We start from the raw sequence: 53,454 nt of genomic DNA, 5'->3' as shown, positions 1-53,454 counted from the left end.
GTTTTCGCTATTCCGATCACCGATTTCGGAGTTAGGCTAAAAGTGATCGGATAATCGCGGAATCAGTGATCGGTTTAAACCGAAATGGGTGATCGGATAATCCCGAAATGACTGATCGGAATGCTCCGAAATATGCAACATGCTGCGTTGTGATGTGTTTGGTATTGTGTAGAGTGTATGTCTCACTGGGTCTTTGTTGATAAAAAAGACATTAACGAAAAGATTGATTGGAACAAAAATCACGCTGATAGCATGCTAGCGATTACGAGTAGTCATAAAACCAACCAAAACACGCGTCGATAATTTAAGTCACAAATATGGTAAAAGCCTGCCTGGGTGTAAGAGTGGGGAAACGTACCGTAAGCTAAAGTGACGCGTTGTACTAAGCATTATTCTGAACTGTATCTTCAGCGCTTATCCCATCGAACCTGTTTAAAGCTGCTCACATTTTGGTGTTGAAAAGGATGATTCCTCAACGTTATCGGACTCAAAATGCTGCTGCCTGAGTAAGCTGACAGTCAGGTTTATCGGCATCGGCTTATAAAAATAGAAGCCTTGGATATAGTCGACACCGAGCTTAGATAAGATTTTCACTTGGGATTCATACTCGACACCTTCGACGATGACTTGCATGCCTAAGGAGCGTGATAGTTGAAGCATGGACTCTAGCAAAGGGAGACCAAAGCTGGATTCGTCGGATATGTTTTTCACAAACACGCGATCGATTTTGAGAATGCTGAACGGGAACTGTCTTACGAAATCTAACCCTGCGTATCCTGTACCAAAATCATCAATCGCGACTCTGACGCCCCTGTTCGATAGCTTGGTTAGGTTGTCTCTAATTTTGACCATGTCGGCATCAGAACATTCACCATATTCGGTTACTTCAAAAACCACCTGCTTGAGGATCTCAGGGTGTCTTTTAAAGATGCTGATCACTTTGTTAGAGAAGTTACTGTTAGACACTACGTTGCGGCTGATGTTGACGCTGATGTACTTTGAGTCGAACACATCTTGATTGCTTTTCAACGTCATTAATACTTTGCGCAGCACGAAGTAGGTGAGCTCCTCAATTAAGCCTAAGCTTTCAGCAAGCGGAATGAAAATAGCCGGGGAGACGTTACCTTCAATTGGGTCGTTCCATCGTAATAGTGACTCACAGCCGACGATCTCATTGGTGTTTTGGTTAACGATAGGCTGCATGTGAACATGAAGGTGTTGGTTTTTTAGCGCACTTGAAAGCGAATATTCTAAGCTGCGTTGGCTCTGCTTTTTATGCTTGATGGAAAGGAGAATAATGGTGGTGATTCCGGCCATCAAAAAGCCAAACCATAAATAACTCAACATGAAGTGAAGATAAAACTGATACCCAATGTATGAGGTGATGGTCAATGGGTAGGTGTTTGATTGTATCCGCACCTTGGCGATTGATGAGTCAATATCGGTAGGGTGGATATCTCTTTTGATTACTTCAACTTTGGCCTGTATTCCATGGCTGCTCAGGTTTGTTTCAACAAGGTCATAGATGAAGTGTGGCGGAATCATCAGGCTCACTCCGGCATCTTCTTTGTTCGAGAAAATGAGCATGATGGACTGAACTTGCGTGATGGCCGAGTTGGAATACGACAGGGTTGTTAAATTCGGGTCGTCATTGAGTCGCTGCCTGATGGTGCTGTATAGGCGAAATGAAACGTCACCATCGGTGGTTGAACAGTAAAATCGGTTCTGTTTATTGAATACCGCTGCTTCTTTTACCCAATCGGCTTCAAAAACGTTTTGTCGAAGCTGTCTAACGATCGCGTCGCAAGACTGTTCAGGTCTAACTTCAGATAAAAAACGGTCGAACCTTGATTGGATCCTTTCTAACCTAGTTTCGACTAACCTTGATGTGTCTTCGGTTAATGTTTGGTAGTGATACGGTGTAAAAGGAATGAGCATTGCCATGGAAAAAAAGAAAGAGATGGCAAAGTAAAATGAAGTCTTGGCAATGTTTTGGTACTTGATATCCATAGTTGGAGAAGCGTTACCGATTTATGTGAGCATTCGATTTAATTTATAAAGTTAGCGTTTAGGTAGCAATATAAATAATTAATAGTGTGAATGCAGGCACGAATTATTGATATAAATAATATGTTTTCTAGTTTTACCAGCAAAATCTGAGCGTTATCTCATTTATTTGAGTTGGCGAGGCGTCATTTTTGATGATTTATGCGGATAACAAATGCTTATATCCTGATAAATTTTATTGTTATTTGCTCTGGCTGAATGAGCTGAATGAGCTGAATGAGCTAAATATTGAGCCACGTTTAAATAAATAAAGTCACGACACGATTCGTTTTGGTGGTGGCAGCATAAAGGATGATTATGACAAAACTGATATCGGCACTCATAGCGGTGTGCTTCTCATTCTCTGCGTTGGCCTACGAAGGTGTTGTAGATTGCGAGAATGCGATGAATACCATCGAGATCAATCACTGTGCGGCAATTGAGTTGGAATCTGCACAAGCGGAACTGGATAAATACCTTGCGGTCAGCTTTGAGCACAATGCTTACGATGCTGAGCTGGTGGCGTCAATTAAGAAGGCTCAGGAGAGCTGGCAGGCGTACATGACAGCACATTGTGACTCTGTGTACACCCAATGGCGTGAAGGTTCTATTCGAGGGGTTATGGCGCTTTCCTGCAAGACGACGTTAACCAAGCAGCGCACGCATGAGGTGTGGGTGAATTTCTTAACCTATATGGACAGCACGCCTCCCGTTTTACCAGAGCCTTAATTAGCGCCTTAGGCAGGTTTAAAATACGTACAGGACTGTGCACCTGCTTCAACCTTTGGCGGGCGAATAAGAAAGCGATAGGGGATTGCCTTACTCTTTCGTTCTTAGTTCTTAGTTCTTAGTCTCTAGCTTGAAGCATTACAGCTTGAAGTTTTACGTAGCAAGGATTCGATTTTGAATAATGTCAGTATCACGCTTATTCAGCTTGAAGTTGAATACAAAAACAAACAAAAGAATATAGATTCGGTCTCTGATCTTTTGCAAGCGGAGCCGTCAGTTGGCGATATTACTTTACTGCCTGAACTGTTCACTACTGGGTATATTTTTAATGAGGCTGAAGAAATTCATGAATTGGCTGAAGACTTCGCCGACAGCAGTACTATTGATTCATTAACTCAGCTTGCAGCGAAGCATGACACCTTGATTGTTGCAGGCATTGCCGAGAAAGATAGCGGCCAATATTACAACAGCGTCGTGGTTGTGGATGCTTCCGGTTTACGACACAAATATAGAAAAATCAGTCAAACCAAATTCGATAAGCAGTATTTCTCGAGAGGGGAGGAACGCCTCTCGTTTGAGCACAAAGGCTTAAAGTTTGGTGTCGCGATTTGCTTTGATATTTGGTTCCCGGAGATCATGAGAGGGTATCAGTCGGTCGACGTTATTCTTCACCCTGCCAACTTCGGTGGGCATCATAGTTTTGCCATTGCTCAAGCGAGAGCCTTGGAGGAAGGGTGTCACATGGTTACTTGTAATCGCGTCGGGCAAGATGTGGTTAATGCGTTTACCGCGACTTATTGTGGTGGAAGCCGAGCCTACTCACCCAAAGGGGAGTTAGTGACTAAACTTAACGACAAGCAATCGGTAGAAACCGTGAGTATTCAAGATCCCTCGATTGCGCCGCAATACAATGGCGTCGATGTGTTAGACGAAATACAGCAAATCGCATCTGTGTTGAATCGCTAAGAAGATAAGTGAAGTGCATTAGGAGCGAAAAGGGCAAGGTTTTTTAACCTTGCCCTTTGTTGTTTAGATCTCTAAGAAGGCGCTTTAAATGGCTTTTACGCTGCTTCGTTCAACAAGAGTAGGTTCAAGTTCAACGACTTGCGGATAAGCATCTGGAGTTTGTAATCTGCTCAAAAGCGTATCCACTGCGGTTTTACCTAAACGATGTTTTGGCTGGTGGACAGTGCTTAACGCGGGTGTCATGTACTTCGACAGGTGGATGTCATCGTAGCCAATGATAGACAGATCATTCGGAATCGATGTGCCATCTTGCGTCGCAGCGTGAATCACGCCCATCGCCATCATATCGTTACTGACGAACAAGGCAGACGGCATTTCGCCACGAGTTTTCAATGTCTGATAAGAGTCAAAACCACCGTCACATTCAAAGTTGGATTCAACAATCCACTTAGGGTTGATCTCTAAATTGGCTTCTTCCATTGCTTGCTTGAAGCCTTGATAACGAGACGAAGCTTGATTACGGTGCAGTGGGCCAGTGATACAACCAATTTGAGAATGACCGTTATCTATCAAGTGCTTAGTTGCCATGTAGCCACCTTGGTGCGAGTTGTCTTGGATCTTATCGCTCGCAAACAACATAGGGCCCCAATCCATGACTACAACAGGCAGTTCTGGGTAGCGCTCGAATACATCGATATGTTCGCCTTCAAGGGTAGAACACATTAGCATCAGGCCATCGACTCGCTTTTGCAGCAAGGTATCGATAGAGGATTTCATGCGTTCGCTATCGCCTTCGGTGTTACACAAGATAAGGTTGTAGCCTTTTTCGTAGCAACGACGTTCCACACCTTTTACCACTTCGCCAAAGAATGGGTTGGTGGATGTGGTCACTAGCATTCCCAAGGTTTTGGTTTGCTTCATTTTCAAGCTGCGAGCCAATGCAGAAGGCGCATAGTTGAGTTCTTTAGCCGCATTGTTAACACGCTCAGCAATCTCTTCACTGACAAAGCGTGATTTGTTGATCACGTGGCTCACGGTAGAAGTCGAAACCTTTGCGAGCCGTGCGATGTCTTTCATTGTTGCCATAAAAAATCCTTGTGGGAATAACCTTCCACGTTGGGCGATATTCTGCCTGAAAACAGGGGCTTATTCTTGTTATTTGTTGTTACCGAATTTGAAGGCTAACATCCGTTAACCACGGTTTAGCTCAGAAGTTAGGCCTTCAAATAGGTATCAAACTAAGCAGACAGTTGCTCTGCCAAAAACGCATCGGTTTCAGCACGGCTTGGAATCGACGTTTGAGCACCAAAGCGTGTCACAGAGATAGCAGCTGCAGCATGAGCAAATTTAATCGCACGCTCAAGTGGCATATCTTCAAGCAAGCCTGTCACCAACGCGCCGTTAAAGGTGTCACCTGCGGCAGTTGTATCTGTTGCTTCAACACGGAAACCTGCGATTAATTCACCTTCGCTGGCTTCATTGCCTTGACCGCGATGACTCACCCACACGCCTTTCGCGCCTAGCGTGATCATTACCGTCTCGATGCCTTTAGCATGCAGAGCCAACGCAGCCTGATGAGCAGACGCGTTGTCCGTCACGGTAATGCCTGTCAGCACTTCTGCTTCAGTTTCGTTCGGTGTAATCACGTCAACACAAGCAAGCAGTGAATCCGATAATGGACGAGCAGGAGCCGGGTTTAGAATGACTTGCGTGCCACTCTCTTTTGCTACTTTCGCAGCGTATTCAATGCCTTCAATTGGCGTTTCAAGCTGAGTCAGCAAGTATTCAGCGCCGCGAATCTTCTCTAGATGCGGCTCGATTTGATCGCAAGTCAGCTTGTCGTTCGCTTCCGCAGAAAGACAGATGCTGTTTTCACCCGTTGCGGATACTTGGATCATCGCGATGCCAGTTGGCGTGTTGTCTGCCACGATAACACCGTCGATGTTGATGCCGTCTTTAGCGAAGTCTTGACGAATGTTGATGCCGAATGGGTCGTCACCGACACAGGCGATGAAGCCGATATCTGCGTTTAATCGCGCAGCAGCGACTGCTTGGTTTGCGCCTTTACCGCCAGGGATGACCTGATAGTTACCGCCAATCAAGGTTTCACCCGGACGAGGGAACGAAGGAACTTGCAGTACGTGGTCAGCGTTAACGCTACCTAAAACAATCAGTTGAGTCATGATACGAGCCTTATGATATATCGTATTTGAAAATGCATGGGTCTTTCTCATGGTGTTAAGTGCGCTCTCTTTTGTGAGCGGAATGAGAAACAGCGATGCACTGTCGGGGTTTGCTTTTGTTTGAGTCAGCGAGCCAATCAAAGCAGGGAGATAGGGAACTCCCTGCTTTATATCGCGTTACCTAGTAACGATTACTTAGCGATGATTTTTAGAGGTACTGGTACGTACTCGTCTACTGTTTCGCCTTTCAGTACTTTGTCTGCCATTTCGATACCTAGAGAACCGATTAGGTCAGGTTGTTGTGCAACTGTAGCACCAAGTAGACCACGGTTAACTGCTGCGATGCCGTCGTCTGTGCCATCAAAGCCAACAATCATTACTTCTTTACCTGAAGCTTGAACGGCGCGAAGTGCACCTAGTGCCATTTCATCGTTCTGCGCGAATACTGCTTGTACATCTGGGTTAGCTGCAAGCAAGTTTTCCATTACGTTCAGACCTTTAGTACGGTCGAAATCAGCAGGTTGGCTTGCAAGAAGCTCAAGGTCGCTGCCGTTTACTGCATTCATGAAGCCTTCACCACGTTCACGAGCTGCAGAAGTACCAGCAATACCTTCAAGTTGGATTACTTTCGCTTTTTCGCCCACTTTTTCCATGATGAAGTGACCTGCCATTTCACCACCGATTACGTTATCAGAAGCGATGTGGCTTACTACGTCACCACGGCTTGCACCACGGTCTAGTGTTAGTACTGGGATGTTTGAACGGTTAGCCATGCGAATTGCGTTAGACACGGCGTCTGAATCTGTTGGGTTGATCAGGATTGCCTTAACACCACGAATGGTTAGATCTTCAATGTTCGACAGCTCTTTGCTTGGGTCGTTTTGAGAATCCAGAACGATAAGCTTGTAGCCTAGCTCTTCAGCTTTCGCTTCTGCGCCATCTTTCATGGTTACAAAGAATGGGTTGTTCAATGTAGACAGAACGATTGCCATTGTATCTTGCGCCTGTGCAGACACAGATACTGTTGTAGAAAGAAGAGCAGCAGAAATAAGAGTCGCTAATTTTTTCATGGTGTAAGTCCTTTGTGTAGGGGGAGCTAAGAGGTGAGTCCTAGCTCGTTGTTACATTATTTATAGATTCTAATATTTTGAGGTAAAACAGGGTGTTACTTGTATTAACCTAGAGTGTGAATAGGTTTTATTTGTTTTTGTTGTCGACCAATACTGCCAGAAGAATAACCACTGCTTTTGCAATCATCTGGTAGTAAGAAGATACGTCTAGTAGGTTTAGGGCGTTGTTTAGGAAGCCGATAATCAGAGCACCAATCAATGTGCCCATGATACGGCCACGACCGCCAGCTAAGCTTGTCCCGCCAAGAACTACGGCTGCGATAGCGTCTAGCTCATAACCCATACCTGCGGTTGGTTGAGCAGATGACAAACGCGATGCCACGATGATGCCTGCCACTGCAGCTAGCAGACCACAGATTGTGTAAACACCGATTTTTACTTTGTCTACGTCGATGCCTGATAGGCGAGTTGCTGATTCGTTGCCACCCAGTGCGTAAACGTAGCGACCAAAGCGTGTGTGGTTAAGTAGGTACCATACTGCTGCGAATACCACGACCATGATCCATACTGGAACCGGTACACCCATTGCGTAGCCAGTACCGAACCAAGCGAATGCGTCTGCTGTGTCTGTGAAGCCTGTTGAAATAGGACGACCATCTGTGTAAACCATGGTTACGCCGCGAAGTAGTGTCATGGTGACAAGCGTTGCGATGAAGGCTTGAACCTTACCCTTAGCGATAATCACACCACTAATCGCACCTAATGCTGCACCTGCTACAAGAGCGGTTGGTACTGCGATCATCACAGGGATTTCCATGCCAATCATGCTGGCTGCGAACGCACCACAAAGCGCCAGTACAGAACCAACACTCAAGTCGATACCCGCGGTTAAGATAACCAGCGTCATACCTACAGCGATAATTGCGTTAACCGAGGTTTGGCGCAGAATGTTTAGGATGTTGTCGACAGTAAAGAAGTTCGGGTTTAAGAAAGAAACGACAACAATCAGGAAGAGCAAAGCAATCAATGACTTTTGATCAATCAGCCACTCTTTGCTGATTAACGGTTTTTTCTTTGGAGCTTCAGTTGTTTTGCTCATGGTTTTAGTACTCATGCTGCGTCCTCGTTGATCTTTTTACCGACCGCACACGCCAGTAATAATTCTTGGTTTGCTTCTTTAGCATCAAATTCACCGCTTACACGGCCTTCATGCATCACCATGATGCGGTCACTCATTCCTAACACTTCTGGCATTTCAGATGAGACTAAAATGATGCTCATGCCGTCGGCTTTAAATTTATTAATGAGTTGGTAAATCTCTTTCTTAGCACCGACATCGACACCGCGCGTTGGCTCGTCGAGAATCAGTACTTTTGGTTTGGTCATCAAGCCCTTAGCGATAGCCACTTTCTGTTGGTTACCACCAGAAAGGTTGCCAATAATCTGTTCGCGCGTCGGGGTTTTGATGTTGAATAGCTTGATGAAGTCATCTACTGCAATCACTTCGTCTTTATGTTGGATTTGACCGCTCTTTGTTAGTAGGTCAAGTGAACATAACGACATGTTTTCTTTAACAGAAAGCCCTAGAACTAAGCCATCGCCTTTACGGTCTTCAGAGATGTAAGCAATGCCATTCGCCAAGCCATCTTTCGGGCTTACAGGGTTGATGGTTTTGTTTTCTAGGTTGATGACGCCGCGTTCACTTGGAAGGGCACCGTAAATCACTTTCATCAGTTCGGTACGACCTGCACCCATTAGGCCAGATACACCAAGGATCTCACCGCACTTTAGAGTAAAGCTCACGTCATGAACACCAGAACCCGTCAGGCCAATCACTTCAAGACAAGTTTCACCATGGCTCTGGCCGATACGTGGATATTGTTCGTCTAACTTACGACCAACCATCATTTCGATTAGGCCATCTTCGTCGGTGTCTTTTACTTCACACTGACCAATGAACTTACCGTCACGCAGCACGGTGATGTCATCACAAATCTCGAAGATCTCTTTCAAACGGTGAGAGATGTAAACAATGCCACAGCCTTCATCGCGCAATTCGTTAATCACCTTAAACAGAGATTCAGTTTCGGTATCGGTTAGCGCATCGGTTGGTTCATCCATGATGATGACTTTAGATTCAAACGATAGGGCTTTCGCAATCTCTACCATTTGCTGCTCACCAAGGCTCAACTGACCTAGAGGCGTTTTCGAGCTGTGTTTCACGTTAAGGCGTTTAAGTAGCTTGTCTGCTTCTTGGTACATCTCGTTCCACAAGATGCGACCCATGGTGCCCGTGATTTCACGACCTAAGAAGATGTTCTCGGCGATGGTTAACTCAGGAATTAGGTTCAGTTCTTGGTGAATGATACTAATGCCTGCTTGTTGAGAATCACGTGGCCCTTTAAATGCAGCAGGTTTTCCTTGGTAGGCGATAGTGCCGCCGTCCAAGTGATAAATACCTGTCAGCACTTTCATGAGCGTTGATTTACCTGCACCGTTTTCACCCATTAACGCCATTACGCGTCCTGGATAAACGTTGAGGCTTGCCTTATCCAGTGCTTTAACACCAGGGAAGGCTTTCTCAATTGAGTTAAGTTCTAAAATGGCTTGAGTCATGTCGGTTCCTTTACTCGGGGCCAGTTGTATTTGATTATTCTGTCTATGTATTGTTTTTGGTTCAGTGATGACACTGAGCTGTCGTTGCGTTTTGCTTGAGCTAAAAGGTTACGCCAGCTTGGAAAATAACATTTGCGTATGGTGTGCATTCACCGGTGCGAATCACTGCACGGCTTTCATGCGTTCGCTGTTTGAATTCTTCATGAGTGATGTAAGTAATAGAAAGCGATTTGCCACAACGTGCTTCTTCTGTCTTGATTAAATCAATCAGCGCTGCGTGGTGCTCTGGGCTTACTTTCGCAAACTCTTCTGCAATCACAACGCCTTCGATTTGAGATTCATCCAGCATGGTTTTTACCGTTTGCTGAAAGCTTGGGACACCGTGAGTCAAAGCAAGATCAATACGAGTTACGTGGTCTGGAATCGGCAGGCCCGCGTCACAAATCGTGATTTCATCTGTGTGGCCAAGAGTCGCCACTAGGTAAGAGAGTTCAGAGTTTATTAAAGTACTTTTTTTCATATCACGACCTATCGAAAAATAACGCTTGATGGGTTGAGAACAACTCAAGAAAAGCCATCGAAACGTTTCGATAGTGATAATAGTGTCTGATTTATCATTTGCACGTTTGATTGTTTTAGAGTGTGATAATGATCATCGAAACGTTTCGATGGGGCGTTTTTTGGTGATCTTAGTCACCGCCATTGATTGCATAAATCCTTTTACGTGGGTTCAATCGATAGCGCATATCCGAACTTACTAATGGTAATGATCTGGACGTTGGATGCTCTTAATCGCGCGAACACATTGCGTAGGTTATAGACTACGTTTGCAAGAACATGTGGTGACGAGAGTTGTCCGTCCCAACACACATCAACAATATGCCCTCTTGAAATCGGTCTTCCCACATTTTCCAATAACAAGCAGAGCACTGCTAATAGGCGAGGGCGCAAAGTGATTTTGTTTCCTTGCTGGTTGGTAATCGTTCGAGCGTCGATATCAATGATTAAGCCGTTGAAGTCTATTGTGTGGTTCATCGTGTTTTCTGTTCGTCTTATTCTAAATTGTGGAGATTGAGCAAATTGGCCTGCTGTTGGAGCGGGTAATTATTTAAGTGTGCTAATGGTCGAAGTGGGCGGGTTAACTGACACGATCAGTGAGCCTATTACTTTTAAAGCCGAAGACAATACTTACCGATTAATTGCTGGTTACAAATTTAACCGCATTGTTTCGGTTGAAGCTCAATACACAGATTTTGGTGATATCGCCCTGAAAACGAAATCTGGTAATAAGGTTTTCACTTGGACACCTCAAATCTTTTCGGTAACGGCGAACCTCGGTTACACGTTTGATAATGGCATTCGTCCATTTGGCACTATCGGTCTGTCGACTATTGATCTAGACATGAAGCTTGCTGATGGCTCTCGCCCTTCAGGAGATGGTTTTGATGATTCGGGAGATGGCATCCGTATGGGTGTTGGTGTTGGATATACGCCACCTACAATGTCTTCGTTGAGCTTTCGCTTAGCGTACGAAGCCGATGCTTTTGATATCGAAGATTACGAAAACGGACACAAGACAGAAGATACTGTTGTTCTGGATTCTTTCTACTTAGGCGCAATGTACACATTCTAAGTTTCATACTTTGCTAAACGGTAAATCGGTTTCTAAATGGGGCGTCGGTTAGCTCAACCCGTTTAGCTAAAGTGGAAGGCCGCAGTTTTTGACTGCGGCTTTTTTATGTTTAACTCTAGGCTTCACGAATATGAGCGGTGACAGACACGATGGCATGGTCGGTACTGAATTGGTCGTGTTCAAAACTAGGATTAATCAGGTGATGGTCTAACACTGTGTAGCTAGAGATCTCCATTAAGCTTGAAGAGTTCTGACAATCAAACTCGTTCGACATCAAAATGTAGTCCAGTACAGATCCAGAAGCGCCGTAGTAATGGGTTAGCTTTCGCTGTTCAAGCAAGTCTTCTTCATGCAGTTGATGGTAAAGATCCCAGCTGTCTTTCAAGCGAAAGTGGGATAGCCAATGCTTGCTGTTTTCGTCTCGGTTGATTGAGTAATTCAACAGCCCTTTAAACTCATCATTAAACAGTGGCTTATTAAAGTCACCCATCAACACAACAGGTTGCTCGGTTTGGTAGCGTTGGTTGGTGATGTATTGATGCAGCATCTGAGCTTCTAGACCGCGTTGGACACTTGATAGCCAAGAGCCAAGCTGTTCTTGGTGAAAACGAGTGAGCGTGTCACTTTGTGGTTTTGCACCTTGCTGAGTGTTGTCCGCATCGACAGATTCTGCTTTTGGCTCTGTCGGACGTTGTGATTTGAAGTGCACCACATAACAGTCGGTTGAACCTAAATGGGGTAACGTAATCGTCGCGTGAACAGGCGTTCTGTTGAATGAGAATTTGTCGTCAAGGTTGAATGCTTTCAGTAACTTCGAATCTGGCGTAACAGGCTGCACGTTTTCAATCGGGTAACGGGAAGCGATCCCAACGACTGGTGAGGTGTATAGGTAATCATCTTCAACGTTGGCGCTATCGACCACTGCAAAGTATGGATAACCTAGCTCGTTCATCAATAGCTCTAAAGATTGCGGGCTAAATATCTCTTGGAAGCCAATCACATCGCAATCTAATGAGCGAATCGCTTCAGCCATCCAATGTTGCTTCTTCTGCCATTCTTCGAAGCTGTAGATGTTCTCAAAATCATAATAAGCATTCGGTGGCTCGAGATAGTTCAGAAGGTTGAACGTTGCGAATGTTATTTGGTTTGGTTTGTTCAAAGTGTCATTCCATTTAGACCTAGGCTGCAAGGATACTCCAGTAAAAGTATAGTTTGTTGATTATTTAGAGCCTAAATTTCACTTTAGAAGCCAACCAAAGGAATCTTAGCCGTTGAGGCTTGTGTCATTCAGGCTAAGCAATCAAAGCTCACTGCATCCAATAACTTCGAGCGGTGACGAGTAATTTGTAAATAAACCGTCAGAGATAGAGTGCTGATGGTTTTATTAGTTATTACATGATGTTAGATTTGAACCTATACTTGATTTAACGGCATGCATTCAAAGCCGATAAATCAACTTGAATATAGAATTCATGACATTTGAAGGGAGAGTCAAATGGGAACAGTTTTTCGACGCAAAGCCTCGCAACGCACTCAGTTTTTCAGGTTTAATTTGAAGTCATGTGCAATCATGTTGCCGCTTATTGCTTTACAACCCTCCGTTACTTACGCTTCTGAAACCCAATCAACTCCTGCTGTCACCGTTATTGAAACCACACAACTGGTTGGTTTTGGTGAAGCAAAATATCCAGCCGATTTCACTCACTTCGATTACGTTAATCCTGATGCGCCAAAGCAGGGCAAAGTGACCTATGGCAGCATAGGTACGTACGATAGCTTTAATCGATTCGGTTCCCGCGGCGTTGCTGCAAGTTATACCGGAGAGATTTACGATACCTTGATGTTTTCTCCGAGTGACGAGATTGATGCGTACTATCCATTGATCGCTTCAAAGGTTCGCTACTCCAGTGATTTCACTTGGATGGAAATCGACATCAACCCAAATGCTAAATTCCAAGATGGCGAGCCTATCACTGCGCATGATGTTGCCTTTACTTTTGACAAGTTCTCAACCGAGGGCGTGCCTCAGTACCGTGTGTATTACAAAGAGATTAAGTCAGTAAAAGCGGTCTCTGATTTGGTTGTTCGTATTGAAATGAACAGTCCAAACCGCGAAAAACTGTTTAGCTTCGCGCAAAGCACTCGTGTATTGCCGAAACATTTCTGGAAAGACAGAAAGCTGTCTGAGCCTCTAAGTGAGCCACCAGTCGGTAGTGGTCCTTATAAGATCATCAGCTACAAATCAGGCCAAAGTGTTACCTATGGTCTAGATGAAAACTACTGGGCAGCAGACCTACCAGTTAACGTTGGCCGCAATAACTTCAAGCAGGTGCAATACGATTACTACCGTGACGACACGGTAATGTTGGAAGCGTTCAAAGCAGGGGAGTTCGATCTTCGAACCGAGAATTCGGCTAAGTTCTGGGCTAACTCTTATACGGGCGCGAACTTCGATAAAGGCTACATCATTAAAGAAGAGATCAACCACGAGAAGCCTGAAACGACTCAAGGTTTCGTCTTCAACATTCAATCACCTGTGTTCTCGGATCCTAAAGTGCGTGAAGCGTTAACCTATGCGATGGACTTTGAGTGGATGAACAAGAACATGTTCTATGGTCAGTACAAGCGTACTCGTAGCTACTTCCAAAATACCGACTACGAAGCGAAAGGCTTACCAAGCGAAGCTGAAGTCGAGTTGTTGTCTCAATACAAAGATCAGATTCCACCGCGAGTTTTCACCGAAGAATTCCAACCACCCGTCACCGATGGTAGCGGTCGTATTCGTAGCCAAATGCGCACGGCTTTCAAACTATTGAAAGAAGCGGGTTGGGTGCTGAAAGACAAAGTCATGACCAACGAAAAGACTGGCAAGCCGATGTCATTTGAGTTGTTGATTTACAGCCCAACCACGGAACGTATCGCAACGCCGGTTCAAAAGAACCTTAAGCGCATGGGTATTGAGATGAAGATCCGTACCATCGATACCACTCAATACATCAAGCGCTTGCGTGATCGTGATTTCGACATGGTTTCGTCGTCATTTTCCGCAAACCCTTATCCTAGCCCGAACTTAATGATCGTTTGGAACTCTAACTACATTGATTCTACTTACAATACTGCAGGTGTTATCGATCCAGTGGTTGACGCGTTAACAGAAGAAATTGCGCGTAACCAACAGCACCCTGAAAAGCTTCTTACACTAGGTCGTTCACTAGACCGAGTATTGCAGTGGAATTTCTACAACATCCCGCAATGGCACGTTGGCGAGTATCGCGTAGCAATGTGGGACAAGTTTGAGCGTCCAGATGTATTGCCTAAATACGATTTAGGTATCGATACATGGTGGATTTCAGAAGAGAAGGCGGCTTTGCTTCCTGAAAAACGTCGCTAGGAGTTAGTTAGCATGGCCGCGTATATATTTCGACGTTTATTGTTGGTGATCCCCACGCTGTGGGCGATCATCACCATCAACTTTTTCATCATCCAGATAGCGCCTGGTGGCCCGGTAGAGCAAGCCGTTGCTCAATTAGAAGGGCACAACTCTGGCATCATGGAGCGCTTTTCTGGTGGTGGACAAGAAGTTGATTTAAGCGAAAGTGACCAAGCGTCTGCCAGTGGCTATAAAGGCTCTCGTGGGCTTGATCCAGAAGTGGTTGAAGAGATCAAAAAGCAGTTTGGTTTTGATAAGCCGATTCATGTTCGCTACTTCGACATGTTGAAAAATTACGCGAGCTTTAACTTCGGTGAAAGCCTGTTTAAAGGCGGCAATGTTATTGATTTGATCATCGAGCGACTGCCTGTTTCCATCTCCTTGGGGTTATGGAGTACGTTAATCATCTACGTGATCTCGATACCCTTAGGCATTATGAAGGCGATACATCACGGCTCTCGCTTTGATATTTGGTCGAGCGCGGTGGTGATTGTCGGCTACGCGGTGCCGGGCTTCTTGTTTGCGATTATTCTGATTATCTTGTTTGCAAGCGGTAACTACTTCAGTTGGTTCCCATTGCGAGGGCTTGTGTCGAGTAACTTCGACCAGCTCAACTGGTATCAGCAAATTGGCGACTACTTCTGGCACTTGGCGTTGCCCATTTTCGCCATGGTTATCGGTGGATTCGCCACGCTCAGCATGCTGACCAAAAACTCCTTCCTTGATGAAATCAATAAGCAATATGTAGTGACTGCGAGAGCGAAAGGCTTGGACGAGAGCAGTATTCTTTATAAGCACGTTTTCCGTAACGCCATGCTGATCATTATTGCGGGTTTCCCAAGCGCATTTATTAGTATTTTCTTCACGGGTTCTATGTTGATTGAAGTGATGTTTTCACTCGAAGGAATTGGTCTGCTTGGCTTTGAATCAACCATTCAACGTGACTATCCCGTGGTGTTCAGCTCTCTCTATATCATGACCTTGCTTGGCTTGGTGCTGAGCATTATCTCCGACCTGACGTATACCTGGGTTGATCCTCGAATTGATTTTGAAGCGCGTTAATGGCGAACGAATAACAAGGTATTGATAATAAATGTTTAACAACCCTTTAGCTGAAGCTCGTTGGTTACGTTTTAAAGCAAATAAGCGTGGTTTTATCTCCCTTTGGATATTTACCATCTTGTTTGGCTTGAGCCTGTTCGCTGAAATCATCGCGAACGATAAGCCATTATTGGTTTCTTATGACAATCAATGGTTTGTGCCTGTCATTAATGAGTATGCTGAGACCGAATTTGGCGGCGAGTTTGAAACCGAAGCGGATTACAAAGACCCGTATGTTATCGAACTCATTGAAGACAGCGGTTACATCGTGTGGCCAATCATTCCGTTTAGCTACGACACGATAAACTTCGATATTTCAGGTGCGGTGCCATCGGAGCCCGATTCGGTGAACTGGTTAGGGACTGATGATAAGGGGCGAGATGTATTAGCTCGTATCATTTATGGCTTCCGTATTTCCGTTCTATTTGGTTTTATTCTGACCATTGTATCGAGCGTGATTGGTGTCGTGGTTGGCGCAACACAAGGCTACTACGGTGGCTGGGTTGATCTATTCGGACAACGCTTCATTGAAGTCTGGTCTGGTATGCCGACCCTGTTCTTGCTGATTATTTTGTCGAGTTTTATTGAGCCGAATTTCTGGTGGTTGCTCGGGATTATGGTGCTGTTTAGTTGGATGAGTTTAGTCGGCATCGTGCGAGCGGAATTTTTACGCTGCCGAAACTTCGATTATGTGCGAGCCGCGCAAGCCATGGGTGTTGATGACAAACGTATTATGCTTCGTCACATGTTACCTAACGCGATGGTTGCATCGTTAACCATGATGCCGTTTATTCTTTCAGGCTCGGTGACCACACTGACTTCGTTAGACTTCTTGGGCTTTGGTCTTCCTGCGGGTTCGCCTTCGTTAGGCGAGTTGTTGGCGCAAGGTAAAGCTAACTTACAAGCGCCTTGGCTTGGCATTTCTGCCTTCGTCGTGCTTTCACTGATGCTTACGTTACTGGTCTTCGTTGGTGAAGCGGTGCGTGATGCTTTCGACCCGCATCAACAGAAGTAAGGATAGGTTATGACTTCAAATACAACGCCTGCTTCTCCGGTTTTGACCATAGATAAACTGTCTGTCGGTTTCGGGCGAAAAAACTCGATAGAGCAAGTGACACAAGATGTCTCTTTAGAAATATACAAAGGTGAGACATTAGCGCTGGTGGGTGAGAGTGGTTCCGGAAAATCGGTCACGGCTAACTCGATTTTAAAGCTGTTACCAAAAGGCTCGTCTCATTACTTAAACGGTAAGATCAATTTCTCTGGCACCGATATTCTGAGTTGTTCTGAAAGACAGCTACGTGGGATTCGTGGTGGTCGTATTGGAATGATCTTCCAAGAGCCTATGGTTTCCCTAAATCCGCTTCATCGAATTGGAAAACAGCTTGTTGAAACCTTAGCAATTCATCGTGGTATGCGAACCAACAAAGCGCAAGCCTTAGCGATAGAATGGCTATCCAAGGTTGGCATTCGCTATCCTGAGCAAAAGATTTCAGCCTATCCGCACGAGCTATCTGGTGGAGAACGCCAGCGCGTGATGATCGCGATGGCACTGATCAATGAACCAGAGCTGCTTATTGCTGATGAGCCGACAACGGCTTTGGATGTATCGGTGCAAGCGCAGATCCTCGACCTTCTAAAAGACCTGCAGCAAGAGCTGGGTATGGCAATGCTTTTCATTACTCATGACTTGAGTATCGTTCGTAAGATTGCCGACAGAGTAGCAGTAATGAAAGATGGTCGCTTGGTCGAAAGTAACGACTGTCATACCCTGTTTAACGCGCCTGCTCACCCTTACACTCAAAAACTTATTAACTCTGATCCGAAAGGTTTGCCCGTTCCTGTGTCACCCGAAAGCAAACCGCTACTCGATGTAAATCAACTTCGTGTTTGGTTCCCGATCACGGGCGGTTTATTCAAGCGCACCATTTCTCATGTTAAAGCTGTGACCGACATGGAGTTCACTTTGAAGAAAGGGCACTCAATCGGTTTGGTTGGCGAAAGTGGTTCTGGTAAATCGACGACCGGTATGGCGATACTTAAGCTGGTAGATAGTGAAGGGTCAATCACCTACTCGAGTGAACAGCTTCAAGGTTTAGATCGAAAACAGATGCTTCCGTTTAGAAGCCGTATGCAAGTAGTCTTTCAAGACCCGTTTTCTGCGCTAAACCCGAGAATGTCGGTCGCTCAGGTGATTGGCGAAGGTTTGTTAGTGCATCAACAATTGGATGAGCACGAACTCGACCAACGCATCTGTGACGTAATGAAAGAGGTTGACCTCGATCCTGAAACGCGTCACCGTTACCCAAATGAGTTTTCTGGCGGTCAAAGGCAGCGTATTGCGATTGCTCGTGCTTTGATTTTAAAGCCAGAGTTTATCCTGCTCGATGAACCAACATCGTCATTGGACAGAACCGTTCAAGCTCAAGTATTGGATTTGCTGAAGTCACTTCAAGAAAAGTATGGCCTGACCTATTTGTTTATCAGTCATGATCTGAATGTCGTGAAATCCTTGTGTCATTACACCATCGTCATGAAAGCTGGAGAGGTAATAGAGAAGGGCGACACTGAGACTTTGTTTGGTAATCCGCAGCATGAATATACTAAGCAGTTGGTGAGTCTTTCGAATGTTGGTGGTGTTTTATAACGCAGAGGGTTTGTTTAAAACAAATGGGCTATGGTTGAATTCAACATGGTCATTTCGTTGTTTTAAGATTACACTGCGCCCAATATTTCAGAAGTACATATTTAGGTAGAGGTCACCATGGACCAAGAACATTACGAAGACGCTGATTACGAAGGACAAGAGCTGGGCGAAGAAGGCGAAGAGATTGAAATTGAAGCAATTGGTATTGATGTTTCATCACAGCCAATCGAGCTCTACAAAGTGTTTAAAATTGCTAACCTAGTGAGTGGTGGCGGTGAAGCTAAGCACATCATCTCTGAAGGCTACGTAGCGGTAAATGGTGAGCTAGAAACCCGTAAGCGTCGTAAAATGTACGATGGCGACTTCTTTGAATTCAACCAAGAATACTATGTAGTGGTGTGTGATCAGCCAGTACAAGAAGAATCAGAAAAGCCGAAAAAGAAAGAAACGCCTAAAAAAGAGAACAAGGCGAAGAAAGGTCAGTCTAAAAAGGATTCTAAGAAGAAGGAATCTAAGAAAAGCAAAGCAGAAATGCTAAGCGCAAAGGCTGAACCAAAGAAAGAGAAAAAAGAGAAGAAACCGAAAAAGAAAGCGGATACGCCAAAGCCAACACGTGATGACAAAAGCGGCCGTAATTCGATTGAGTTCTTCTAAACTACAGTTCTAAACGACGGCTCTAAACTTCTTTTCTAAAACGAATCTTTTAAAACTATTCGTTTGAACATCAAGCAACGTTAGACCTAGGTTTTGCGTTAAGCAGATAGTAAAAGGCTCACTATTCAGTGAGCCTTTTTTGTATTTGTTTGCTAGCACAGCTAACGGCAAATAACGCTTCTTCTCAGTGACGAGTGCGAGAAGATGTCAATTCTGATGCACGTAACTGAGCAACGGCTTTCGCTAGTTCTAGCTGAGCTTGTGCAAAGTTAATGTCTATGTTGCCCTTGTTGATGTTCTCTAGAGCGGCATATTTCGCTTCTTCTGCGCGAGCGCGGTCAATGTCTTTACCATGCAAGGCCGTGTCGGCTAATAACGTAACCACATCCGGCTGAACTTCCAGCATCCCACCAGAGACATACAGCACTTGGCCTTCTGATTTAGGGTCTGTAACGAACACGGTTACGCCCGGTTTGATCTTACTGAGAAGCGGGGAGTGACCGGGGCGGATCCCCAGTTCACCGTCAGCGCCAGAAACGGCTAGGGCATACGCTGGACCTGAAAACAGCGTACCTTCCGCACTTACAATATTAAGTTGAAATGTATTATCTGTAATTCCGATAGCCATGGTGCACCTGCCTCTTAGAGTGATTTTGCTTTGTTAAGCACTTCGTCGATAGAGCCACAGTACAAGAACGCTTGCTCTGGGATATCGTCATATTCACCGCTCAATAGACCTTTAAAGCCTCTTAGTGTTTCGCTTAGCGGTACAAAGACACCTTTCTGACCGGTAAACACTTCGGCTACGTGGTAAGGCTGCGTTAAGAAACGTTCAATCTTACGAGCGCGAGATACGGTCTGTTTGTCTTCAGTAGACAGCTCATCCATACCAAGAATCGCGATGATGTCTTTTAGCTCTTTGTAGCGTTGCAGCGTTGTTTGTACTTTTTGTGCAATGTCGTAGTGCTCTTGGCCTACGATCAGCGGATCTAACTGACGTGACGTTGAATCTAACGGGTCAATCGCAGGGTATAGACCCAGTGCCGCGATGTTACGAGACAGTACAACGGTCGCATCTAAGTGAGCAAAGGTTGTTGCTGGCGATGGGTCAGTCAAGTCATCCGCAGGTACGTATACTGCTTGGATAGAGGTGATAGAGCCTTGTTTTGTTGACGTGATACGCTCTTGAAGTACGCCCATCTCTTCAGCCAGTGTTGGTTGGTAACCTACTGCTGAAGGCATACGACCTAGCAGAGCTGATACTTCTGTTCCCGCAAGCGTGTAACGGTAAATGTTATCAATGAACAACAGTACGTCACGACCTTCATCACGGAAGCGCTCAGCCATAGTTAGGCCTGTAAGTGCTACACGTAGACGGTTTCCCGGTGGCTCGTTCATTTGACCGTAAACCATGGCTACTTTGTCTAGTACACCTGCTTCTTTCATCTCGTAGTAGAAGTCGTTACCTTCACGAGTACGCTCACCTACACCGGTAAACACAGAAAGACCTGAGTGGGCTTTGGCGATGTTGTTGATAAGCTCCATCATGTTGACGGTTTTACCTACACCAGCACCACCGAACAGACCAATTTTACCACCCTTAGCGAATGGACAGATAAGGTCGATAACCTTAACGCCTGTTTCTAGAAGCTCAGTGCTGTTTGCTTGTTCTTCATAAGAAGGGGCTTCACGGTGAATCTCGTAGTTTTCTTTCTGACCGATTTCACCACACTCATCGATAGGTTGACCAAGCACGTTCATGATACGGCCTAGCGTTTCTTCGCCGACAGGAACCGTGATTGGAGAGCCTGTGTTTTCAACCGTTAGGCCACGACGTAAGCCATCTGACGTACCCATTGCAATACAACGAACGATATTGCTACCCAGTTGTTGTTGTACTTCCAATACTAACGAGCTTGCTTCGTCGCTAGTCACTTTCAATGCATCATAAACGCGTGGGCTGTTGCCGCCGCTGAACTCGACGTCAACCACCGCGCCGATTACTTTAACTATTTTTCCAACACTCATTCTTAAATCCTCAAATTCTGTTCTTGACCCAGTCTTTTCTAGCCCTAGACAGCTTGGGCACCTGAGACTATTTCACTCAGCTCTTGGGTAATGGCAGCCTGACGCGCCTTGTTGTAGACCAACTGCAAGTCATCAATGAGTTGGCCTGCGTTATCAGTCGCCGCTTTCATAGCGACCATTCGGGCTGCTTGCTCACAGGCAATGCTCTCAACAATGCCTTGATACACTTGCGATTCGATGTATCGATGTAACAGTTCTGAGAGTATGTCTTTGGGTGCTTGCTCATAGATGTAGTCCCAACGACGCGCTTTTTTAGGCTCACCACCTTCCTCAGAATCCGAAGGGTGGGGGAGCAACTGCAAGGTCGTTGGCGCTTGAACCATGGTGTTGACGAACTGGTTGTAAACGAGATACAAGCTATCGATTTTACCTTCGTTGTAATGCCCGAGCATCGCATTCACCGTACCTAAGATGTCTTCTAACTTAGGTGTATCGCCAAGACCTGACGTTTGTGCAATAACGTTGCCGCCGCGTTGGAAGAACGAGATAGCCTTAGATCCCACTAAGGTTGTTTCTACCTCGACTCCCTTGGTGCGCCATTGCTCCATTTCTTCTAACACTTTCTTGAACAAGTTTGAGTTCAAGCCACCACACAAGCCGCGATCGGACGAGATAATGATGTAAGCGACACGCTTAGGTTCACGCTGTTGCAGGTAAGGGTGCTGGTACTCCAGGGAACCCGATGCAACATGAGAGATAACTTTTCGCATGTTCTCGGCGTAGGGGCGAGTTAGCGTCATGTTGTCTTGAACCTTGCGCATCTTACTTGCTGCAACCATTTCCATTGCGCTAGTGATTTTCTGAGTGTTACTAACACTGGCTATCTTGGTGCGAATTTCTTTAGTACTTGCCATAATCTGCTCCTATTTGTTTTGATTTCCAGCTAACAAACCGGAGCACTTACCAAGCTTTCATCCCAACAAAACCTTCTAGGATCTCTTTAAGAGCACCGTCGATTTCGTCATTGTAATCGCCTGTCGCGTTGATTTTTTCGAACAACGCAGGGTTCTGACCTTTGGCATAAGCAATCAGCTCTTCTTCAAAACGGGCAATGTTGTTTAGCTCAACACCGACCAAGTAGCCTTTCTCTGCTGCGTAGATAACCGTTGCTTGCTCAGCGACTGACATTGGAGAGTATTGTTTTTGCTTCATTAATTCGGTAACACGCTCACCATGGTCTAGCTGTTTGCGCGTCATCTCATCTAAGTCAGAAGAGAACTGAGCAAAGGCCGCCAGCTCGCGATATTGAGCTAATGAAGTACGGATACCACCAGACAGTTTCTTGATGATCTTGCATTGCGCCGCACCACCCACACGAGATACCGAGATACCTGGGTCTACTGCAGGACGTAAGCCTGAGTTAAACAGTTGGGTTTGAAGGAAAACCTGACCATCAGTGATTGAGATTACGTTGGTTGGTACAAACGCTGATACATCACCCGCCTGAGTTTCAATAATAGGAAGCGCCGTTAATGAGCCTGTTTGGCCTTTCACTTCACCGTTAGTGAACTTCTCTACATACTCTGCATTCACTCGTGCTGCACGTTCTAGTAGGCGTGAGTGAAGGTAGAATACGTCGCCAGGGAAGGCTTCACGACCCGGTGGGCGTTTCAATAGCAATGAGATTTGACGGTAAGCAACGGCTTGTTTTGATAGGTCATCATAGATGATCAGCGCATCTTCACCGCGGTCACGGAAGTATTCACCCATGGTGCAACCCGCATAAGGGGCTAGGTATTGAAGCGCTGCAGACTCTGATGCTGACGCCACAACGACGATGGTGTTTTTAAGCGCATCGTGGTCTTCGAGTTTACGAACCACGTTAGCGATAGTGGAGGCTTTTTGGCCAATCGCCACATACACACATTTGATGCCAGAATCTTTCTGATTGATGATCGCATCGATAGCTAACGCTGTTTTACCCGTCTGACGGTCACCGATGATAAGTTCACGTTGACCACGGCCGATCGGCACCATGGTATCAACCGCTTTATAACCAGTTTGAATAGGTTGATCAACAGACTTACGTTCGATTACACCGGGCGCAATCACTTCTACAGGGTCGAGTCGGTCACAACTTACTGGGCCTTTGCCATCGATTGGCTCGCCTAATGTGTTCACAACACGGCCAAGAAGACCGTTACCGACGGGGACTTCCAAGATACGACCTGTACCTTTCACTTTCATACCTTCAGATAGGTCAGTGTAGGGGCCCATAACCACCGCACCTACTGAGTGCGTATCGAGGTTAAGTGCGAGTGCGTATTTGCCACCTGGTAGCTCAATCATCTCGCCTTGCATAACATCAGCAAGGCCATTGATTGTGATGATGCCATCACGAACCGATACGATAGTGCCTTCATTGCGAGCCTCGGTGCTCACATTAAATTTCGAGATGCGTTCTTTGATTAGATCGCTGATTTCATTTGAATTTAATTGCATAATTGTTACCTATCTCGCGTGAAGTTGATGAGCCAATCGGTCAATTGATGTGTTTAAAGAACCATCGATAACGGTTTCACCCGCCTTGATGACCATTCCACCTACTAACGTGTCATCAATAACCTGCTTCATTTCAACCTGACGCTCTAATTTCTTCTCAAGTGCAGCTGTTAGTGACGTAACTTGATCTTGTGTCAGCATTTCTGAACTGGTGACAGTGACAGGCACTACACGTTCATGTTCGTCCTTTAGCTCGCAGTACAATTCAAACAGGTCTCTTACAACAGAAAGGCGGCCGTTCTCGGCCAAGACTCGAATAAGATTAATGACGTGGTCATCAACGAGTCCTTGGCAAATATGAATGATGAGGTTTGCCAGCTCTTCTGTTTGGTGTGTAGAAGCACCTTCTGCTGAAGAAATCTGACTAGCGATCGTTTCTTCTTCCGCGACAGCCACAAGAATGGACAGCATTGAGTGCCACTCTTGTAACTGGTTTTCACCTAAAGCAAATTCAAACGATGCTTTGGCGTAGGGATGAGCAATATTGGTGTAATCTGACATATTGCCTCTCCTTAGAGTTCGCTAATCATTTGGTCAACTAGCGCTCGGTTCGTTGCGGAATCTAGGTTTTTGCTAATCAGTTTCTGTGCACTTTGAATTACTGCGTCTGCCATATCTGCCTGAAGTTCACGGCGTATCTTTTGGCGTTCGCCTTCTAGCTCAGCTCTACCTTGTTCTAAGATGCGTGCCTTTTCTTGCTCGGCTTCTTGTTGCGCTAAGCTGATGATTTCATTGCGGCGTTTTCGGCCCTGTTCAACCAGTTCAGTCACATCTTTTCTTGCATCTTCGATGAGTTGCGCGCCATTTGATTTTGCTAGTTCTAGCTCTTTCGCAGCGTTCTCTGAGTGGCGTAAACCATCAGCGATTTCTTTTTGGCGCTCGTCTAACATCGCGGTGAGAGGGGGCCATACATATTTCATGCAGAGCCAAACAAAAATCACGAATGAGATTGCTTGTCCAAACATGCTTGCATTTAAGTTCATACCTTCCTCACTAAATCTTGATTATGTATAAATCGATCTTTCAAAGCGGTTTGATTAAGCCACGGCGAAGATGATGTATAGACCGATACCAACACCGATCATCGGTACTGCATCCACAAGACCCATCATGATGAAGAATTGAGTACGAAGCATTGGAGTAAGGTCTGGTTGACGCGCAACACCTTCAAGGTATTTACCTGCTAAGTTACCAATACCAGATGCTGCACCTGCTGCACCTAAACCGATCAGTAATGCACCTGCTACATATAAAACTGCGCTTACGATATCCATTTGTATCTCCGATAAATAATTTTTTAGTTAAATTTTTTAGTTATTAATTAGTGGTGTTCTTCTGTTGCCATACCTAAATAAACAACGGTCAGTACCATAAATATAAATGCTTGCAAGAATACGATTAATATGTGGAATAGTGCCCAAGGAACACTCAGTGCCCATTGCATCCACCATGGCATTAATGCGATCAGAATAAATATCATCTCACCTGCATACATGTTTCCAAATAATCGTAAGCCTAGTGATATAGGTTTTGAAATTAATGTTATTAATTCAAGAACTAAGTTAACAGGGTATAAAAGAGGGTTATCAAATGGCTGCGTAGTAAGCTCTTTGATAAAGCCTTTCAATCCTTTATTTTTAAATGTATAAGTCAACAGTAAGATAAATACACCGAGTGCCATCGACATTGGAATATTTACGTCCGCCGTTGGTAGATCTCTAAAGTGTTCTAGACCCATTGCACGACTTAATGCTGGTATGAAATCTATTGGTAATAAATCGACCGCGTTCATTAACAACACCCAAACAAAAGTGGTTAATGCCAGTGGCCCTATTAATTTATCCTCCGCTTGAAAAATCTCTTTTACTAGGTTGTTTACAAAATCAAATATCAGTTCGATAAAACATTGAAATCGACCTGGAACACCGCTGGTGCCCTTAGTCACTACGTATCGAAAAGCTCCAATAAACAGTAAACCCGTAATCCAAGATACCAACATCGAGTCGATGTTGAACGCCCAGAAACCATCACCTGTAGTTAAGAAGGTTAAGTGATGCTCTATGTATTCGTGAGCGGTAGTTACTTGATCCATACTACACGTACTCCGATCTTGTAGAGGCAGTAATAAATGGTGTTAAGAAGTACCCAACCATAGTGAGAATATATGCGTACAATATTACTGGGTTATCCAATTTGAAAAACTGGAACGCCAAGATAAACATTAAGAACGTATAAGTTATTTTCACGACACGACTCATTTGCATTAAGTCACGTAAACTATAATTAGGATTCTTGCGCACCTTTAGGCTTGCATATATAAAACCAAACAGCGGAGGTAGCATCGCAATTCCGATACCCAAAGCCGACGATTCCATATCTACTTTATTACCAAAAAACACTTCATATAAAACTACACCGACGGCTAATACTACTTGGCAGAGAACAACTCTTTTAGCAGCAACAAGAATGTCACCACTTATCCCATTAAGCCTCATAATAAAACCTTATATTTAACAGTGTAAGCTCATATAAAACACAGTTTGAATATGTCTTGCTACTCGCATTTACTTGTTAATAAAACTTTGCTTGTTAACAAAGAGATAATCTTGCTGGTCTTATATCTCCTGACGAAATAGAACGATATAAACTAGTTCGCTCTCGTTTCGACAAAATATAAACTACGCCTAAAATTATGTGATCAAAACGACAAATATTGATATCAATAATTCCATTTTTGAAATGAATGTTTTTCATTTATGAAAGTAATAGTTCTATCACTTTATTCATGAATATTTAAGATGCTTTATCCTTGTGAAAAAGAGGGTCTTTTTAGAAGGGAGTAGCGAGCTAAATTTTCAAATTATGATCTTATCAATTAAGACTATTCAAACACTTAGGTTTATTTACAAGCTGAGTTGTGAAGTGTGATTTTGGTAGGGGTTAAGCTTGTTTGAGGCAATGATGGAAGATCTGGTTTTTCTGGTAAATTAAACGTACGTCGCTTCTTATCAATAAGCGAATATTTTTTATATTGTCGTCAGCTTGTCACTATTTGCGTGCGCGAGAGTGAAAATTCAGCGCCTAAATGTTGATGATATAGGAGTGAAATGGGGGACTGGGTGTGCGAGAAGCATGGTGCGGAGAAGAAACACCGAGTTTTGAGGAAGTAAATGGCAGCAGAGCGCTGCCTAATTTACTTAATCTAGGCTCTCTTATGACTCTTCATAACTGAGGTATTGAATACATAAGTCATGGAAAGCCTGTGCTTGTGGCGAGATCGTACGATCAGACAGTCTGAAAATGCCGATTTGTCGTTGCAAGGGTGGGTCAATTAGCGGAATCCACACCAAGCGGGTTTCATTGGTTGGGAAAGCCAGCTTAGGTAGCGTGGTCACGCCTATCCCGAGCTCTAACACCGAAAAAAGCGAGGTAATGTTCTCGACAGAGTACAGGGCTTGTTCGCTGAGCATGCGCGCAGGTGTTGGGTCCAGTAGGGTGCAAGTCCCGTTACGAATGAAGGGCTGCTTTAACAAGGTTTGCCATTCGATTCCTTCCCGTTGAGAGGCGATAGGGTTATCTTTGAGGCACACCACACCGATAGGATCAGAAAGCAAAGGCGTGAAGTCGATGCTCTCTTCTTCTAAATGGGAGCTATTACCGAGGGCAACATCCACCTCGCCAGAGAGTAATCTTGCTTCTACCCCTGCCGCATTATCATCAATCAAACTCACTTCTACATTCGGGTACTGCTCACAAAATGCCCCTAAAACACTAGGGATGAGTTTTGCGGCCACCGAAGGCACGCTCGCTATTCGAACTCTTCCTTGTTGTCCTGCTGCCGCTGCGCGTAAGTCATTGTCTAATGCTTTGTAAACGTTCAGAAATTGAATGATCTTGGGCAAACATATTTCTCCAAAAGGCGTCAGTGTCGATTTGTTGCCTGTTTCAAACAGAGGTTGGCCGAGTATTTTTTCCAACTCTTTTATCGAAGTCGAAAGTGCCGCTTGCGATCGATTTGCACGGTGAGATGCCGCTCTAAATCCACCTTCTTCGACCACCAAAACGAAATGTTTTAACTGTTGTAGCTTAATACTCATGACTCCGATCCTTCTCTAGCCCTTGCTATACCTTACTTTTTGCAAGGTGATAGATTTTATTTATCAAATGCACAAAATTTACCGTTAGATTTATCAGGCGTCAAGGTGCAGTATTTAACCATCTTGAAACATAGTTGTTACAAAGTTGGATGAAATCGTGAACGCACAAACTAAAAAACACCCAGTAAAAACCTCTCTTTTTGCTTCAAAAGCACCACTAGAGTGGGCAATCGTTAATAACGGCACTCTATACACTGCGCAGATTCCAATCGATGAAACGGGCGCAGTAGTAGAAGGCGGTATTGAAGCGCAAACGCGTCAGACTTTTAACAACCTTGTTCATACCTTGGAGTGTGCAGGCGAATCTATGGATTCTGTGCTGCAGGTTCTGATTTACGTGACTGACCGTGAATACCTGAAAACGGTAAACAGCGTATACGGAGAATACTTCAACGCACCTTATCCAAATCGTGCAGCAGTCGTTGTTGCAGGGCTAGCTAGAGAAGAGATGTTGGTTGAGTTCGTGGTTTATGCATCGGCGTCTCAACCTGAATAAATGGACTGTGAACTTAGGCAATTTGCCAATCAAAGCTGTTTGTCTACGCAGATCTTTACTGATACAAGCGAATAGTTTTACGTTTAGATACAAAATCAATACTTATTCTCTATATAAATTAACAATTTATTAATTAATCCGATGGTTGCCAGACTCAACCGCAACCTAACGTTACAAGGACAGAATGATGACTCACTTACAGAATGTTCAAGCAGAAAACGCACTTTACATTGGCGGCGAATGGCAAGCGGGTGTAAGCACCGTAGCGAACATTAACCCATCAGATATTTCTGAAAATATTGGCAACTTTGCACAAGCAAGTGCTGAACAAGTTCAACAAGCGATTTCAGCGGCGAAACACGCTCAACCAGAGTGGGAAAAAACGCCGATTGAACGCAAGCAAACGGTGCTTCAAGCGATTGGTGATGAGCTGATTGCCCGTTGTGATGAGCTGGGCACTTTGCTATCTCGTGAAGAAGGTAAGCCTTTTGCTGAAGGTCGCGGTGAGATTTACCGTGCAGGTCAGTTCTTCCAATACTTTGCGGCTGAAGTGCTTCGCCAAATTGGTGACAACGCAGATTCTGTACGCCCGGGTGTTTCTGTTGAAGTGACTCGCGAAGCGGTGGGCGTTATCGGCATTATCTCTCCTTGGAACTTCCCGACAGCAACAGCAGCTTGGAAAATTGCTCCAGCATTGGCTTTCGGTAACAGTGTTATCTGGAAACCAGCAAACCTAACACCAGCAAGTGCGGTTGCGCTTACTGAGATCATCCATCGCCAAGGTATCCCTGCAGGTACGTTTAACCTTGTATTGGGTAGCGGTTCAACGGTAGGTGATGCACTGATCAACTCTAAAGAAGTGAACGGTGTGAGCTTTACCGGTTCTGTTGACACGGGTCGTAAAGTGGCAGCGGCTACCGCACCAAACTTCGTTCGTTGCCAACTGGAAATGGGCAGTAAGAACGCGCTGGTTATCGCTGATGATGCAGATATCCAAACCGCAGTTGAAGCAACTATTGCCGGCTCTTTCTCTGGTGCAGGTCAAAAATGTACAGCGTCTTCTCGTCTTGTTGTTATGGATAGTATCCACGACCAGTACGTTGAAGCACTGATTAAACGTATGAGCGAGCTGAAAGTGGGTCACGCATTAGAGGAAGGCGTTTTCATGGGCCCAGTTGTTGACGGAAACCAGCTTGAAGCAAACCTAGGTTGGGTTGAGAAAGCGCGTCAAAGCGGCGGTGAACTGGCATTCGGTGGCGAACGCTTGAGCATGCAACACGAAGGTTTCTACATGTCTCCAACGCTGTTCTTGAACACTAAGAACGATTGGGAAGTGAACCAAGAAGAAGTGTTCGCACCAATGGCAAGTGTGATTCGTGTCGCTGACCTAGAAGAAGCGATTGCGACAACCAACGACACTCGCTTCGGTCTAACAGGCGGCATCATTACTCAGAGCCTACGTACTAGCGCAATGTTCAAGCAACAAGCGCAGACCGGTTGTGTGATGGTCAACCTACCAACAGCAGGCACGGATTACCACGTACCGTTTGGTGGTCGTAAAGAGTCTAGCTTCGGTCCTCGTGAGCAAGGTCAATACGCGAAAGAGTTCTACACAGTGGTTAAGACGGCTTACCAACGTCCTTACTAATCCACTTTCTAAATAAGAATTGGATAGCTGAATTAACTTCCTAGCTATCCAGCTATCGAATTGGCCTGATTCACAGAGTCAGGCCAACATTCAAACCAAAGCAGCAAACGAACTTAGACAAGTGATTTAACCCATTTTTGAAAACATGTTATTTGAGCGTGTTTTCAAAACCGAGCTAGAACACTGAGCTTTCAATAGGAGTGGTTATGTACCAGCAACGGATTGTTATAGATGGATTGCAATACTGCAATTGGAACAGAGAATATTTCCAAACACTAAAGGCGAGCGGCATTACAGCAGTTCACGCTACCGCGGTTTACCACGAGACGGCTCGTGAAACCTTATCTCGCTTTGCAGAATGGAATTTAAGATTCGAGCAGAACGCAGACCTTATCATGCCGATTCACTCAATGGCTGATGTCGAGACTGCAAAAGCGACTGGCAAAGTCGGCATTTTCCTTGGTGCTCAAAACTGTTCTCCAATCGACGATGAGATCGGTCTTATCGAAGTGATGCGTAAGCAAGGTCTTTTGATCATGCAACTGACGTACAACAACCAGAGCTTATTGGCGACGGGTTGCTACGAGAAGAACGACACAGGTATTACTCGCTTTGGTAAACAAGCCATCGAAGAGATGAACCGAGTGGGCATGATCATAGATATGTCTCACAGTGCAGAGCGCTCAACACTTGAAGCTATCGACTTGTCTTCTCGTCCTATTTGTATCAGCCATGCGAACCCGACGTTTGCTCATGATGCACTACGAAATAAATCAAACGATGTAATTAAAGCTCTAACCGCACGCGGCGGCTTAATCGGATTCAGCTTGTACCCATTCCACCTACCAAACGGCAGCCAATGTACCTTGGAAGATTTCTGCCAGATGGTAGCGACTACGGCTGACATGGTCGGCGTAGAGCACCTCGGTATTGGCAGTGACCTATGCTTAAACCAACCTCAAGCCGTTCTTGAATGGATGAGAAATGGTCGTTGGTCTAAAGCAATGGACTACGGCGAAGGCTCTGCGAACAACTCAGGTTGGCCAGATGCGTTGCCTTGGTTCTGTGGTAGTGCGGGTATGGAAAACATATATAACGGATTGATGCGTCATGGTTTCAGCGAGTCTGAAGCTGGGCAAGTCTTGGGAGAAAACTGGTTTAACTTCTTGAAAGATGGCCTAGAGCCTCAAACCAAGGGTTAACGGTTTCTCGCGAGCCATCATCGAATTAGCAGCCTTCTAACAAACGTTCAATAAGCAAGTGCTGCTTAAACCAATTTCACTATTCAAAAGGAACAACGGTCTATTTCGCAACGCGGTAACCCAAACATGGATTAGCCTGCCCAACACAAAAAACAATAGGGCAGGTGTTAAATACACCCTTGTAGTCATCATTCAAATGACAGCTGCAAAGAAACCTCTGGAGTCAGAGTATGTCTGATTTAACCAATAGCGTGAAATCTTCAAGCTTAAATGCGGGTCAAGCACACACAACAATTAATGCAAAAAGCAACACAAACGAGTCTGAGTCTACGTCAGACAAATTAGGCCTATCCAACCCAGCACTTTGGTACAGCGGCGGTTTTATCGCTCTGTTCGTGGCACTTGCTCTATTTGATGGCGAGCTGTTATCAAGCCTAGTAAATACGGGCTTTGCATGGTCTGTAAAAGTATTCGGTCCTTACTGGCAAATGCTTCTTCTTCTGACTTTTCTTATTGGTCTTGGCCTGGCGGCAGGGCGAACAGGCAAGGTTATCCTAGGCGGCATCGCTAAACCTGAAATGGACGGCTTCCGTTGGATGGCGATCATCTTCTGTACGCTACTGGCAGGTGGCGGTGTATTTTGGGCAGCAGCAGAGCCTATCGCTCACTACGTTAGCCCACCACCATTGTACGGCGCACAAGAAAACGCACAGCAAGGCGCGGTGAATGCTTTATCGCAATCCTTCATGCACTGGGGTTTTCTAGCATGGGCCATTGTCGGTAGCTTAACGTCTATTGTGGTGATGCACCTTCACTACGACAAAGGCTTACCGCTTAAACCTCGTATTTTGCTTTACCCAGTTTTAGGCGAGCGAGCATTGAAAGGTCACACCGGCGCATTGATTGATGCATGTTGTATTGTCGCAGTAGCGGCGGGCACCATTGGTCCTATCGGCTTTTTAGGCTTGCAAGTGAGCTACGCACTGAACGCACTGTTTGATATTCCTGATGGCTTCACGACGCAGCTTATCATCATCCTGTTCGCTATCGTTCTATACACATTGTCGGCATTAAGTGGTCTTAACCGCGGAATGCAAATGCTAAGCCGTTACAACGTAATTTTAGCAATGTCATTGATGGTCTACATTCTGATCTTCGGCCCAACAAACTTCATTTTCAATGGCTACATCCAAGGTGTAGGCAGCATGATAGACAACTTCATCCCAATGGCAACATACCGTGGTGACGAAGGTTGGTTGAGCTGGTGGACAGTATTCTTCTGGGGTTGGTTCTTAGGTTACGGCCCAATGATGGCAATCTTCATCGCACGTATTTCACGCGGTCGTAGTATTCGCCAATTGGTATCAACCATCAGTCTTATTGCACCGTTCGTAACATGTTTCTGGTTCACCATTGTTGGCGGTTCTGGCCTTGCGTTTGAAATTGCAGACCCAGGCAGCGTAAGTAAAGCGTTCGAAGGCTTTAATTTACCTGGCGCGCTACTGGCAGTAACTCAGCAACTACCAATGCCAATGCTTATCTCTATTCTGTTCTTGATCTTGACGACGATCTTCATCGTAACGACAGGTGACTCAATGACTTACACCATCAGTGTGGTAGTCAGCGGTGAGACAGAGCCTAACGCAATTATTCGTACTTTCTGGGGTGTGATGATGGGGGTAACAGCATTGATTCTGATTTCCCTAGGTTCCGGCGGTATTTCAGCGCTGCAATCATTCATAGTTATCACAGCGGTACCGGTGTCCTTAATCTTGCTGCCATCACTTTGGAATGCGCCTCAAATCGCAATCAAGATGGCGAAAGATCAAGGCTTATAAAACATCAATGCCGGTATAAAGAAGAAAATGTAGAGATAAAGCTCTCTAAAAACTGAAGATAAACAAGGTGTGAGCCTTTGAAAGAAGGCTGATACAAGATTCCGGAAGGAAGATAAAAACCGTACTGGTGAAGATACACCGGGCGGCACGTATTTAGGTCAATCGATCTAGTCAGGACAAATAATAAGTGGCGAGTTCGCTTGCCTCGATAATATCAATAACGATTAAAAACGTGAAAGCTAACCAACATACTGTCGCTATATATGCTTCAAAAGACAGCAACGATCGGTTCTGAATGGCTAGCAAAATCCTATAACTATAAGGTGGTGAGCAAAATGGATGCACATCGTTCTACCTACACTGAATCAGCACTACGTGACGCAACGGTCGTCATGGCACCGGAAAGACTGGGTGCTATGCACCAAACACGCATCAGCTTCGTAAGAACTCTGATTCGTAAAATGGCGCAACAGCAATGGAAAGTGACTAAGCATGAGTGGCAACTAGACGCTCGAGGTTTTGGTCATGTTATCTATAAGCTAGAGACGCCAAATCATGTTTATCATTTGGTTGTTTTCTGCGATGAGATTGCAGACGACGAACGAAATGACCGTGTAATTGCTGAAAAGTGGGACGTAACGTTTGCTCTGGTTCTTGGTGATGTTGATGTCACCCTACTTGAGAGACTTCGTGCGAATGTACCGCTACAAGAAGCAGGCCGTAACCCTAACAATGTGCTTGTTTTAGCGCGTGCCAACAAAAGTGTACGAGTGTTTGAACATATTGTTAGTCACTTGGCTAAAGGTGTTCAACCAACGCCAAAAGAGCTAGCGGAAGTTGGCTACATCTTACGAACCACAGCGGTTTATGGTAATGGTAAGTTTGGTATTGCTGACTTTAAAATCTTGGAAAAGAATCCAGATTTTAATCAATCGTTCAGTGCTCAAATGTGTGCTGTTTATATGCTGCGTGAGTTCAGCCTAGATTGGGTTCATTACCTAGCGGAGCAACAAGGCGGTGAACAAGCGATTACCTTGCACAGAGGCTTACAACGCTACCTAGGTGTGGGTAATGCCACAGGTTTAGGTATGGCGCCATATCTGATTAACCACCCAAGTATTGTCGATCAATGGATGACAACCCGTGAGCATGCATTAGCTGACGTGTTAGCTAATCACACGGATACGGCATTGATTGAGCCTCTACGTACATTAGTTAAAAAAGCGATTTGTCATTTAGAACAAGTTGTTACCATCAATGAAAATCAGCAAGAGTTGAACAAAACCGCTGTTGATGAGTTGAAACACGCAGAACAGTCACTAGAAGCTTCTGTAAACCATTGCGATACATGGGCGCAGTTAGTTGAACAATCTAAGCACATGAGTATGGAAGCCCAAGAAATCCTTATCTCATGCTTGATGGAATTGTACCCAGAATTAGTGGACGCCCATCAAGAGCAAATGAATTGTAGCGAAACACTCTCGCTTCCTAGTGGCAAAAAGATCCAAGACCTATTGGTTGTGTTAGAAGAAAAGTACCGTTGGGCGATCACGACTGACTTTACGAAAGCAGAAAATAACTACTGGTTCTGGTATCGCTCTCAGGACAAAGAAGAGCCAAGGCTCGGTGTTCGAGGCGAGGAACTCGGCGAAGAGCGCGAACTGCCGTTGGATATCGGCCGTCAAGCTTACCGTCTGTACCATGCTTTATTGCAATTCGCGCCAGAGCTTTCATTGGCTGAATTCCTTGTTAAACAACCGCAGCATCGTGCCATTGCGCGCCGTGTGTGGACGTTAGGTAACAAGGCGATGGGCGACATTCAAATGAACGTGCTGCACCAAGACTCGCCACCAATGCATTTGCTGCGTTGTAAGCTAGCGATGTTTGGAGCGACTAAGTTTGATCCTCGCTCAGACCGTTGGGTACGAGTGACGTTTTTCCAAGGTGCACCGTTGCTTGATGAAATTCATCAGGACGAATGGGTGTTCCCAATCTTACCAAGTGAAGCGGAGATCGCTGACTCAAATAAAGTTCCTACACATATCAACGCTCAACATGGAGGTAAATCGTTATGATCGTTTCTCACAATGAACTGGTAGCGGCCGTTAATAAAGCCTTTCTGGGTATGCGTCGTACATGTGGTGAAGCCGATGTGATAGCGAACATGGTGGCAGATTTACAAATGGTTGGCTTGGATGGTGTTCGTCATTTTAACAATGCGAGCAACTTTATGGGGCTAGAAGACGATTGCCCTGTAGACATCCAAGTGACAAGCGACAACACAGTTGAAGTGGACCTGCACAAGGCGAGCTTAGCGTGTCATCTTCCTGTGGTGATGGATTACGCCATTGAAAAAATGGTCGGTAAAAAGACGCTGAAAATCGAGCTAAACAACTGCCATAATCGTTGGTTAGCGTACAGTGAGCTTGTAAAACTGGCAGCGAAAGGCATCGCATGTACCGCACGTTGGGATAATGGCTCAAATCCTAAGAGCACCTTGTATGTGCTTAACCGTGGTTGCGTTGCACCAGAACTGTTTTTATCAGATTTGCCTCTGGCATCGGACGATCATATCCACAATATGACCATCGAGCTTTCCGTCCAGGATTTCGATATCGAACGTTTGTCAGATGGCTACCAAACACACATTGAATCGGAAGCGCTTTTTAAAACTCAAGAGAAGGCGTGGAACGAGGGCATTGAAGTTGACGATGGAGAGTGGGGCGCGTTGAAAGAAACGGCGACGGCTATCCTTGTTGAAAACAGCCAACGTTCAATTCAAGGTGCAGGTGAGCTCGAGGCTTCTTAGCTTTGTTTTATAGAGCTATAAGTTACAGAAGCTCAGTTTATAGATCTTTGGCTTATAGAAACTAAACCTATAAAGCCTGAGCTTGTTCAACCTAAAAACCTCATTTACAACAGATAAAACCAAAGAGCTTAACGTATCCTCACCTCGTTAAGCTCTTTTTATTTGTGTCCCACTTTTGTTCTTCTTCTCAATAGATCACATCTTAAACTCTCTGTTTTGACACAAGTTGTTACGCGTATAAAGCTAATTTGGCGATTTAATGAAGTACCTTCACATTCAGGTTCAACAAACGGTTTCATTTACAAGCTAGTATGCGTATCTTGCTAACTACGGTGCCAAAGGGTGCCATTTTTATTCGTACCAATGACTTTAGAATCAGATAAAAAGGAATGAAGCGTGCAAGCTAACTTTATTGATGGAACCACCCTGTACCGTCAGCACTCTTTCGAGTTGCCACTTGATTATCAAGCCAAAGATGGACAACAGATCCAAGTCTTCGCACGTGAGCTGGTTGATCTCGCTAAAGATGAGCAAGAGCTGCCGTGGTTGATCTACTTTCAAGGCGGCCCAGGTTTTCCTTCTCCACGGGTGAGTGGTCAATCGGGTTGGCTAAAGCGTGCATTACAAAACTACCGTGTTCTGCTTCTAGACCAACGTGGTACTGGCAACAGCACGGTTATCAGCCATGAAACTTTGGCGCATTTGTCTCCAGAACAACAAGTCGAATACTTAACGCATTTCAGAGCGGATAACATCGTTCGTGACGCTGAAGCGATTCGTGAACAGTTTGGTATTAAGCAATGGTCGACGATTGGTCAAAGCTTTGGTGGCTTCTGTACACTGAGCTATTTGTCACTGTTCCCACAGAGCTTGCAGCGTTGTTATGTGACGGGCGGCATTCCTTCTATTGAACGAGAAGCTGACGATGTTTATCGTGCGACTTACAAGCGTGTAGAAGACAAAAACAGAGCTTTCTTTGCTCAGTTCCCACAAGCACAAGCTATGTGTCGCGAGATCTCTGATTACCTGCTCAACAACGATGTGAGACTGCCAAACGGTCAGGTGTTCACAGTTGAACAGTTCCAGCTAATAGGTATTAATCTTGGTGGCGGCGAAGCAAACCTTCCAATGTATTTCACACTGGAGAGTGCGTTTGTTGAAGTGAACGGTAACAGACAGCTGAGCTACAGCTTCCTAAATCAAATGCAGCAAGAGCAGGGTTACTTAACTAACCCAATTTACGCAATCTTGCATGAATCGATTTACTGTCAAGGTACAGCGTCTAACTGGTCTGCACATCGTGTTCGTGAGCAGTACCCACACTTCAACTACCAATCGGGCAGTGAGTTCTGGTTTACTGGTGAAATGGTGTACCCATGGATGTTCGACCAACTTGAAACGCTGAAGCCACTGCGTGAAGCCGCGAACATGTTGGCTGAAAAGTCGGACTGGGGCACTTTGTACAACGCAGAGCAGTTGAGCAAGAATACAGTGCCAATGGCGTGTGCCGTTTACGCCGATGACATGTACGTTGAGTTGGATTACAGCCGTGAAACATTGGCGAACATTCCTAACTCGAAAGCGTGGATCACCAATGAATATGAACACAATGGCTTGCGAGTAGACGGCGAAAGGATTGTCGATAAATTGATGACGATGGTTGAAGCGTTAGAAAATCTGCCAAAGTAATCAAGCTATTTGCACTAGAAACAAGATGCGTTAGAAGCTTTCTACTTTAGAAACTATCTACGTTAGAAATACGATACGCCAGAAACAAGAAAACGCTGCACCCATGCAGCGTTTTTTTATGTCATCGAACTATTCGATTTAAGGAACTAGGAGGGGTAGCCCTTGAAGCCATTAAGGTTGGATGACGATATCTTGATTTTCAGTGGTCGATAAGCTGGCGCGGTTTTGTTCGATAAGCTGAGCCGCATAAGAGGGAGTCACAGCTTGAATTTCGCCTTTTGAACGAATCGTTAATGCTTCCCACGCATGATCACGGTATTTGCCTGTCTGTGTATATTCAATAAGTACTCTCATGATTCTTCCATCCGATGTGTGGTTAACGTGCTACTAACATTAGCGCCATTGTTGAGGTTGCACACCTGTTAAAAATGGAACATAAGATTAACCAAATGAGAATGCGTGTAGCTTGAAAAACAGGCCCAACTGCACTTATCTTACTTAACCGTACTTATCGTAACCAACCGTCTTTATCGTAAATAGCGTCCATAAAAAAACGCTGCACAATGGCAGCGTTAAAGTTGAGATAGGCTGAAGGTTGTTTAGCTGTTTTCTAAGCCAACAATCTTGCGTGCAGACATCACTGCACTATCCAAATCGGTCAATCTACCAGCACTTGCTGGACCAAGAACTGATGAATACAAAGCCAACTGCTTCTCAAATGATAAATCTAATTGGTTATATAGATTTTGGCGGATTTGAGCGTGTTGCTGAGGCTTTGCGCTCGACAGGCCTTCCAACGTATCGTAGATGAGTGTAGTTGTATCCATAACTGTCCTTAGTACATCTTTAGAAAATTTTGCATATTATGCACTTGGTGTCATCTTTGTTCTGCGAGATTGATCGCATTATGTGCAGCTCTGCTTAATTGTGTAATCAGTTAGTTACAATTGTGTTGTACGGCAAAGTATCGAAAACTTGGGTTTGGGCAAAAGAAAAGGAGACACAGTGGTCTCCTTTTGGCTTGTTAGGCAAACATAAAAGTTACGTGCTGTTCGCTGCTTGTTGGGCCAATCGGCTACGCACAGCTACTATCGTATGTTAATGTTCTTATCTCGATTTTCGTACATTTCAGGTGTGGTGTGTAATCCACCTGCATAGCCTGCTGCTTCAAGTGTTTCTCTTACCTCTCGAACATGCTCAGCCGTGACCGGTTCATTTCTGTCGCCAAGGTTTAAACGCACAAACGTGATTAACTCAGCTAAGCGTTGATCCGACAGTACATCCTCAAAACTTGCCATTGGCATGAAATTTCTGTCTTTGTCGAGATAGGTGGGTTGCAAGCCGCGCACCGTTACCGCAATGGTATTGAATGGGTCGCTGTGCATGATAATACCGTTGTTCAACAGAGTAGGGGCGATTGGATCGCGACCTTTACCATCGTCACCATGACAGGCCCCACAGGTTTGACGATACGTGGTGTAGATTTCACTGGCATACGCAGCTTCATCAAACCCTTTAGGCTGTAACTGAACGGCATCACTGGCAATGGTGTTGTTGATGTCCCCACTGAGTAGGTAATAGGACATCGACTCAATATCTTCACGCGTCATCAAGCTTAGGCTGTTTTTCACTACATCAGCCATACCCGCAAAAGCGGTGCCTTTGTCTGAATGTCCTGTGTGTAAAAAGTCTGTGAGTGTTGCTTCATCCCAACCATCGATATAGAGCTCATTGGCTGTAATATCAGGCGCGTTCCAACCGTCGATCAAGTTACCTTGGAAAATACGTTCTGGTATCAGTGCTTGGGCAATATTTCGAGGTGTATGGCACTCCGAACAGTGACCAAGTCCTGCGACCCAATATTTGCCTTGTTGCCACTTATCGACATTCTCAATTTCTCCTTTGAGTTCCTCTGGCACTTCATAATCAATAGGGTCGGTATCCATGAATACGATGTTCCAGCCAAGCAAACCTAAGCGAATATTGGATGGAAACATCATGCTGTTGTCATCATTGCGTCGCGGCACGGCGGTGATTGACTGCATGTATTCCCATAAATCCACCATGTCTTGGTCGGTGAGGTATTGATAGGAGGTGTAAGGCATTGCAGGGTACAGGTAACCATTCTTGCCTTTACCTGCGACTAACGCCGCTCGGAAATCATCGAAGTCATAAGTCCCAATACCTTCGGTAGTGTGTGGCGTTATGTTGGTTGAATACACGGTGCCGAAGGGGGTGACAAAGGGTAGGCCGCCAGCAAAGGGTTCGCCACCTTCTGCACTATGACAAGCCACACAGTCACCGGCATAAGCGAGATATTCTCCGCGCTCAACAGATGATGCTTTCAAACTCGCGAGCCGTTGTTGCTCTACGTCACCAGCGTGTCGGATATAAGCCCCAAGCGCGAGTATCTCGTTCTCACTGAGCTGCTCATCAAACGCAGGCATTAGGTTGTTCAAACCATAATTGATGGTGTGCTGAATCTCTTCAATACTCCCTCCGTGAAGCCAGATATCATCGGAAAGATCAGGTACGCCAATCGCTGGGTTAGCGACAGCACCATCGGCATGACAAGACGAACAGTATTGGACGAACAAGGTTTTACCGAGCTCGACTTTAATCTCCGGCACATCGGTATGACGTTGGTTGAGGGAGGCTAGATAGTAGGAGACTTTTGCCACCTCGTCTGGGCGCATGATTTCACTCCAACCCGGCATCGCTCCATTTCGCCCTTTGGCAATCGAATGGATCACAGCTTCATCACTGCCGCCGTATAACCATTCTTGGTCGATAAGATTAGGGAAGTGTTTCTGACCTTGTGCATTATCTCGGTGACAAGCGGCACAGTGAGTTTGGAATAGAATCCTACCGCTGTTCACGATCTCTGGGACAGCAGCTAATCCCTCTAACGTGGTTTCGCTGGTTTGTGCAAATTGCTCATTGAGAGTGGTGGATGGTGAACTGAGCTTATCGTCGCTTTGTTCCCAATCGACTAAGCCTTCCCATTCTCCAAGCCCGGGGTAGAGCACCAAATAACCCGCAGACAAAAGAAATGCCACTGCATAACTGATAAATAACAGCTTAGGTGGAGGCGCATCTTTCTCTTCAATACCATCAAAGGTGCCAATGGTGTGGTCGTGATCGGCCTTGTGATTGCTACGCCAGTATTTAACGACAACAGACACCATCAGAACAAAGAATATTAAGGTTAAGAGTACCGCCCATAGATTCCAGAATGTGCTCATTGTGATACCTCCTGTGACGTATCTTTACCCAGGCTTTGTAAATAGCGAATCAGAGCTTCACCTTTGGTTTTGCCTCTTACTTGCAAACGGGCATCACCAATTTCTTGATCGGTATAAGGCACACCTAAGGTACGTAACACTTCCATTTTGGCGCTAATATCATCGCCAGTCAGAGTCTGCTCAAATAGCCACGGGTAAGAGGGCATGATCGAGGTCGGTACGACTTTTCGAGGGTCAATTAAGTGAATAGCATGCCATTGGTCAGAATACTTTCTACCTAAGTTAGTGAGGTCAGGACCAGTACGTTTAGAGCCCCACAAGTTAGGAAACTCATAGATATCGTCTGCTTCTTGGTTCGGGCGACCATTACGCTTCACTTCTGGCTCTAGAGGGCGAACCATTTGTGTGTGACAAACATGGCAGCCTTCACTGATGTATATGTCTCGGCCTGCTAACTCAATCGGTGTGAGAGGCATCGCTAAGCTGCCTTTGGCAATATCATCGCCACGGACAATGCTTGGCACTACCCAGACCAATAAAGAGAAGGAGGCCACGACAACAGTGGTCAAAATTAAAATGACGATTGAATGTGTAAAGTCTTTACTCATCATTTAAGCTCCTTCATTAACAGTGTGTTTAGCATCATTTGTTACGGGCATACGAATCGTTTTGTACAAGTTGAAAGCCATTAAGAACAATCCAAGTACAAACAGCGCGCCACCAAAGAAACGCATGAATAGCCAAGGTGCTTTAAAGTCCATAGCTTCTACAAAACTGTAAATCAGTTCGCCATTTTCATTTTGAGCGAGCCACATATATCCCTCGCCGATGCCTGCGATCCAAAGTGCTATTGCATAGATGGCGACGCCAGCATGAGCAAGCCAAAAGTGCCATTTAATCAGTCGTCGTGACCATAGATCGGTTTGGCCCCATAAGCGTGGAATGAAGTAGTAAAAAACCGCTATCCCTGACATCCCAACCCATCCGAGAGCCGCGGAATGTACGTGCCCGATGATCCATTCGGTGTTGTGTGCCACCATGTTGAACCAGCGAATAGCGAGTAGCGGACCTTCGAATGTTGCCAAGCAGTAGTAAAGAATCGCTGAGAAAAAGAATAAAAGAATGTAGTCGGACTTCAGCTTTTCTTTATTTTGTAGGAGGGTCATTGCGCTATTGAACGCGCCTGCCCAAGAAGGGAGCCACAGGATCAAAGACATAACGATGCCGATGTTCTGAATCCAGATGGGAACAGAAGAATAAACCAAATGGTGCGTTCCGGCCCACGTGTAAAAGCCGACCAAGCCCCAGAAATGGATCACAGACAAACGGTACGAGTAGATAGGTCGATCCGCCGCTTTGGGTATGAAATAGTAGTTCATACCAATCACACCAGCGGTCAGCAAGAAACCGACGGCATTATGTCCCCACCACCATTGAACAATCGCATCTTGAGCGCCTGCAAACACAGAGTAGGACTTCATCGCCAACACAGGCATCGCGAGGTTGTTCACGATGAAAATCATTGCAACGACGATAATGAATGCAGCAAAGAACCAGTTAGCCACAAAGATATGGCTGACCTTTCGTTTAGCAAGGGTGCCAAAGAACAACACCGCGTACAGCACCCAAACCAACACAATCATCAAGTCGATTGGCCATTCAAGCTCCGCATACTCTTTTGAGGTAGTGTGGCCTGCGGGTAAGGAAATGACCGCAAGTAACAGGATGAATTGCCAGCCCCAAAATACCATCCATGAAAGGCTTTTGTTGAACAAGTCACAATGGCCTGTTCGCTGGGCAATGTACAAAGACGTCCCCATCAAGATATTCACGACGAAGCCGTAAATTACTCCAGAGGTATGTAGCGGACGCAGTCGACCAAATTGGAAATACTGAGAATCAAAGTTTAAGACTGGCCAATATAATTGCGCGGCGAGAATCACGCCGATGATCATACCTACAATCGCCCACACTAAGGATGCAATGATGAAGTACTTCACGACCTTAATGCTGTATTGCGTTGTCACTTGTTCCATAACAAGGCTCCTTGCCTAGAGGTTTTGAATCGCTGACTTAATTTGAATCGCTGAGCGAGCCTGCTTCGTTGCCGAGCACAGAATAGAAATAGGAAATGTCACGGATGTCTTGGTCTGAGAGCGTGTCGGCTTGTTGTTGCATGAGAATCGCTAAGCCACTGGTTCTTTCTCGAGTCTGGTAATCTTTCAATGAAGAGATGAGATAACCCACTTTTTGACCGCGAAGGTTCGGGTAGGGATCTTGTGTTGAGATGCCATCAGCGCCATGACAGGTCATACACACTTTAGCTTTTTGTTTACCTAATTCGAATTGTTCTTGATTAACTTCAGCAGAAACAGGAAACATGACCAGCGTCATTACTAGGGTAGAAAGTGTCGCCATGGGGTTAAATTTTTTTATATTCAAACTCATTCTCGATTCCCTTGATTATGAAATGAGTAAGCTTTCTAAGATCAATACACGAGATCAACTGGTGAAGTAGAAACGACTGGAACTCGTTATTAAGTCTCTTAAAGCTGCTTACGTTCGATTAAAGGTTATGCAGCATCCAGCATTCTCGCTACTGACTTGCTCATATTTATTGTTAATTTTGTTGTTTCATACGTATTCATAGGGCTTATTGGTTTACTTACGCAGAGTAAAATACGAGTTTTTGTTACTAGACGGTTGAGAAGGAATACGTCAAGCGGGTAGGGAGTGCTGAACGAGAGCGGTGATGGAAGAGACAGAGAAACGGCGAAGTTATTGAAAAACAGCGAGGTGTAGGGGCATTAGGGATAAAGCGATACCAATCAATCTGAGTGGTATCGGTACAAGTTAAATGGTCAATTTATACTAGACTCAAATTAGTGACCTTTTTAAATGGAGTTTAGAATGAGAACTGTATTCTTGTTGATGCTTTGGCTTTGCTCGTTTTCGATTTTTGCAGCCTCAGAGTTAACGGTTTTCGACCACTCCGGGCAAAAGCATGGTTTTAGTAGAGAGCAACTCCTGTCACTTCCTCAAAAAGAAATTACTACCACCTTGCCTTGGGTCGAGGGTCTGACCGTTTATAGTGGTGTGACGTTACAAACGGTGCTTGAAAATATGGATCTACCGATATCATCACAAGTCACTTTCGTAGCATTGAATGACTATAAAATTGCGGTGCCCAAAGAAGATTTTGATACCTATGAACCCATCATTGCGATTAAAAAGAATGGGGAGTTTATGTCTGTGAGAGAGAAAGGCCCGTTTTGGTTGATTTACCCAATCTCTGCGAACCCTGAAACCAATACCCCTGATTTCCATGCCAAGATGATTTGGCAGATTCGTGATATTCACCTGTAGAGGCTAATTATGAAGAAGCTGTTGTCTATGGCCGCAATCAAAGTCGTTGTTTTGTCTTTGGCCGTGGTTGTTCTATCCGTCAATATCTACAGTGTCACTCGAATTAATGACATCAACAAGAGCTTTTCTAACCGCCAAAATGAGGCCACTTGGTTTGTTTTTCAACTCGTCAAAGAGTATGCAAACTTCTTGATGGTTAGCCATGCAAAGACGATTGATTATGATGAACTTTGGTTGGCATATGACATTACTTGGAGTCGTTTTGATATTCTGATCAACAGCACTGAATCGTCCAATTTTATTCGCTCAGCAAACTTTAAACCGTACTTTACCGCAGAGTTTGAAAAGTTTAAGTCGTTAGAATCCTCAATTAAGTTGGTGAATCAAGGCGCTTTGCCTAAGGAATCACTGCAGAAGAAAATTGATATTTGTTACAACACGCTGGTCGAATTTATTAACGAAAAGTTTCGACTTCAAAGCCCGGTTATTGAAGAAAACACCACAATGGTCGACAAGTTGGTGATGATGCATCAGATAAGCAGCGTATTTCTGGTGTTGCTACTGCTTGTGACAGGAGCGATTTTTTACGTCGACTTTGCCATCAAACGAAAACTTCATTCTACCGACTTCATTACTGGCTTTCGCAATCGAGTCTCGCTCATGCAGTTTGTTAAGAACAGCTATCCAACAAACGGTAATTTCGACCTTTACTTTGTAAGAATCAGAAACCTTAGTGAGATAAACCAAAAGTATGGACTTGAATATGGAGACTTGGTGGTGAGTTCAGCTGCTAAGTCCCTGACGGCAAAGGTACCGGAAAGTACTATCTCGTTTCGTAGTAGTGGCAGTCAGTTTCTATTCTTCATTCCTGAGCAATTGTACACAAGTGATGAGATACAGGAAAAATTCAATGACGTGCTTAAGGATTATATCTCTGCGGGGAATTTAGAATTGATGATTGACGCTGTAGTCAGGCATAAGAAGAACATCAGCTCTAAAGATATGATGGAGCTACTAACGACGATGCAGAGTTAATCCCCGCATCAGCGATAAGTTAGATCATTAGGTTTTGTTGACTGTACGCTCACCATTCTCCCGCTTCACTATCATGGCTTTTGCCATTCTTTATTTGCCTCCTCATTCAATGTGCAGCCAATAGAGAGCTCCTGCTCTGATGAAGATAGTTCTACTACTAGTTATAGCTATAGTGGCTTTCCGCGCTTGAATAGGAAGAGAGGCTTTGAGGTTTAGGTTTAAGGTTACTGCTTTTGAGTGAGTGCAACGATTCGCTCGTTAGATCTCGAACTGCTAACAGACTGCGGGTTTAAAATTGCTTGCGGGTTATGGTTTCGAACAAACTCGATGAATTCCAGATAAGTGAGTGGCTGACTGAAGAAGTAGCCTTGTATTAGGTTACAGTTGGCTTTTCTGAGGTAATGATACTGTTCTATCGACTCAACACCTTCTCCGACGACTAGCGTGTCACAAGAGTGGCCTAAGTTAACCATAGATTCGACCATCTTGCGGTCGGCCTTGTCGTCTACCATGTTATCGATAAAGCTCTTATCAATTTTGAGCTCATCCACAGGGTAGTGGAGAAGTTGGTTAAACGCTGTGTAGCCCGTACCAAAATCGTCAAGGGAGACCTTTAAACCTAAGCTTCTGAGGCTCTCGATAGTCTGCACCGTAAGCTTGGTACTTTTCACGTAACTGGTCTCGGTAATCTCTATAATAATGTTGCCAGGTGGCACTTGATAACGTTCGAGTACTTTACGGATATTGTCGGCAAAATTACGGTTGTAGAGCTCCATCGCCGAGATATTAATTGACAGAGTGCCCTTGTATTTATGAAGTTCTGAAAGCTCTTTATAGCTTTTGATCGCGGTGCCAATGACCCACATGTCGAGCCTGGCAATAAGGTTACTCTTTTCTGCAACTGGGATAAATTCTTCTGGTCCCGCATCGATATCGAATAAGGCTGGGCAACGAATCAGGCACTCCGCGCCATCTATCTGAAGTGTCTTGGCGTTAAAAATAGGCATAAAGCGAAGTTCAAAGTTGTCACTTTCGCAGCACTCTAAGAGTCTTTTCTCTACAACGTCATGGCGTTCCAAGGTATGTAACAACTCTTCGCCATAAACAATATGACTTTCGCCATCACTATGAGACTTCGCATTAGCTAACATTTCATCGATGCACCGGTGCCAAATCTCATCGAACTTTGGCGTGTCGAGCGGTAAAACACCTGTTGCGAGTGATAATCGAAACCCATAGTAGTCAAGGAAGGTGGTGCCGGTCAGCGTATTGTTGATGTTCTCAATTTCTTCGTTTATCACTTGGTTCTTACCCATCTCCAAGATCGCGATAAACTGATTCCCTCCCAGTCTGGCTAAAGAGTAATCACTGCAACTAAAGCCCAAAGAGGCTTGTTGGTTTTGTAGTGTCTCTTTCAGTGCTTTAGCTAAGCTTATCAGTACATTATCACCAACTTTTGCCCCGTAGAGATCGTTAATTTTACGAAAATCGATGATGTCCCAACAAACCACATAGCAGTGTGGGCTCATCGAGCTTTTTAGTCGTACATCAAGGTGTCTGATGAAAGAGCGTCGGTTAGCTAGCTTGGTGAGTTGGTCGAATTCGGCTTCGAACTTCAACTCTGTTAATGAGTCTATGTACGCGTTCTTTAAACCATCAATTTCACTTTGCCCTGATGAGCGTTTGAAGTATCTAAGTTTGAGCCCGCCGATCGATATCTCTTGAAGTAAGTCTTTAAGCGGTCGCACGAGTTGGTAACGTACCACTAAATGTACGATCAACATGATCGTAAAGAGAGTACCAAAGCCACCTAACAAGGTTTGTTTAGCGATGATGGCTTTCTCATGGTTGAACTTTTGTTCTCGAATATTTACTTGCGCGATGAGATGTCGGCTGGTCATCTGCACATTGATATTATCTTGGGTTTGCTCAATTGATTTGATAACGAATTGGGTATTTTCAATGTTGGCAGCGTCTGAGGATGGCTCGATTAAGAACTGAATATTGTCATCGTCATTGTATTTGATTAGCAGGCTAGAGAGTTGCATCAGAGGCCCATCAGCAATCAAGATGTAGCGATTTAAACTGTTACTTGCACGTTTGTCTTGAGGAAGGAGGTAAGGGTCAATTGCTGCAACATACGAGTATCTGAGCTCTCCACTGATCGAGATATAAGAGAAGCCTTCGTAGGAGAGTTCATTTTTGCTTATTAACGAGGTGTATATATCGAAGACTCTTTCGTAAATCTTGTCAGGGATCTTTAGCCCCTCGAAAGGATCGGCTCTGAGAGTCGAAAGCGTTAATTTGAACTTAGGGTCCACGATATAAACATTGCGTTGCCCAAATTGATTGACGTGATTCTGGCTTAATACTCGGAGTACTCGTTTTTCCAATAGCGATAGAGTCGTGTAGTCGCCAGGATTTTGAATGTAGCGGAGGAACTGCAACGAAGAACCGATATCTTTAACTAGTAAGGACAAGCCGAGCTGCTCGTATTCCGCCGCGACTAAAGCGGTGTTCACATCAGATTGCACCTTGTCCAAATACATGTGCTTAGCATGATTTGATGCGAAGTTGTACATCACGATTCCTGCTATCAGGAGCACAAATGTCAGCGTTGGTAAAAGTACAAAATAGAGCTTCTTCAATACTGGCATGAGTTATCTCAAACTGTCGACAATACGATTGCGAATTTGAATGCTACTCGGTTCTAACGGCTGATAAAGGTAGCTGCGATCTAATACTTCTTTATTCGGGAAAAGCTCGGGATCGTTTTGATACTCCTGAGAAGTGAGTGCTTTTGCTTTTGAACTTGGCGTTGCAAACCATGAATCCATTGCGTTTTGAGCGGCGATTTCGGGTTGCGATAAGAAGGAGAGAATCGTGGTTGCCTGTGGAGATCGCTCTCCGTTGTTAATTGCAGCCATACACTCTAACCATAAGGTTGTTCCTTCTAGAGGCACTGTGTAGGCCCAAGATGCCTCAGGTTCGGCATCATTAAGCACATAGCTGTCACCTGAGTATCCGTAGGCGAGGTCGATGTTGGCTAAGTGTTCGGGATGACGAATATAATCGACAACGTATTCATTACTTTCAAGGTGAGGCTTCTGTGCTTGTAGCGTTTTGTAAGCGACTCGAAGTTCTTGTTCGTTGTTGGTAAACGGCTCAAATTGATTCATCAGAAGCGCAGCACTCACCAAATCCGTAGGCTCATAATACATGCTGATTCGGCCGCTGGTTTTGGTTTCAGGGTCTAGAAGAGCGCCCCAAGACTTGGGAGTCTCAACTTTTCCGCTTCGGTATAAGATGCCGGATGTCCCCCAAGCGTAGGGGATTCCATATTCGCCACACCCATCCACCCATCTTGAGTCAAAGTTGCTTGAAAGGGATTGCTGCAAGTCGCTCAGGTTGTGGAATAAGTTCTGTTTAGCCAGCGCTTTCAGTTTAATACTTTCAATGACAACCAATTCAAACGCACCTCGTCGTTCACTCAATAGCACTTCATCACGAATGGACTCGTCAGAAAAATATTGCTGCTTTAGTGAGATGCCGTAGGTATCACTCAACTGGGTAACGACGCTGTCAGATAAAAATTCATCCCAATTGTAGAGATAAATATCATGCTGCTGGCCAAATACAGGGCTAGCCAAAAAGGATGTTGACGCAAGTATTGATACGCAAAACGCTTTCACTGACGGATTCCCTTTCGTACGTGATAACTAAATCGTAGCCCAAAATTTGCAACATGATTCAAATTTAGGCACTTAATTTAACTTCAACTTCATGCATTTCATGCAAATAGCAACTTGCTACTCCTACTTGATACCGAACCTTTATCGTGTGAGGCAAGGATGACTCCGTCGTATCGTATTCAACACAAGTACGTATTCCAGTTTATTGTCCGTGAATGGATTATTTAAATTAATATTCATCATAATATCCATTCTTACAAGTTATTATGCAAATATTAAGCATTAAATAATGATGCGGTGATTACCTTTTTCGGGTTTTCGCTCGTATTAATCGTCGTTATTCCTTTGTTTTGCCATCGCGATTTACTCTTATGTTCAATGTTCTTTTATCCCTAAAAACACTTCTATAACGTTTTGTTTATCATTTGTTTCGTTTCTCAATAAGTATCGATAAAGTTGTTGCTAAAGACTTGTAGCACAAGGTGATTGTGCTTATTGTGGGCAGCAATATCTAGGTTATGTCCCAACGAGCCATGATTGCCGGTTTGGGAAATGTTGTGCATTTAGGAGCCATTGTGGATTTAGAGATATATCAAGTAGATTCGTTTACAACTCAAGCGTTTAAAGGGAACCCTGCCGGGGTCTGTATCTCCAAAGAGCCGTTGGATGAGTCGTTAATGTTTTCAATCGCTGAAGAGATGGCGGTATCTGAAACGGCTTTTCTCGCGCTTAACACTATGACGCTTAAATGGTTCACTCCCGAAGTCGAAGTGAAGCTGTGTGGACATGGCACACTGGCAACGGTTCATGTGATGAAAGAACAAGGACTGCTTGAGACAGGTGATAAGGTCGTGTTTAACACCTTATCTGGGGAATTATCTGCCGCCGTTTGTGAATCGTCTATCGAGCTTGATTTTCCTAGTACACAGCTATCATTGCGTTCTGAACCCAACCTCACGCTGCTTGAACACCTAGGTTTAGATCCGCATCAAGTAGTTTCATTCAGAGAATTTGACTCTAAGCAGTTAATCGAAGTTTCCAACGAACAAGTGTTATTGGAGCTTTCACCAAACTTTGATGCGTTAAAAGGTATTCAAGGGCGAGGTGTAGTGGTGACAGCATTGGCAGCAAATACGGAACTTGATTTTGTTTCTCGCTACTTTGCACCTTGGGTTGGGGTTAATGAAGATCCTGTGACTGGCTCGGCACATTGCGCATTGACGCAGCACTGGGCAGAAAAGCTCAACAAAAGCAGTTTCAGTGCTTATCAGGCGTCTCGTCGTGGTGGTTATCTGTCGACAGAGCTCTCAGCTAATGGGCGAATAAAGTTAATCGGTTCTGCGACCACTGTGATTAGTGGCGTGTTGAAGCTTTAGATCTCTATAGAAGTTTTAGAGCGCTGTTTGACCTGTATCGTTGGAACCGCCTAGTACGTTTTATTCGACTGTTCACAGTTAAAAGAGGCGGCTAGGGCGTAATGTATTATTGAAGGAATCACCGTGTCTGCCTTTTATCTTTCCCAAGTATTAGTCGCGATAGCCATTTGTTTTGATCTTCTGTCATTCCAATTCAAGGAAAGGAAGAAAATCGTCACTTGTCTGTTCTTTGCTGGCGTTCTTATTTCGAGTCACTTTATCCTTCTTGAACAGTGGACAGCGGCAAGCTTAATGACGATTGCCACGATTCGCTATTTGACGAGCGCATTTTCTACCTCGTCTAAGTTTAAATATTTGTTTTGTTCGATGTCGGTGGTCGCAACCGCAGTGACTTACTCGGGGCTAACCAGCATATTGAGTTGCTTTGCCTCCGTATTTCAAACCTTTGCAGCCTTCAATAAAGATGACCGTCGATTAAGAGAATTGATGATCATCGGAACCAGCTTTTGGTTGATTCACAATTACTTAGTTGGTTCGCCAACAGCGGTTGTTATGGAGGCGCTGTTTATCTGCAGTAACTTGGTGGGCTATTACCGTTTTTACTTCAGAAAGAGTGCCACTGCTTAGGTTTACAACTGAAGCTAAGGCCCAAATTATTAATCAATTCAATACTAGCTAGGAGAGCTTGATGCCAAACATTTACAATGATGTTCCTTCATCAATACCCAATGAAATATTCAATGACCTGATTGCCAACGACAACATTCGAATCGAGAGAATACTCTCATATGGTCACAGTTCTCCTGAAGAGGGTTGGTACGATCAAGATGAGCATGAGTGGGTGATGGTGATCGATGGGCAAGGGGTGATTGAGTTTGAAGATGGTCGCATTGTTACCTTGTCTAAAGGGGATTATCTCAATATTTCCGCAGGTGAAAAACACAAGGTGCTGAGGACGGATAAAGATGCGGTGACGATCTGGCTCGCTGTGTTTTATCGTTGATATCTTGCTCTAAAGCTGAGGCTGTTAGGTTATAAAGCTTGCTGATTCAGCTGTTTATTTTCACCTCAGAAAGGACTTAAGACAAAAAGGAGTATGTTGTGATTAGAATTCGAAACTATCAAGCGAATGATGACAAAGCACTGTGGGAGATCTTCTTTCATACGGTACGTAACGTGAATGTTCGAGATTATTCTCAACAGCAAGTCGAAGCTTGGGCACCCAGTAGCTTTGACTTTGCGTTATGGCAAAAGCGTATGAATGGGTTACAACCCTTTGTGGCTGAACTCGATGGTTGCGTAGTTGGCTATACTGACCTGCAACCAAGTGGCTTGATTGATCACTTTTTCTGTCACCACGAATATCAAGGGAAGGGGGTAGGGAAAGCGTTGATGGAACATGTTTTCACTGTGGGTCGAGTTCGTGGTATATCGAGATATTTCTCTGAAGTAAGTATTACCGCAAGGCCTTTCTATGAGCATCTTGGTTTTAAGGTGGTGAATGAACAGGAAGTCGAAATGCGTGGTGTAAAGCTGACCAATTACGTGATGGAAAAGGTAGTTGAAGATAGAAAAGTCAGTTGAATAGGCGGGCTAGTGTTCGTAGGGATACAGAAACCGAGTTTGAAATATTAATGAACCTTTTTAAGGATAACTTTTCCTGATCTATTGATATTGTCGATGAGTTCAAATTGTGTGCAAGATAATTTGTCTAATCTAAACATTGAATGAATACAAGGAGTGTTGTTCATGAGTCATGTGAGTAGATCTAAACTATATACATTGGTGTCGATGTTGTCCTTCGCTGTTGGCGTTCTTGCCTTAGATGCTGGGGTGTCGGGGTTATTTCCTCTCTTTGTTGTCGTCATCTCATTCTTTTCATTTGTCATCAACTCGTTTCTTTGTTTGTTCGGAGGTAAACGCGAAGATGGCTTTGATGCCTATCAAAAAGCAAATCAGACTCGGTCGCGAGCACTGGTCAAAGGCTTAGAAGACTCGAACAAATAAACCTATGCCTTCAGACGAACGGTAATCTCATTTTTGACACAGTTTTCACCTGCTTTTTGTTCTCTTATTCAAGAAAAATCATCTCTTTAGAGATAATATTCACTTCAACTAATATCAGTGAAGGAAGTAAAGTGGGTATTGAAGCTTTAGCGTTTGTGATGGACGCATTAATCACCGCATGTTGTATGTACATCGCCTCTAAAATGTCTTTCGTGGTCGCAGATTTTAAATCCCTTCTTACTATTGCTGTTATCGTTGCTCTGGTGTCATTGATTCCAACAGTAGGTTGGGTGTTAGGGTTGATTCTGTTTGTGTACCTACTCGGGAAAGCGACGCACTCTAGTATTGGTGACTGCATCTGGGTAGTGGTCTTCACGAAGGTGGTATCGATGGCGGCCTTTCTGATATTCGGGCGCTTGTTTATGTAATCCGGGTTCTTGCTTATATCAAGGCAGGCTTGGCTAGTTTGATACCGATCTTAACTTGGTATTTAAACGTCAAAAGGGTGTGAACCTGTCACACCCTCTAAGAACCTTTGACTTGTGTTCATCTTTATTATTTAGGCAGTAATACAGCATCAATCACATGGATAACACCATTGCTTGCTTCAACATCTGCCATCACGACCTGCGCTTTGTTGATCATCACGTTGCCGTGATCAATTCCTACCATTACCGCTTCGCCTTGCACTGTTACGGCACTATCAAGTTTCATCACTTCAGAAGCCATTATTTTCCCTGGCACCACATGATAGGTCAGTACTGCGATCAGCTTGTCTTTGTTTTCTGGCTTCAACAGCATATCAACCGTTCCTTCTGGTAGCGCAGCGAACGCTTCATCCGTTGGCGCAAACACTGTGAAGGGACCGCCACCTTTCAATGTTTCAACTAAGCCTGCCGCTTTTACCGCTGCTACCAAGGTGTTGAAAGAGCCGTTTTCAGCCGCCACGTCAACGATATCTTTCTTCATTCCGTGGTGATCAGCGTGAGCAAAAGCCGTAAAAAGAAGCGTCGCAACTAGCACTGACATGGTTTTGATTAATTTATTAAACATATTGTCTTCCTTTGAGTTTTGTCCGTTATTTTCGAGAGGTATTACGAAAGCCCAATCGTGATAGATCAATTTGTTGTGTCTTTGAGTGAATGGTTAGCGATATCGACAGCGTCAAGCGAATAAACTTATATTGTTAAATGCTTGTTACAATTCCATTTTGATGCTTATAGTTATTT

The 53,454-nt window shown here is 44.6% G+C and carries 51 protein-coding genes; 23 read left to right on the top strand and 28 right to left on the bottom strand.

Annotated features, from left to right (window positions below; translation table 11 throughout):
* Positions 1–432: 432 nt before the first annotated feature.
* Positions 433–2,010: an EAL domain-containing protein gene (locus AB4209_RS16145; protein WP_102393748.1), complete on the bottom strand. Its 1,578-nt coding sequence runs from the start codon at positions 2,008–2,010 to the stop codon at positions 433–435.
* Positions 2,011–2,364: 354 nt separating this feature from the next.
* Here AB4209_RS16145 and AB4209_RS16140 point away from each other — a divergent pair, with 354 nt between their 5' ends.
* Together AB4209_RS16140 and AB4209_RS16135 are read left to right on the top strand one after the other, a co-directional pair.
* Positions 2,365–2,775 carry a lysozyme inhibitor LprI family protein gene (locus AB4209_RS16140; RefSeq protein ID WP_102393749.1) on the top strand — a complete coding sequence of 137 codons (411 nt, stop codon included), beginning with the start codon at positions 2,365–2,367 and terminating at the stop codon, positions 2,773–2,775.
* A gap of 174 nt (positions 2,776–2,949) precedes the next feature.
* Positions 2,950–3,741, top strand: coding sequence for a carbon-nitrogen hydrolase family protein (locus AB4209_RS16135; RefSeq protein ID WP_102393750.1), 792 nt, complete (start codon positions 2,950–2,952; stop codon positions 3,739–3,741).
* Between the two features lie 84 nt (positions 3,742–3,825).
* Here the strand turns inward: AB4209_RS16135 and AB4209_RS16130 are convergent, their stop codons facing one another.
* From AB4209_RS16130 to AB4209_RS16100, 7 genes are all read right to left on the bottom strand, one after another.
* Complete coding sequence (locus AB4209_RS16130) at positions 3,826–4,827, bottom strand: substrate-binding domain-containing protein (protein WP_102393751.1); 1,002 nt, start codon at positions 4,825–4,827, stop codon at positions 3,826–3,828.
* A gap of 152 nt (positions 4,828–4,979) precedes the next feature.
* A complete protein-coding gene (rbsK, locus tag AB4209_RS16125) occupies positions 4,980–5,924 on the bottom strand; it encodes a ribokinase (protein WP_017060857.1) in 945 nt (314 codons plus the stop codon).
* Positions 5,925–6,115: 191 nt separating this feature from the next.
* Positions 6,116–6,994 carry a ribose ABC transporter substrate-binding protein RbsB gene (gene rbsB, locus AB4209_RS16120; RefSeq protein WP_017060856.1) on the bottom strand — a complete coding sequence of 293 codons (879 nt, stop codon included), beginning with the start codon at positions 6,992–6,994 and terminating at the stop codon, positions 6,116–6,118.
* Between the two features lie 127 nt (positions 6,995–7,121).
* On the bottom strand, positions 7,122–8,108 hold the full coding sequence (gene rbsC / locus AB4209_RS16115) for a ribose ABC transporter permease (RefSeq protein WP_102393752.1): 987 nt from the start codon (positions 8,106–8,108) through the stop codon (positions 7,122–7,124).
* Positions 8,105–9,610 (bottom strand): ribose ABC transporter ATP-binding protein RbsA, encoded by a 1,506-nt coding sequence (gene rbsA / locus AB4209_RS16110; protein WP_102393753.1) that lies wholly within the window; start codon positions 9,608–9,610, stop codon positions 8,105–8,107. The genes rbsC and rbsA overlap by 4 nt, the downstream gene beginning before the upstream one ends.
* A gap of 100 nt (positions 9,611–9,710) precedes the next feature.
* Positions 9,711–10,130, bottom strand: coding sequence for a D-ribose pyranase (gene rbsD, locus AB4209_RS16105; RefSeq protein ID WP_017060853.1), 420 nt, complete (start codon positions 10,128–10,130; stop codon positions 9,711–9,713).
* A gap of 200 nt (positions 10,131–10,330) precedes the next feature.
* Positions 10,331–10,645: a winged helix-turn-helix domain-containing protein gene (locus AB4209_RS16100; RefSeq protein ID WP_102393754.1), complete on the bottom strand. Its 315-nt coding sequence runs from the start codon at positions 10,643–10,645 to the stop codon at positions 10,331–10,333.
* Positions 10,646–10,730: 85 nt separating this feature from the next.
* On the opposite strand from AB4209_RS16100, the gene AB4209_RS16095 reads away from it, so the two are divergent.
* Positions 10,731–11,243, top strand: a complete 513-nt coding sequence (locus AB4209_RS16095) for an outer membrane beta-barrel protein (protein WP_240698121.1) — start codon at positions 10,731–10,733, stop codon at positions 11,241–11,243.
* Positions 11,244–11,358: 115 nt separating this feature from the next.
* On the opposite strand, the gene AB4209_RS16090 is transcribed toward AB4209_RS16095, so the two are convergent.
* Positions 11,359–12,402: an endonuclease/exonuclease/phosphatase family protein gene (locus AB4209_RS16090; RefSeq protein WP_102393755.1), complete on the bottom strand. Its 1,044-nt coding sequence runs from the start codon at positions 12,400–12,402 to the stop codon at positions 11,359–11,361.
* Positions 12,403–12,738: 336 nt separating this feature from the next.
* Here AB4209_RS16090 and AB4209_RS16085 point away from each other — a divergent pair, with 336 nt between their 5' ends.
* The 5 genes from AB4209_RS16085 (at position 12,739) to AB4209_RS16065 (ending at position 19,075) form a co-directional block, all read left to right on the top strand.
* The gene (locus AB4209_RS16085) at positions 12,739–14,634 is read left to right on the top strand and encodes an extracellular solute-binding protein (RefSeq protein WP_017068488.1); all 1,896 of its coding nucleotides are present in this window, start codon (positions 12,739–12,741) and stop codon (positions 14,632–14,634) included.
* A gap of 12 nt (positions 14,635–14,646) precedes the next feature.
* Positions 14,647–15,735 carry a microcin C ABC transporter permease YejB gene (locus tag AB4209_RS16080; protein ID WP_102393756.1) on the top strand — a complete coding sequence of 363 codons (1,089 nt, stop codon included), beginning with the start codon at positions 14,647–14,649 and terminating at the stop codon, positions 15,733–15,735.
* 31 nt (positions 15,736–15,766) lie between these two features.
* On the top strand, positions 15,767–16,789 hold the full coding sequence (locus AB4209_RS16075; protein WP_048608646.1) for an ABC transporter permease: 1,023 nt from the start codon (positions 15,767–15,769) through the stop codon (positions 16,787–16,789).
* A 9-nt stretch (positions 16,790–16,798) separates the two neighbouring features.
* On the top strand, positions 16,799–18,421 hold the full coding sequence (gene yejF, locus AB4209_RS16070; protein WP_102320979.1) for a microcin C ABC transporter ATP-binding protein YejF: 1,623 nt from the start codon (positions 16,799–16,801) through the stop codon (positions 18,419–18,421).
* Positions 18,422–18,538: 117 nt separating this feature from the next.
* The gene (locus tag AB4209_RS16065; RefSeq protein ID WP_017064730.1) at positions 18,539–19,075 is read left to right on the top strand and encodes an RNA-binding S4 domain-containing protein; all 537 of its coding nucleotides are present in this window, start codon (positions 18,539–18,541) and stop codon (positions 19,073–19,075) included.
* Between the two features lie 184 nt (positions 19,076–19,259).
* On the opposite strand, the gene AB4209_RS16060 is transcribed toward AB4209_RS16065, so the two are convergent.
* From AB4209_RS16060 to AB4209_RS16015, 10 genes are all read right to left on the bottom strand, one after another.
* Positions 19,260–19,703, bottom strand: a complete 444-nt coding sequence (locus AB4209_RS16060; RefSeq protein WP_019820614.1) for a F0F1 ATP synthase subunit epsilon — start codon at positions 19,701–19,703, stop codon at positions 19,260–19,262.
* A gap of 14 nt (positions 19,704–19,717) precedes the next feature.
* Positions 19,718–21,103, bottom strand: coding sequence for a F0F1 ATP synthase subunit beta (atpD, locus tag AB4209_RS16055; protein ID WP_017060843.1), 1,386 nt, complete (start codon positions 21,101–21,103; stop codon positions 19,718–19,720).
* Between the two features lie 44 nt (positions 21,104–21,147).
* Entirely contained in the window at positions 21,148–22,017 is an 870-nt protein-coding gene (gene atpG / locus AB4209_RS16050; protein ID WP_102393757.1) for a F0F1 ATP synthase subunit gamma, read from the bottom strand.
* A gap of 46 nt (positions 22,018–22,063) precedes the next feature.
* A complete protein-coding gene (gene atpA / locus AB4209_RS16045) occupies positions 22,064–23,605 on the bottom strand; it encodes a F0F1 ATP synthase subunit alpha (protein WP_017060841.1) in 1,542 nt (513 codons plus the stop codon).
* A 9-nt stretch (positions 23,606–23,614) separates the two neighbouring features.
* The gene (locus AB4209_RS16040) at positions 23,615–24,166 is read right to left on the bottom strand and encodes a F0F1 ATP synthase subunit delta (RefSeq protein WP_017060840.1); all 552 of its coding nucleotides are present in this window, start codon (positions 24,164–24,166) and stop codon (positions 23,615–23,617) included.
* An 11-nt stretch (positions 24,167–24,177) separates the two neighbouring features.
* Positions 24,178–24,648 carry a F0F1 ATP synthase subunit B gene (locus AB4209_RS16035; RefSeq protein ID WP_017060839.1) on the bottom strand — a complete coding sequence of 157 codons (471 nt, stop codon included), beginning with the start codon at positions 24,646–24,648 and terminating at the stop codon, positions 24,178–24,180.
* Between the two features lie 54 nt (positions 24,649–24,702).
* Positions 24,703–24,939: a F0F1 ATP synthase subunit C gene (gene atpE, locus AB4209_RS16030; RefSeq protein WP_004730405.1), complete on the bottom strand. Its 237-nt coding sequence runs from the start codon at positions 24,937–24,939 to the stop codon at positions 24,703–24,705.
* Between the two features lie 47 nt (positions 24,940–24,986).
* Positions 24,987–25,757: a F0F1 ATP synthase subunit A gene (gene atpB / locus AB4209_RS16025; RefSeq protein WP_017060838.1), complete on the bottom strand. Its 771-nt coding sequence runs from the start codon at positions 25,755–25,757 to the stop codon at positions 24,987–24,989.
* Between the two features lies 1 nt (position 25,758).
* Positions 25,759–26,160 carry a hypothetical protein gene (locus AB4209_RS16020; RefSeq protein WP_017060837.1) on the bottom strand — a complete coding sequence of 134 codons (402 nt, stop codon included), beginning with the start codon at positions 26,158–26,160 and terminating at the stop codon, positions 25,759–25,761.
* Between the two features lie 717 nt (positions 26,161–26,877).
* Positions 26,878–27,762, bottom strand: a complete 885-nt coding sequence (locus AB4209_RS16015; protein ID WP_017060836.1) for a LysR family transcriptional regulator — start codon at positions 27,760–27,762, stop codon at positions 26,878–26,880.
* A 157-nt stretch (positions 27,763–27,919) separates the two neighbouring features.
* Between AB4209_RS16015 and AB4209_RS16010 the strand changes: the two genes are divergently transcribed.
* From AB4209_RS16010 to AB4209_RS15980, 7 genes are all read left to right on the top strand, one after another.
* Positions 27,920–28,318, top strand: a complete 399-nt coding sequence (locus AB4209_RS16010; RefSeq protein WP_017060835.1) for a RidA family protein — start codon at positions 27,920–27,922, stop codon at positions 28,316–28,318.
* Between the two features lie 187 nt (positions 28,319–28,505).
* Complete coding sequence (locus AB4209_RS16005; protein WP_102393758.1) at positions 28,506–29,966, top strand: aldehyde dehydrogenase family protein; 1,461 nt, start codon at positions 28,506–28,508, stop codon at positions 29,964–29,966.
* Positions 29,967–30,172: 206 nt separating this feature from the next.
* Positions 30,173–31,168, top strand: coding sequence for a membrane dipeptidase (locus tag AB4209_RS16000; protein WP_017060833.1), 996 nt, complete (start codon positions 30,173–30,175; stop codon positions 31,166–31,168).
* Positions 31,169–31,398: 230 nt separating this feature from the next.
* A complete protein-coding gene (locus AB4209_RS15995) occupies positions 31,399–33,006 on the top strand; it encodes a BCCT family transporter (protein ID WP_017066850.1) in 1,608 nt (535 codons plus the stop codon).
* A gap of 263 nt (positions 33,007–33,269) precedes the next feature.
* Positions 33,270–35,081, top strand: coding sequence for a hypothetical protein (locus tag AB4209_RS15990; RefSeq protein ID WP_102393759.1), 1,812 nt, complete (start codon positions 33,270–33,272; stop codon positions 35,079–35,081).
* Positions 35,078–35,815, top strand: a complete 738-nt coding sequence (locus AB4209_RS15985; RefSeq protein WP_017064722.1) for a DUF3726 domain-containing protein — start codon at positions 35,078–35,080, stop codon at positions 35,813–35,815. The genes AB4209_RS15990 and AB4209_RS15985 overlap by 4 nt, the downstream gene beginning before the upstream one ends.
* 396 nt (positions 35,816–36,211) lie before the next feature.
* A complete protein-coding gene (locus AB4209_RS15980) occupies positions 36,212–37,504 on the top strand; it encodes an alpha/beta fold hydrolase (RefSeq protein ID WP_017064721.1) in 1,293 nt (430 codons plus the stop codon).
* A gap of 171 nt (positions 37,505–37,675) precedes the next feature.
* Here the strand turns inward: AB4209_RS15980 and AB4209_RS15975 are convergent, their stop codons facing one another.
* From AB4209_RS15975 to AB4209_RS15950, 6 genes are all read right to left on the bottom strand, one after another.
* On the bottom strand, positions 37,676–37,858 hold the full coding sequence (locus AB4209_RS15975; protein ID WP_004730424.1) for a hypothetical protein: 183 nt from the start codon (positions 37,856–37,858) through the stop codon (positions 37,676–37,678).
* Between the two features lie 245 nt (positions 37,859–38,103).
* Positions 38,104–38,331 carry a PAS factor family protein gene (locus tag AB4209_RS15970; protein ID WP_004730426.1) on the bottom strand — a complete coding sequence of 76 codons (228 nt, stop codon included), beginning with the start codon at positions 38,329–38,331 and terminating at the stop codon, positions 38,104–38,106.
* A gap of 261 nt (positions 38,332–38,592) precedes the next feature.
* Positions 38,593–40,749: a cytochrome c gene (locus tag AB4209_RS15965; RefSeq protein WP_102393760.1), complete on the bottom strand. Its 2,157-nt coding sequence runs from the start codon at positions 40,747–40,749 to the stop codon at positions 38,593–38,595.
* Complete coding sequence (locus AB4209_RS15960) at positions 40,746–41,360, bottom strand: cbb3-type cytochrome c oxidase subunit II (protein WP_017064719.1); 615 nt, start codon at positions 41,358–41,360, stop codon at positions 40,746–40,748. The genes AB4209_RS15965 and AB4209_RS15960 overlap by 4 nt, the downstream gene beginning before the upstream one ends.
* Complete coding sequence (gene ccoN, locus AB4209_RS15955; RefSeq protein WP_102393761.1) at positions 41,361–42,785, bottom strand: cytochrome-c oxidase, cbb3-type subunit I; 1,425 nt, start codon at positions 42,783–42,785, stop codon at positions 41,361–41,363. It abuts the gene before it with no gap.
* Positions 42,786–42,822: 37 nt separating this feature from the next.
* On the bottom strand, positions 42,823–43,197 hold the full coding sequence (locus tag AB4209_RS15950; RefSeq protein ID WP_029235248.1) for a cytochrome c: 375 nt from the start codon (positions 43,195–43,197) through the stop codon (positions 42,823–42,825).
* Positions 43,198–43,659: 462 nt separating this feature from the next.
* Here AB4209_RS15950 and AB4209_RS15945 point away from each other — a divergent pair, with 462 nt between their 5' ends.
* Positions 43,660–44,115 (top strand): hypothetical protein, encoded by a 456-nt coding sequence (locus AB4209_RS15945; RefSeq protein WP_017069847.1) that lies wholly within the window; start codon positions 43,660–43,662, stop codon positions 44,113–44,115.
* A gap of 9 nt (positions 44,116–44,124) precedes the next feature.
* A complete protein-coding gene (locus tag AB4209_RS15940) occupies positions 44,125–45,150 on the top strand; it encodes a GGDEF domain-containing protein (RefSeq protein WP_017069848.1) in 1,026 nt (341 codons plus the stop codon).
* A gap of 224 nt (positions 45,151–45,374) precedes the next feature.
* Here AB4209_RS15940 and AB4209_RS15935 read toward each other — a convergent pair whose 3' ends face one another.
* Together AB4209_RS15935 and AB4209_RS15930 are read right to left on the bottom strand one after the other, a co-directional pair.
* Entirely contained in the window at positions 45,375–47,807 is a 2,433-nt protein-coding gene (locus AB4209_RS15935) for a bifunctional diguanylate cyclase/phosphodiesterase (protein WP_102393762.1), read from the bottom strand.
* A 3-nt stretch (positions 47,808–47,810) separates the two neighbouring features.
* The gene (locus AB4209_RS15930) at positions 47,811–48,842 is read right to left on the bottom strand and encodes a PotD/PotF family extracellular solute-binding protein (RefSeq protein WP_102393763.1); all 1,032 of its coding nucleotides are present in this window, start codon (positions 48,840–48,842) and stop codon (positions 47,811–47,813) included.
* Between the two features lie 575 nt (positions 48,843–49,417).
* On the opposite strand from AB4209_RS15930, the gene AB4209_RS15925 reads away from it, so the two are divergent.
* From AB4209_RS15925 to AB4209_RS15900, 6 genes are all read left to right on the top strand, one after another.
* Complete coding sequence (locus tag AB4209_RS15925; RefSeq protein WP_102393764.1) at positions 49,418–50,218, top strand: PhzF family phenazine biosynthesis protein; 801 nt, start codon at positions 49,418–49,420, stop codon at positions 50,216–50,218.
* Positions 50,219–50,341: 123 nt separating this feature from the next.
* Positions 50,342–50,845 carry a YgjV family protein gene (locus tag AB4209_RS15920; protein ID WP_102393765.1) on the top strand — a complete coding sequence of 168 codons (504 nt, stop codon included), beginning with the start codon at positions 50,342–50,344 and terminating at the stop codon, positions 50,843–50,845.
* Positions 50,846–50,906: 61 nt separating this feature from the next.
* Entirely contained in the window at positions 50,907–51,221 is a 315-nt protein-coding gene (locus tag AB4209_RS15915) for a cupin domain-containing protein (RefSeq protein ID WP_102393766.1), read from the top strand.
* Between the two features lie 98 nt (positions 51,222–51,319).
* Positions 51,320–51,802 carry a GNAT family N-acetyltransferase gene (locus AB4209_RS15910; protein WP_017069854.1) on the top strand — a complete coding sequence of 161 codons (483 nt, stop codon included), beginning with the start codon at positions 51,320–51,322 and terminating at the stop codon, positions 51,800–51,802.
* A gap of 165 nt (positions 51,803–51,967) precedes the next feature.
* A complete protein-coding gene (locus AB4209_RS15905; RefSeq protein ID WP_017060020.1) occupies positions 51,968–52,225 on the top strand; it encodes a hypothetical protein in 258 nt (85 codons plus the stop codon).
* Positions 52,226–52,356: 131 nt separating this feature from the next.
* Positions 52,357–52,653 (top strand): hypothetical protein, encoded by a 297-nt coding sequence (locus tag AB4209_RS15900; protein WP_102393767.1) that lies wholly within the window; start codon positions 52,357–52,359, stop codon positions 52,651–52,653.
* Positions 52,654–52,780: 127 nt separating this feature from the next.
* Here AB4209_RS15900 and AB4209_RS15895 read toward each other — a convergent pair whose 3' ends face one another.
* Positions 52,781–53,278, bottom strand: a complete 498-nt coding sequence (locus AB4209_RS15895; protein WP_102393768.1) for a fasciclin domain-containing protein — start codon at positions 53,276–53,278, stop codon at positions 52,781–52,783.
* Between the last annotated feature and the right edge of the window lie 176 nt (positions 53,279–53,454).

Origin of the sequence: Vibrio sp. 10N.286.48.C11 (assembly GCF_041469805.1) — a bacterium.
In the GTDB taxonomy this organism is placed as follows: domain Bacteria; phylum Pseudomonadota; class Gammaproteobacteria; order Enterobacterales; family Vibrionaceae; genus Vibrio; species Vibrio crassostreae_C.
The sequence above is the reverse complement of the archived record's forward strand: the minus strand, read 5'-3'. Positions and strand labels throughout refer to the sequence as shown.

Bases quoted from the DNA above. Each gene is read 5' to 3' on its own strand.
- rbsA (WP_102393753.1), bottom strand. From the start codon at position 9,610: ATGACTCAAGCCATTTTAGAACTTAACTCAATTGAGAAAGCCTTCCCT.
- atpE (WP_004730405.1), bottom strand. From the start codon at position 24,939: ATGGATATCGTAAGCGCAGTTTTATATGTAGCAGGTGCATTACTGATC.
- rbsC (WP_102393752.1), bottom strand. From the start codon at position 8,108: ATGAGTACTAAAACCATGAGCAAAACAACTGAAGCTCCAAAGAAAAAA.
- AB4209_RS16015 (WP_017060836.1), bottom strand. From the start codon at position 27,762: ATGAGTATTAAGCTACAACAGTTAAAACATTTCGTTTTGGTGGTCGAA.
- atpB (WP_017060838.1), bottom strand. From the start codon at position 25,757: ATGGATCAAGTAACTACCGCTCACGAATACATAGAGCATCACTTAACC.
- atpA (WP_017060841.1), bottom strand. From the start codon at position 23,605: ATGCAATTAAATTCAAATGAAATCAGCGATCTAATCAAAGAACGCATC.
- AB4209_RS15950 (WP_029235248.1), bottom strand. From the start codon at position 43,197: ATGAGTTTGAATATAAAAAAATTTAACCCCATGGCGACACTTTCTACC.
- AB4209_RS15995 (WP_017066850.1), top strand. From the start codon at position 31,399: ATGTCTGATTTAACCAATAGCGTGAAATCTTCAAGCTTAAATGCGGGT.
- AB4209_RS16080 (WP_102393756.1), top strand. From the start codon at position 14,647: ATGGCCGCGTATATATTTCGACGTTTATTGTTGGTGATCCCCACGCTG.
- AB4209_RS15970 (WP_004730426.1), bottom strand. From the start codon at position 38,331: ATGGATACAACTACACTCATCTACGATACGTTGGAAGGCCTGTCGAGC.
- AB4209_RS15895 (WP_102393768.1), bottom strand. From the start codon at position 53,278: ATGTTTAATAAATTAATCAAAACCATGTCAGTGCTAGTTGCGACGCTT.
- yejF (WP_102320979.1), top strand. From the start codon at position 16,799: ATGACTTCAAATACAACGCCTGCTTCTCCGGTTTTGACCATAGATAAA.
- AB4209_RS16085 (WP_017068488.1), top strand. From the start codon at position 12,739: ATGGGAACAGTTTTTCGACGCAAAGCCTCGCAACGCACTCAGTTTTTC.
- atpD (WP_017060843.1), bottom strand. From the start codon at position 21,103: ATGAGTGTTGGAAAAATAGTTAAAGTAATCGGCGCGGTGGTTGACGTC.
- AB4209_RS16005 (WP_102393758.1), top strand. From the start codon at position 28,506: ATGACTCACTTACAGAATGTTCAAGCAGAAAACGCACTTTACATTGGC.
- AB4209_RS16075 (WP_048608646.1), top strand. From the start codon at position 15,767: ATGTTTAACAACCCTTTAGCTGAAGCTCGTTGGTTACGTTTTAAAGCA.
- AB4209_RS15990 (WP_102393759.1), top strand. From the start codon at position 33,270: ATGCTTCAAAAGACAGCAACGATCGGTTCTGAATGGCTAGCAAAATCC.
- AB4209_RS16130 (WP_102393751.1), bottom strand. From the start codon at position 4,827: ATGGCAACAATGAAAGACATCGCACGGCTCGCAAAGGTTTCGACTTCT.
- atpG (WP_102393757.1), bottom strand. From the start codon at position 22,017: ATGGCAAGTACTAAAGAAATTCGCACCAAGATAGCCAGTGTTAGTAAC.
- AB4209_RS16095 (WP_240698121.1), top strand. From the start codon at position 10,731: ATGGTCGAAGTGGGCGGGTTAACTGACACGATCAGTGAGCCTATTACT.
- AB4209_RS15915 (WP_102393766.1), top strand. From the start codon at position 50,907: ATGCCAAACATTTACAATGATGTTCCTTCATCAATACCCAATGAAATA.
- AB4209_RS16020 (WP_017060837.1), bottom strand. From the start codon at position 26,160: ATGAGGCTTAATGGGATAAGTGGTGACATTCTTGTTGCTGCTAAAAGA.
- AB4209_RS15905 (WP_017060020.1), top strand. From the start codon at position 51,968: ATGAGTCATGTGAGTAGATCTAAACTATATACATTGGTGTCGATGTTG.
- AB4209_RS16145 (WP_102393748.1), bottom strand. From the start codon at position 2,010: ATGGATATCAAGTACCAAAACATTGCCAAGACTTCATTTTACTTTGCC.
- AB4209_RS16040 (WP_017060840.1), bottom strand. From the start codon at position 24,166: ATGTCAGATTACACCAATATTGCTCATCCCTACGCCAAAGCATCGTTT.
- AB4209_RS16000 (WP_017060833.1), top strand. From the start codon at position 30,173: ATGTACCAGCAACGGATTGTTATAGATGGATTGCAATACTGCAATTGG.
- AB4209_RS16060 (WP_019820614.1), bottom strand. From the start codon at position 19,703: ATGGCTATCGGAATTACAGATAATACATTTCAACTTAATATTGTAAGT.
- rbsD (WP_017060853.1), bottom strand. From the start codon at position 10,130: ATGAAAAAAAGTACTTTAATAAACTCTGAACTCTCTTACCTAGTGGCG.
- AB4209_RS15975 (WP_004730424.1), bottom strand. From the start codon at position 37,858: ATGAGAGTACTTATTGAATATACACAGACAGGCAAATACCGTGATCAT.
- rbsB (WP_017060856.1), bottom strand. From the start codon at position 6,994: ATGAAAAAATTAGCGACTCTTATTTCTGCTGCTCTTCTTTCTACAACA.
- AB4209_RS16035 (WP_017060839.1), bottom strand. From the start codon at position 24,648: ATGAACTTAAATGCAAGCATGTTTGGACAAGCAATCTCATTCGTGATT.
- AB4209_RS16100 (WP_102393754.1), bottom strand. From the start codon at position 10,645: ATGAACCACACAATAGACTTCAACGGCTTAATCATTGATATCGACGCT.
- AB4209_RS15945 (WP_017069847.1), top strand. From the start codon at position 43,660: ATGAGAACTGTATTCTTGTTGATGCTTTGGCTTTGCTCGTTTTCGATT.
- AB4209_RS15940 (WP_017069848.1), top strand. From the start codon at position 44,125: ATGAAGAAGCTGTTGTCTATGGCCGCAATCAAAGTCGTTGTTTTGTCT.
- AB4209_RS15935 (WP_102393762.1), bottom strand. From the start codon at position 47,807: ATGCCAGTATTGAAGAAGCTCTATTTTGTACTTTTACCAACGCTGACA.
- AB4209_RS15965 (WP_102393760.1), bottom strand. From the start codon at position 40,749: ATGAGCACATTCTGGAATCTATGGGCGGTACTCTTAACCTTAATATTC.
- rbsK (WP_017060857.1), bottom strand. From the start codon at position 5,924: ATGACTCAACTGATTGTTTTAGGTAGCGTTAACGCTGACCACGTACTG.
- AB4209_RS16065 (WP_017064730.1), top strand. From the start codon at position 18,539: ATGGACCAAGAACATTACGAAGACGCTGATTACGAAGGACAAGAGCTG.
- ccoN (WP_102393761.1), bottom strand. From the start codon at position 42,785: ATGGAACAAGTGACAACGCAATACAGCATTAAGGTCGTGAAGTACTTC.
- AB4209_RS15960 (WP_017064719.1), bottom strand. From the start codon at position 41,360: ATGATGAGTAAAGACTTTACACATTCAATCGTCATTTTAATTTTGACC.
- AB4209_RS16140 (WP_102393749.1), top strand. From the start codon at position 2,365: ATGACAAAACTGATATCGGCACTCATAGCGGTGTGCTTCTCATTCTCT.
- AB4209_RS15985 (WP_017064722.1), top strand. From the start codon at position 35,078: ATGATCGTTTCTCACAATGAACTGGTAGCGGCCGTTAATAAAGCCTTT.